At 56.5% G+C, this 57,671-nt stretch carries 43 protein-coding genes (1 of these 43 running past the window's edge); 23 read left to right on the top strand and 20 right to left on the bottom strand.

All coding sequences use genetic code 11. The annotated features are described in order from the left end of the window. The coding region (locus EKD05_RS27240; protein WP_205703968.1) for a hypothetical protein at positions 1-254 on the top strand (254 nt) is incomplete at its 5' end. Here the strand turns inward: EKD05_RS27240 and EKD05_RS17185 are convergent. The 4 genes from EKD05_RS17185 to rpsL all read right to left on the bottom strand — a co-directional run bounded on the left by EKD05_RS17185 (position 230) and on the right by rpsL (position 4,325). Next, positions 230-1,147 (bottom strand): class I SAM-dependent methyltransferase, encoded by a 918-nt coding sequence (locus tag EKD05_RS17185; RefSeq protein ID WP_129674963.1) that lies wholly within the window; start codon positions 1,145-1,147, stop codon positions 230-232. The genes EKD05_RS27240 and EKD05_RS17185 overlap by 25 nt on opposite strands. A gap of 6 nt (positions 1,148-1,153) precedes the next feature. Beyond that, positions 1,154-3,262, bottom strand: a complete 2,109-nt coding sequence (gene fusA / locus EKD05_RS17190) for an elongation factor G (protein WP_129674965.1) — start codon at positions 3,260-3,262, stop codon at positions 1,154-1,156. Between the two features lie 87 nt (positions 3,263-3,349). Next, positions 3,350-3,823, bottom strand: a complete 474-nt coding sequence (gene rpsG / locus EKD05_RS17195; protein WP_129674967.1) for a 30S ribosomal protein S7 — start codon at positions 3,821-3,823, stop codon at positions 3,350-3,352. Positions 3,824-3,890: 67 nt separating this feature from the next. Next, positions 3,891-4,325, bottom strand: a complete 435-nt coding sequence (gene rpsL / locus EKD05_RS17200; RefSeq protein ID WP_129674969.1) for a 30S ribosomal protein S12 — start codon at positions 4,323-4,325, stop codon at positions 3,891-3,893. Positions 4,326-4,637: 312 nt separating this feature from the next. Here rpsL and EKD05_RS17205 point away from each other — a divergent pair, with 312 nt between their 5' ends. Then, on the top strand, positions 4,638-6,815 hold the full coding sequence (locus tag EKD05_RS17205; RefSeq protein WP_129674971.1) for a (Fe-S)-binding protein: 2,178 nt from the start codon (positions 4,638-4,640) through the stop codon (positions 6,813-6,815). Positions 6,816-6,898: 83 nt separating this feature from the next. Here EKD05_RS17205 and EKD05_RS17210 read toward each other — a convergent pair whose 3' ends face one another. Then, positions 6,899-7,198 carry an RNA-binding protein gene (locus EKD05_RS17210; protein WP_129674973.1) on the bottom strand — a complete coding sequence of 100 codons (300 nt, stop codon included), beginning with the start codon at positions 7,196-7,198 and terminating at the stop codon, positions 6,899-6,901. A 732-nt stretch (positions 7,199-7,930) separates the two neighbouring features. Continuing rightward, positions 7,931-9,961, bottom strand: a complete 2,031-nt coding sequence (locus EKD05_RS17215; RefSeq protein WP_240695829.1) for a S9 family peptidase — start codon at positions 9,959-9,961, stop codon at positions 7,931-7,933. 314 nt (positions 9,962-10,275) lie between these two features. Between EKD05_RS17215 and EKD05_RS17220 the strand changes: the two genes are divergently transcribed. From EKD05_RS17220 to EKD05_RS17250, 7 genes are all read left to right on the top strand, one after another. Next, positions 10,276-10,944, top strand: a complete 669-nt coding sequence (locus EKD05_RS17220; protein ID WP_129674977.1) for a helix-turn-helix transcriptional regulator — start codon at positions 10,276-10,278, stop codon at positions 10,942-10,944. Positions 10,945-11,302: 358 nt separating this feature from the next. Beyond that, the gene (locus EKD05_RS17225) at positions 11,303-12,535 is read left to right on the top strand and encodes a hypothetical protein (RefSeq protein ID WP_240695830.1); all 1,233 of its coding nucleotides are present in this window, start codon (positions 11,303-11,305) and stop codon (positions 12,533-12,535) included. Positions 12,536-12,538: 3 nt separating this feature from the next. After that, entirely contained in the window at positions 12,539-13,789 is a 1,251-nt protein-coding gene (locus EKD05_RS17230; RefSeq protein ID WP_129674981.1) for an ABC transporter permease, read from the top strand. Positions 13,790-14,102: 313 nt separating this feature from the next. Next, positions 14,103-15,959 (top strand): ABC transporter ATP-binding protein, encoded by a 1,857-nt coding sequence (locus EKD05_RS17235; protein WP_240695831.1) that lies wholly within the window; start codon positions 14,103-14,105, stop codon positions 15,957-15,959. Positions 15,960-15,968: 9 nt separating this feature from the next. Beyond that, a complete protein-coding gene (locus EKD05_RS17240; protein ID WP_129674983.1) occupies positions 15,969-17,780 on the top strand; it encodes an ABC transporter ATP-binding protein in 1,812 nt (603 codons plus the stop codon). Between the two features lie 179 nt (positions 17,781-17,959). After that, positions 17,960-20,779: a helicase C-terminal domain-containing protein gene (locus tag EKD05_RS17245; protein ID WP_129674985.1), complete on the top strand. Its 2,820-nt coding sequence runs from the start codon at positions 17,960-17,962 to the stop codon at positions 20,777-20,779. 13 nt (positions 20,780-20,792) lie between these two features. After that, positions 20,793-21,776, top strand: a complete 984-nt coding sequence (locus EKD05_RS17250; RefSeq protein WP_129674987.1) for a DUF368 domain-containing protein — start codon at positions 20,793-20,795, stop codon at positions 21,774-21,776. 74 nt (positions 21,777-21,850) lie between these two features. Here the strand turns inward: EKD05_RS17250 and EKD05_RS17255 are convergent, their stop codons facing one another. Further along, the gene (locus EKD05_RS17255) at positions 21,851-23,059 is read right to left on the bottom strand and encodes an AGE family epimerase/isomerase (protein ID WP_165360779.1); all 1,209 of its coding nucleotides are present in this window, start codon (positions 23,057-23,059) and stop codon (positions 21,851-21,853) included. 290 nt (positions 23,060-23,349) lie between these two features. Here EKD05_RS17255 and mmuM point away from each other — a divergent pair, with 290 nt between their 5' ends. After that, positions 23,350-24,285: a homocysteine S-methyltransferase gene (mmuM, locus tag EKD05_RS17260; RefSeq protein WP_129674992.1), complete on the top strand. Its 936-nt coding sequence runs from the start codon at positions 23,350-23,352 to the stop codon at positions 24,283-24,285. Positions 24,286-26,922: 2,637 nt separating this feature from the next. Here the strand turns inward: mmuM and EKD05_RS17265 are convergent. Both EKD05_RS17265 and EKD05_RS17270 read right to left on the bottom strand, forming a co-directional pair. After that, complete coding sequence (locus tag EKD05_RS17265) at positions 26,923-27,498, bottom strand: nitroreductase family deazaflavin-dependent oxidoreductase (RefSeq protein ID WP_129674994.1); 576 nt, start codon at positions 27,496-27,498, stop codon at positions 26,923-26,925. A gap of 455 nt (positions 27,499-27,953) precedes the next feature. Next, the gene (locus EKD05_RS17270; RefSeq protein ID WP_129674997.1) at positions 27,954-29,762 is read right to left on the bottom strand and encodes a helix-turn-helix domain-containing protein; all 1,809 of its coding nucleotides are present in this window, start codon (positions 29,760-29,762) and stop codon (positions 27,954-27,956) included. A gap of 633 nt (positions 29,763-30,395) precedes the next feature. On the opposite strand from EKD05_RS17270, the gene EKD05_RS17275 reads away from it, so the two are divergent. The 3 genes from EKD05_RS17275 to EKD05_RS17285 all read left to right on the top strand — a co-directional run bounded on the left by EKD05_RS17275 (position 30,396) and on the right by EKD05_RS17285 (position 33,685). Beyond that, entirely contained in the window at positions 30,396-32,066 is a 1,671-nt protein-coding gene (locus EKD05_RS17275; RefSeq protein ID WP_129674999.1) for a choice-of-anchor Q domain-containing protein, read from the top strand. Between the two features lie 334 nt (positions 32,067-32,400). Continuing rightward, positions 32,401-32,886, top strand: a complete 486-nt coding sequence (locus EKD05_RS17280) for an N-6 DNA methylase (RefSeq protein ID WP_165360780.1) — start codon at positions 32,401-32,403, stop codon at positions 32,884-32,886. 247 nt (positions 32,887-33,133) lie between these two features. Continuing rightward, the gene (locus EKD05_RS17285) at positions 33,134-33,685 is read left to right on the top strand and encodes a hypothetical protein (RefSeq protein WP_129675003.1); all 552 of its coding nucleotides are present in this window, start codon (positions 33,134-33,136) and stop codon (positions 33,683-33,685) included. Here EKD05_RS17285 and EKD05_RS17290 read toward each other — a convergent pair. The 6 genes from EKD05_RS17290 to EKD05_RS17315 form a co-directional block, all read right to left on the bottom strand. Then, positions 33,626-35,758 carry a glycosyltransferase family 87 protein gene (locus tag EKD05_RS17290; protein WP_129675005.1) on the bottom strand — a complete coding sequence of 711 codons (2,133 nt, stop codon included), beginning with the start codon at positions 35,756-35,758 and terminating at the stop codon, positions 33,626-33,628. The genes EKD05_RS17285 and EKD05_RS17290 overlap by 60 nt on opposite strands. 50 nt (positions 35,759-35,808) lie before the next feature. Continuing rightward, a complete protein-coding gene (locus EKD05_RS17295; protein WP_129675006.1) occupies positions 35,809-38,235 on the bottom strand; it encodes a glycosyltransferase family 39 protein in 2,427 nt (808 codons plus the stop codon). Continuing rightward, positions 38,232-40,289 (bottom strand): glycosyltransferase family 87 protein, encoded by a 2,058-nt coding sequence (locus tag EKD05_RS17300; protein ID WP_129675008.1) that lies wholly within the window; start codon positions 40,287-40,289, stop codon positions 38,232-38,234. The genes EKD05_RS17295 and EKD05_RS17300 overlap by 4 nt, the downstream gene beginning before the upstream one ends. Positions 40,290-40,391: 102 nt before the next feature. Further along, positions 40,392-41,204, bottom strand: coding sequence for a glycosyltransferase family 2 protein (locus EKD05_RS17305; RefSeq protein ID WP_205703966.1), 813 nt, complete (start codon positions 41,202-41,204; stop codon positions 40,392-40,394). 171 nt (positions 41,205-41,375) lie between these two features. Beyond that, the gene (locus EKD05_RS17310; RefSeq protein WP_129675010.1) at positions 41,376-43,304 is read right to left on the bottom strand and encodes a heavy metal translocating P-type ATPase; all 1,929 of its coding nucleotides are present in this window, start codon (positions 43,302-43,304) and stop codon (positions 41,376-41,378) included. An 82-nt stretch (positions 43,305-43,386) separates the two neighbouring features. Continuing rightward, a complete protein-coding gene (locus EKD05_RS17315) occupies positions 43,387-44,166 on the bottom strand; it encodes a TrmB family transcriptional regulator (RefSeq protein ID WP_129675012.1) in 780 nt (259 codons plus the stop codon). 302 nt (positions 44,167-44,468) lie between these two features. Here EKD05_RS17315 and EKD05_RS17320 point away from each other — a divergent pair, with 302 nt between their 5' ends. From EKD05_RS17320 to EKD05_RS17340, 5 genes are all read left to right on the top strand, one after another. Then, positions 44,469-44,873: a thiol-disulfide oxidoreductase DCC family protein gene (locus EKD05_RS17320; protein WP_129675015.1), complete on the top strand. Its 405-nt coding sequence runs from the start codon at positions 44,469-44,471 to the stop codon at positions 44,871-44,873. A gap of 9 nt (positions 44,874-44,882) precedes the next feature. Beyond that, positions 44,883-45,179, top strand: coding sequence for a hypothetical protein (locus tag EKD05_RS17325; protein WP_129675017.1), 297 nt, complete (start codon positions 44,883-44,885; stop codon positions 45,177-45,179). 153 nt (positions 45,180-45,332) lie between these two features. Continuing rightward, positions 45,333-45,590 (top strand): hypothetical protein, encoded by a 258-nt coding sequence (locus EKD05_RS17330; RefSeq protein WP_129675019.1) that lies wholly within the window; start codon positions 45,333-45,335, stop codon positions 45,588-45,590. An 8-nt stretch (positions 45,591-45,598) separates the two neighbouring features. Further along, the gene (locus EKD05_RS17335; protein ID WP_165360781.1) at positions 45,599-45,985 is read left to right on the top strand and encodes a TIGR04086 family membrane protein; all 387 of its coding nucleotides are present in this window, start codon (positions 45,599-45,601) and stop codon (positions 45,983-45,985) included. A 21-nt stretch (positions 45,986-46,006) separates the two neighbouring features. Further along, positions 46,007-46,210, top strand: coding sequence for a 2-hydroxymuconate tautomerase family protein (locus tag EKD05_RS17340; RefSeq protein WP_129675023.1), 204 nt, complete (start codon positions 46,007-46,009; stop codon positions 46,208-46,210). Here EKD05_RS17340 and EKD05_RS17345 read toward each other — a convergent pair. The 3 genes from EKD05_RS17345 to EKD05_RS17355 form a co-directional block, all read right to left on the bottom strand. After that, a complete protein-coding gene (locus tag EKD05_RS17345) occupies positions 46,205-47,092 on the bottom strand; it encodes an RluA family pseudouridine synthase (protein WP_165360782.1) in 888 nt (295 codons plus the stop codon). The genes EKD05_RS17340 and EKD05_RS17345 overlap by 6 nt on opposite strands. A 68-nt stretch (positions 47,093-47,160) precedes the next feature. Next, positions 47,161-47,859 (bottom strand): lactate utilization protein, encoded by a 699-nt coding sequence (locus tag EKD05_RS17350; RefSeq protein ID WP_129675027.1) that lies wholly within the window; start codon positions 47,857-47,859, stop codon positions 47,161-47,163. After that, positions 47,856-49,280, bottom strand: a complete 1,425-nt coding sequence (locus EKD05_RS17355; RefSeq protein WP_129675029.1) for a LutB/LldF family L-lactate oxidation iron-sulfur protein — start codon at positions 49,278-49,280, stop codon at positions 47,856-47,858. Before EKD05_RS17355 ends, EKD05_RS17350 begins: the two co-directional genes overlap by 4 nt. A 188-nt stretch (positions 49,281-49,468) precedes the next feature. Between EKD05_RS17355 and EKD05_RS17360 the strand changes: the two genes are divergently transcribed. The 5 genes from EKD05_RS17360 to EKD05_RS17380 all read left to right on the top strand — a co-directional run bounded on the left by EKD05_RS17360 (position 49,469) and on the right by EKD05_RS17380 (position 55,149). Continuing rightward, positions 49,469-52,102, top strand: a complete 2,634-nt coding sequence (locus EKD05_RS17360) for a GAF domain-containing protein (RefSeq protein WP_129675031.1) — start codon at positions 49,469-49,471, stop codon at positions 52,100-52,102. Then, on the top strand, positions 52,099-52,842 hold the full coding sequence (locus EKD05_RS17365) for a response regulator transcription factor (RefSeq protein WP_129675033.1): 744 nt from the start codon (positions 52,099-52,101) through the stop codon (positions 52,840-52,842). Before EKD05_RS17360 ends, EKD05_RS17365 begins: the two co-directional genes overlap by 4 nt. A 119-nt stretch (positions 52,843-52,961) precedes the next feature. Further along, positions 52,962-53,303, top strand: a complete 342-nt coding sequence (locus EKD05_RS17370; protein WP_165360783.1) for a PAS domain-containing protein — start codon at positions 52,962-52,964, stop codon at positions 53,301-53,303. Between the two features lie 217 nt (positions 53,304-53,520). Beyond that, on the top strand, positions 53,521-53,817 hold the full coding sequence (locus tag EKD05_RS17375; protein WP_129675037.1) for an isoamylase early set domain-containing protein: 297 nt from the start codon (positions 53,521-53,523) through the stop codon (positions 53,815-53,817). Positions 53,818-53,985: 168 nt separating this feature from the next. Further along, a complete protein-coding gene (locus tag EKD05_RS17380; RefSeq protein ID WP_129675039.1) occupies positions 53,986-55,149 on the top strand; it encodes a TRAP transporter substrate-binding protein in 1,164 nt (387 codons plus the stop codon). An 88-nt stretch (positions 55,150-55,237) separates the two neighbouring features. Here the strand turns inward: EKD05_RS17380 and trpE are convergent, their stop codons facing one another. Then, a complete protein-coding gene (gene trpE, locus EKD05_RS17385) occupies positions 55,238-56,746 on the bottom strand; it encodes an anthranilate synthase component I (protein ID WP_129675041.1) in 1,509 nt (502 codons plus the stop codon). Positions 56,747-56,977: 231 nt separating this feature from the next. Further along, positions 56,978-57,671, bottom strand: partial view of a tryptophan--tRNA ligase gene (gene trpS / locus EKD05_RS17390; protein WP_129675043.1) — the 3' portion only. It continues 308 nt past the right edge of the window; only the last 694 of its 1,002 coding nucleotides appear in the window; its start codon lies off the right edge, out of view — the gene reads right to left on this strand; it ends in the stop codon at positions 56,978-56,980.

The following is a 57,671-nucleotide window of genomic DNA, read 5'->3' on the forward strand; positions in this document are numbered from 1 at the left end:
GTCTTGCCATGGTCTACGTGCCCAATCGTGCCGATGTTGACGTGCGGCTTCGTCCGCTCGAATTTCTGCTTCGCCATAAACTTGATACTCCACAAGGTTTTGAGGTAGTGCTGGCCACCACCCAACGCTATTTCACTTTATCTCGACCAGAGGGGGCCAAACCCCTCACTTTTCAACCACTCACACCCACCCAAGGACGTGAAGAAGAAAACCCTTTGCCGACACATCACTACAACAGGCCAGACTGCAACTGATGGGGATGGAGCACATCCGACCAGCAGGCATAGAGGGCAGTGGGCAGCAAGCGCCCGGAGCGTTCTTCGCGGAGGGTCAACTCCCCGGCGCTTGTCGAACCTGAACGCCGACCAAAAGCTGCCGTCACCAAATTGTACAAAGTCAAGGCGGACACATTGGTCGCATAAGCATTGAGCAACAACCCAAGAGATTGGTCACTCAAGAGTTGCGCACACTGCGCAACAAGTTCAGGCAAATGCTCATTCAGGCGCCAGATTTCGCCTTTGGGGCCACGGCCAAAGACGGGAGGATCCATTACAATCAAGTCATAGTGGTGTCCACGACGAATCTCGCGTGCAACAAACTTGCCAACATCATCAACGAGCCAGCGAATTGGCGCTGCTTCGAGGCCAGAAAGGCGTTGATTATCCTGAGCCCACCGCACAGCTGGCTTAGACGCATCGACGTGGGTCACTGCGGCACCGTGAGTTGCGGCATAGAGACTCGTCAAACCGGTATAACCGAAGAGCACAAGCACCGACGGTCGAGGGCTTCTGGCGAGCACATCGGCGAGCCAGGGCCAATGAGCGCTATGCTCGGGGAAGATTCCGGTATGACGAAACGGGGTTGGGCGAACCCAGAACGCTAAATTGTCATAGTGCAACGGCCACTGTTCAGGCAACTGACGGCGCGCAACCCAGTGACCGGGGGTATCCTCGCCGCCGCGAGCTTTCGCAAAGGTTGCATCAGCGCGCAACCACTCTTGTTCGGTCAACGTCACCGGCCAGATCGCCTGGGTATCGGGCCGTACTAGGGTATAGGAACCAAAACGTTCGAGCCTGGCACCGCCACCTGTATCAAGGAGGGCATATTCCCGCCAGGGTGGCGGTGCCAGCAAATGCAACTCAGGCATGCGTACTCAACTCGCACTTCGCTTTTCGATAATCTCTTTCGCTAGCGCGTCGGGCAACGCCTCGTAGTGATCGAACTCCATCGAGGAGGTTGCACGGCCCTGGGTCGCAGAACGAAGGTCGGTGGTATAGCCAAACATCGTTGCGAGGGGCACATAGGCTTTGACAATCTGCGCATTGCCACGTGCTTCCATCCCTTCAACACGGCCACGGCGCGAGTTCAAATCACCGAGCACGGTTCCAAGGAAATCCTCGGGGGTTGTCGTTTCGACCTTCATAATTGGCTCAAGCAACTGAGGGCGGCCCTTACGAACACCGTCCTTCAGCGACATTGAAGCAGCAATCTTAAAAGCCATTTCGGAGGAGTCAACCTCATGGAATGACCCATCATAGAGGACTGCTTTGAGGTCAACCACAGGGAAGCCGGCCATGACACCGGTCTGCATGGCCTCTTTGATCCCCTGTTCAACGGCGGGAATATACTCACGAGGAACAGTCCCACCGACAATCTGGTTCACAAACTCAAAGCCAGTGCCCGGCTCTTGTGGTTGAAACTTAATCTTCACGTGGGCAAACTGACCTTTACCACCAGTCTGGCGAACAAAGCGGGTCTCGATATCAGAAGCTGTGGTAATCGTCTCGCGATACGAAACCTGGGGCTTGCCCTGATTAGCTTCGACCTTATACTCACGGCGCATACGGTCAACAATCACCTCAAGGTGAAGCTCACCCATCCCCTTAATAATCGTCTGACCGGTTTCCTGGTCGGTATAGACACGGAAAGTCGGATCTTCCTCACTGAGACGATGCAGGGCAATAGCCATCTTATCCTGGTCAGCCTTGGTCTTGGGTTCAATCGCCAACTCAACAACCGGCTCGGGGAAGCGAATACTCTCGAGCACAATTGGCTTATCGGGATCACAGATGGTATCGCCGGTAAAACTCTGCTTGGGACCAACCATCGCCGCGATATCGCCGGCATAGACCGTATCAATATCTTCGCGATGGTTTGCGTGCATCTGCAAAATGCGTCCAAGGCGCTCACGCTGACCGCGGGTACTATTGAGGACATAGCTCCCCTTCTCGATCGTGCCAGAGTAGACCCGGAAATAGGCCAACTTCCCAACGTAGGGATCGGCAACAATCTTGAAGACCAGGCCAGAAAACGGTGCCTCATCGGTAACCTGGCGGATGATCAACTCAGCGTCTTCCTCACTTGGCACATGGCCGGGAAGAACCCCCTGAATGGCAGGGCGGTCAAGGGGCGAGGGCAGATACTCGACGACGGCATCGAGCAATTTCTGCACACCCTTATTTTTCAGTGCCGCGCCGCAGAGGACAGGAACGAGCCTACCTTCAATCGTAGCCTTACGAAGGCCGCGCTTCAGTTCTTCAACGCTCAAATCCTCGCCCTCAAGATAGAGCAGCGTCAACTCATCATCGGTTTCAGCAATCATCTCAACGAGATCAGCACGTGACTTCTGGGCTGCGGCAAGCAAGTTTTCGGGAACATCAACTTCTTTAATGTCCTTGCCAAGATCATCGTCATAGATAGTAGCGCGCATCGTGAAGAGATCGATAACGCCCTTGAAGGTATCTTCAGCGCCGATGGGCAACTGAACAATAGCTGGCTTTGCACCCAGGCGATCAACAATCATATCAACACAGCGCTCAAAGCTTGCGCCGGTGCGATCCATCTTATTGACAAAGCAAACGCGGGGCACACTATACTTATCAGCCTGACGCCAGACCGTCTCAGACTGAGGCTCAACCCCGGCGACCCCATCAAAGACCACGACGCCACCATCGAGGACACGCAGCGAGCGCTCGACCTCAACCGTAAAATCAACGTGGCCGGGAGTATCAATAATATTAATCCGATAGACTGTCTCACCGAGCTTCCACTGAGCCGTAGTTGCAGCGGAGGTAATCGTAATCCCGCGCTCTTGCTCTTGGGGCATCCAGTCCATCGTCGCGGTTCCTTCATGAACCTCGCCGATCTTATAGGTGCGCCCGGTATAGAAGAGAATGCGCTCGGTTGTTGTCGTCTTGCCCGCATCAATGTGGGCAATAATCCCAATATTTCGCACTTTATCAAGTTCGAACTGGCGTGGCATACCGTCCCCTACTCCTAGGTCAGGCGAGCATATCGCCGCTTATAGGACTCACAGCAAGCATCAGACAGGAGAACCTCTGTTGAGCGCTTAGAGCCGTCCATAATGGGCAAAGGCACGATTGGCCTCAGCCATCTTATGTACATCTTCTTTACGTTTAATCGTCGTCCCGGTATTGTTATAGGCATCGACAATCTCATTGGCGAGGCGCTCGTGCATCGGGCGACCACTACGAGAGCGCGAGGCAGTCAAGAGCCAGCGCATTGCGAGGGCATAGCGGCGGTCGCTCTTGACTTCAACAGGCACCTGATAGGTTGCGCCGCCAACGCGCTTGGGTTTAACCTCAATAGCGGGACTGGCATTGCGTAGCGCAATCTCAAACACCTCAAGTTGCGGCTTCCTGGTACGCTCAGCGGCAATATCCAGCGCATCATAGACAATGCGCTCGGCGACGCTCTTTTTACCGCGTTCCATCACCTTATTGATGAACTTCTGCACCAGCACACTATTGTAGCGTGCATCAGGTGGCGGGATCCGCTTTTCAATATTTCCACGACGGGGCATAGAATTTCCTCAATGCTTATAGCTTACAGATCAGGCAACTGCGAAAGCTGTCAGGCCGTACAGCACATTAGCGTTTCTTGCCAATAGGCTGAGCATTCTTCTTGGTACCGTACTTCGAGCGGCCCTGTTTACGACCATTCACCCCCTGGGTATCGAGGGTACCGCGCACGATATGGTAGCGCACACCTGGCAAATCTTTGACACGGCCACCGCGGATCAGCACCACCGAGTGCTCTTGCAGATTATGGCCCTCACCAGGGATATAGGCTGTCACCTCGATCTGGTTAGACAGGCGGACACGGGCAATCTTGCGCAGAGCCGAATTCGGCTTCTTGGGTGTCACCGTGGCAACCTTGGTACACACACCACGCTTCTGAGGTGAACCCTTGCCACGGGTCAACTTGCCCTTCAACGAATTGTACGTGAACCGCAGTGCAGGCGCCTTGGTCTTCTTCTCGACCGGCTTACGCGGTTTCCGTACGAGCTGATTAATAGTTGGCATCCAGCACTCCTACAGACTAAAGCTCGCTCATCAGCATCCAATGTTCAGACAAAATAATATCCGAGCCCCGTATCTGGTCATAGCATAAGCTACGCCTTAGAGTGGGCCGGTTTGACACACAAAGGACTATTCAGCGCGTGCCATGGCACGGCGATAAGGGAGTATACCATTTTGCAGGGGGGTTGTCAAACGAGGAAAGCGTACAATATTCACTACCAATTGTTGCAAGAGTAATCATTGACGCAATATAGTGCAAATGTTATGATAAGCAAAATTTGCGTGCTGCCAAGGGAAGAAAGGCCTGGCTGCGTTATGGATGAACCAATTATTGTTGCGATCCGTGAGATCTACTGGAATGTAGATCGTTTTGGCAAACTGGCTCCCATCTTTCTCTATGGTCTAATCCTAGTCACATCAATTGTAATGACCTGGGGTATTTTGCGTGATCTTGGGCGCTGGCGTAAAGGGCGTCCTGATGGACGGATTGACCAACTTCCCGGGCGTACCGTCGAGTTTCTAGCTCAAGTCTTTGGACAAAAGAAGGTACTGCGTGATCGTCGGCCAGGGATGATGCATGCCCTGATCTTTTTTGGTTTTCTAACCCTCTTTATTGGGACCGACATTATTGCGGTTGAAGAGGATTTTACGTTGCCGATGATGGGCGAGGATGCAGGCAAGATTCTTGTCGGCACGTTTTATCAGAGCTACGAATTCATTATGGATACGCTAGGGCTTGTTTTTGTCGCAGGTCTAAGCTGGGCTGCGTGGCGACGGTATCGGATGAAAGAACCGCGCCTTGATAATCGGCGTACCGACGCGTGGGTGCTATGGGTTTTGCTCTTTATTGGCATTGGCGGCTTTTTGATCGAGGGGCTGCGCATTGCCAATCAAGAAATTGGCGGCATTCCAGTCTACGAGCAAGCGTGGGCGCGCCTGGCATATGTCGGCTTTGGGCTAGCCATTGTCTTCAAAGCCATCGGGCTAGGGGATGGCAGTGCCATCGGGCTCAACCTGCACCTTCTGCTCTGGTTTACCCATGCGGCAGCGACGGGCGCCTTCATTGCGACGCTACCGTTTAGCAAATTCAAGCACATCTTCTACACCCCGCTCAACACCTTCTTTCGTGACACAGCGCCACGCGGTGCGCTTGAGATCATTCCGGCGCTAGAAGCGGAAATCGAGAAGGACGAGCCCCGTCTGGGGATTGCAACGCTGGGCGATCTCAGCTGGAAGCACCGACTCGATCTTGATGCATGTATGCGCTGTGGGCGGTGCCAAGCGGTCTGTCCGGCGCATGCATCGGGGGCCGATCTTTCACCGAAGTATATTATTACCAAGTTGCACGACTTGATGCGCGAAGAGCCGATCCATTTCAAAGATGGAACCGTCAAACTCGTCACGCAGCTTGAAATGGATGGACAAGAGGGTGAAGAGGGCGGCAAGGTAACGATTGATAACGAGCGGGTACCTCTATACGAAAACCTCTTTACCGAGAATGAACTGTGGAGTTGCACGACATGTTATGCGTGCGTCCACGAATGCCCGGCGATGATCGAGCATGTTGACGATATTGTGGGCGCACGGCGTCACCTGACGATGATTGCGAGCGAAGTACCGCAAGGGGTCAAGCGCGTGCTCGAGGGCATTGAGCGCGCTGGCAACCCGTGGCGCTTGCCAGCGGGTGAACGGACAGCCTGGGCTGAGGGACTGGATGTCCCAATTATGGCCGAGCAAGAAGAGGCGGAGGTACTCTTCTGGGTTGGCTGTGCACCGAGCTACGACGAACGCAGCAAACGGGTCGCACGAGCCTTTGTGCAACTATTGCAACAAGCCGGCGTTAACTTTGCCATCCTTGGTGACGAAGAGACGTGCAACGGCGATCCGGCGCGACGCATGGGGGAAGAATTGCTCTATCAAGCCCAGGTAGAGCAGAACATCGAGACGATGAAGCAATACAAATTCAAGACCATCGTCACGACATGTCCCCACTGCTTCAACACGATCAAGAACGAATATCCTCAGTTCGGTGGTGGTGCGGGCGTTGACTATGACGTTATTCACCACACCGAATTTCTAGCACGGCTGGTAGCCGAGGGCAAACTGAAGCCAGTGAAGCCGCTTGGCGAAAAGGTTGTGTATCACGACCCGTGTTACATCGGGCGTTACAACGACATCTATGATGCACCTCGTGAGCTTCTGAAGAGCATTCCGGGGCTTGAGTTGGTCGAAGCGCCGGATCGCAATCGCGAGCGGTCGATGTGTTGTGGTGGTGGTGGTGGCAATGTCTGGCTAGAGGGTTGGGGGAAAGAGCAGGTCAACTACATCCGGCTAGAGCAGTTGACCGAGGCACAACCAGCGACACTAGCGATGAGTTGCCCATTCTGCATGGTGATGTTTGAAGATGCCGCCAAGAACACTGGGCGGGATGAAAGCCTACGGCGGCGCGACATTGCAGAATTGCTCCTGGAGGCACTTGAGCCTACGGTATGAGGGAAGAAGACACATAGACGCACAGAAGGCCAGCAATGCTGGCCTTCTGTGCGTCATCAGGTTGAATGTAGAGGGAAGCTAGCTTAATAGCGGCGATTGCCAAAACCCCCACTATCACGACGGGGGCCACGCGGGCCGCCTTTATCTTCAGCTTCATTCACACGAATAGGACGCCCCCCGATCTCAAGGCCATCGGTGTCACGGAGCACCTTGGCAAGATCCTCAACTTCGATCTCAACAAAACCAAACCCGCGCGAGCGCCCGGTATCACGATCATAAATAACGCGAGCACTCTGCACCGAGCCATGCTCACGAAACACAGCTTCGAGCTGCTGATCGTCAATACCCCAGGCGAGATTGCCGACAAAGAGCTTTACTTGCATTCCGATCCCACTCCTGCGTGCCAGGCTAGACCGTGACACACTGCACCGGCAAGGGCAAGCGCCCCTGCGTTCATCAATTCGGGCGACACGTCGAAGCAATGCATTGAGTCACTTCGTGGAGAAAGGTTGTCAAAACAGGCAAACCTTACGAAACGACTCGGTGGAAAGGCCGACACGCACGATCTTCATTGTTCGTGTGCGATGGCCTAGCTAAGCAAACGCCGCGGGCTGCACCTCGGTCAGGGAGGCACATGCATTCAGGGAGACGAAACCCACTGCAAAGGAGGCTCTTGCGACATCGTGACGCTGTTAGATATGGAAAGTGTACCACACACATATCACTTTGAGAAGCCCCCATGATGACTTTCAGGCAAAAATTGTACAAATAGTACGAGAGGACATCTATCTAGACGATAGCATCAAAAGGTATCATGAGGAATTATTCTTTTTGCAATTATTGATTTAGCATACTAGAGCCAACCTAACGAGTTTATGAAAGCATTTACGTGCTTGGTCGCGGCGTGGCCGTGAGCAAGCACACAGTACCTTCACAAATACGTAAGACCAGAGAAAGGCTTTGGGGAGATATGATCATTTTCGGGGATTATTTGTGCGATATGTCACAGATTTGGCGATCTACGTCCCCAGGGATCGCTCCTTTGCGCAAAAAACAGCCCGTGTCGTGGGCTGTTTTTCGAGCGAAGCAGGGGATTTAGGGAATATACTGGCGGATTAACAATAGCGGTCAAACCAGGCGAGGGTACGGCGCATATGGTCAACGCGGTGGGCAGGTTCACCGGTGCGGGTAAGTTCGTGGCCTTCACGGGGGTAGCGCACGAGTTCAACGACTTTCTTCTGGCGACGGAGGAAGGAAAAGAGTTGTTCGGCCTCGCTGATAGGAACACGGTAATCGCACTCGCTATGCAAAAGCAAGAGCGGGGCAACTATTTTATGGGCGTGGGCAAGGGGGGAATGAACCCACAACTCTTCGGCCATTTCCCAGGGATAGCCATTGAACTCAATCTCGATCAACTCGTGGGCATCGGAGGTAGAGGGGTGAGAGATGAGATTGTAGACACCGCGGGCAGCTACTCCACAGACAAAACGATCAGTATGAGCCAACAACCAGGCGGTCATATAGCCACCATAGGAGCCACCGGTAACAGCAATGCGCGCAGGATCAACGCCCCCGCGGGAGAGCATGGCATCAACCCCTGCCTCGATATCAGGGGCATCGGCATAGCCCCAATTGCCACGGATGGCATCGCGCCACTGTTCGCCATAGCCTTCGGAGCCACGTGGATTGCAAAAGAAGACGACATAACCTGCGGCGGCCATCGTTTGCCATTCGTGCCACATCGAACGGAAAGCCGGCCCCCACATCGTATGCGGACCGCCGTGAATCGAGACAATCATCGGATGAGGGTGATCGGGTTGCCAGGCAGGGGGATAGAGGGCCCATCCCTGGACTTCCTGACCATCAGGGGCCAAGTAGAGGATTTCGTGGAGTGGTACCACGATACGCTGGTCGAGGTAGGCCTGATTGAGTGTAGTCAACTGGCGCTCGGTGCCATCGAGGAGCCGCAAGAAGAGTTCACCGGGATGCGCGGGGCTACTAGCGAGAAACGCGATTGTACCATCACGGGCGACATCAAAGCCATTGACCATGCGCAACCCGGGGACAAGGGTTATGCGATTGCGGTAGGTCGGTGTACCAGGCAAGCCAAGGCTATACAGATGCTGATCACCGCGCCAGTTAGCCGTAAAGATGATGCCCTGGCTATCGGATTGCCAGCGGAACTGTTCCACATTGAGATCGGTATGAGCGGTCAAATCCTCTGGTTCGCCGCCCTCAGCAGGAATGATAGCGACCCGGTTGCCATCGGCGAGGAGTTTCTGCTCATCGAGGCAGAGAAAAGCGATCATCCTGCCATCAGGCGAAGGTTGGGGATCGAAATAGGAAAAGCCAGGTTTGGTAAGAATGATGGGTTGAGCACCACTGAGGGGAAGGCGGAGCACATCATAGAAAGCGAAGAGCGAGTCAGCCTCGGGATCACGGGTCGCGGTCGTGAGCAGGCTCTGGCCATCGGGCATCCAGGTAGGGGAGCCAAAGTGGATATCGCCATCGGTGAGGCGACGTGGCCGGGGAAGTTGTTCGACATCATCAAGCGGCACATCAATGACATAGACGTGGCGGCGACGGTGGTCAAAGAAACTGGCATCACTACGATAGGGCAGGCGAGTGATCACCCGTGGATCGATGCGCTGGTCTTCTTCATGACGCCGCTGCTCACCGGCTCGCTGTGCATCCCAGGCGGTAGCGGGCGCAGGCGAGGGTTCATCGTGCTCACGGGCACGTTCTTCTTCACTGACAGGGGCAAGAAAAGCAATCTGGCGACCATCAGGGCTCCAGACTGGATCACTGGCACCATTGGGCATAGCCGTGAGCTGCTGAGCCTCACCGCCGGCGAGTTGAAGGCGATAGAGTTGCCCATGAGGATCATCGCGACGCGAAACAAAGACCAAACTCTGACCATCGGGGTTCCAGCGTGGTTGATAATCGAACAGCCCGTGGGTAAAGCGGCGTGAGTGTCCAGTTGCAACAGAGGTAAGCAGAAGGCGACGGTGGTAGCGATTCTCGCGCTTATCGATCGTCACCTGAACCGACACAATCGACTGACCATCAGGACTGATCCGAACATCTTCAAGCGATCCAAGTGAATAGAGATCTTCAACAGTTATGGGAGTGCGCTGAGTATCCACAGAGCATATCCTTACACAAGAGTTACGATGGGACAGTAATCCTATGCATGCGATTGTACCATATCTTGAGCGTCTGTCACTACCTGAGCATCAAAAACAAACTTGACAAGTAATTTTATTCGGATTATACTCAACCTGTTGTGTATTCTACAGATATATGGCGACAGAAAAGACAACTTTTAAGTATCTAAGCAGAGTACTCTAACAAATTCTCAAACGAGCAACTTTCTTAAAAGCTTGTAGTCACAATAATCCCAACATAATCTACAAACCTGTCAGGAGGAGATGACATGTCTATGCAAGGAATAATCGGTATGGAAGAGCCTATTGCAGTCTTGTTATTTCACAGGGCGATGAGCAGAGGCCAGTCGTTAAGTGATTTTGCGGAAGAAGTAGGGATTGGAACAATCTCATTGCGGCAATTTATGCTGGGCAAAACGACACGGCCACGTGAACGCACGATGGAAGCGCTCAGCAGCGTGCTGGATCTACCCATAGAAGAGATACGGCAGCGTATGGGGCGCCAGCCAGAGGCGGCCCCACCGTTTGGAGCATGGCTGAAGGCAGAGATGGAAGGGCGTTTTTCGCGGTCACGGTTGAACCGTGAGGCGAAGATCAGTGATGGTGCGATGCGCAACTATCTAAGTAATCGCACCTTACCGGATGCCGATCAGGCACAACGGCTCGCCGAAGTACTGGGAGTTGTGCCTCTTGAACTCGCACGGATCATTGTTGCCAACCAATTTGCCGAGGCAGGCATCGTACTGATGAACGGCCAGATGGTGGCCCCGATCAATAATGAAGCCGTGGTAAGTGCCGAAGGAGCGGTTGTTGCGTGGGCCGAGCTTAACGGATCAGGAGCAAAGCCAAGCGGTCAGGAACTATCGAGTGACGAAGTGCAACTGCTTGGCCTATGGCGACAGTTGCACCCGCAGGCAAAACGAGCAACGCTCGGATACTTGGCTATTCTCGCGAGCGAATAAGATGCGCAGATCCGCATGAGGGGTGGTCCGCGTCAAAGGGTTTCACCAGATGGCGTCAAACCGCCCTGAGACCCGGGAGGGTGTCTGGGTGGCGGGCGGCTTCGTTGCGCCGTCGGAAACCTGCCAGGTGTGCGCCACCGCGATCCTTGGGGGAACGGAGCGGTGTCCCGGCGCACACCTGGCAGGTTGGATGCCATGTGGCAATAGAGCGCACGGGAACACCCGTGACCGAGCAGGTGAAACCCTTTGAGGGGTGGATCGCTTGTATCTCTAGGGCATAACGACGAGACACCTGATGGACAAGACTTGCGCCTGCGCTTGACTCCTGGTACGATGCCTCAGCCTAATGGAGGAGGCTATGCGATACGTGAAACCTATGCGACTTATGATGAGCATCATCGGCTTGATGCTGCTCGGTGTTACGATGATCGTGTTAAGCGGATGCACGACGCAACCACTGCTTGGCGAGGTGAGCCTAAGTGCAACGTCGTTTAACCCAACCGAAGCGAGTCGGCCCCTGGATATTCGTTATGCGGTAGGCCGTGACGCAACCGTTGATATTTATCTCAATGATACTGGTGGTGAGCAGTTTAACCTGCGACGCAGAGACATACGCCCTGGCAGTCGTGAGCCCTACATTTTGCGGTTTGATGGTACCGTACCGGTTGACGACCCGATGATTGTGCGGCGGATGTTGCCACCTGGAAGCTATGAACTCGTCATCGTGGCCGAGGGGAACGATGGACAACGGAGTGAGCAGCGCCACAACCTGACGATTACCGGCAATGAAATAGGGTTGCCAACCATCGAGAACCTGGTTGTCTCGCCCTCAATCATTTCGCCCAATGCCGATGCAATTGATGACATTGCGGAAATCACCTACCGACTGCCAGTGACAGCGACCGTTGACATTACAATGGCGGCACCTGATGGCGAAGTAATCCCAGTGGTCACCCGCGAAGAAGTAGGGCCATTCGAACAGCATCACACCTGGAATGGCAAACGACCGAATCAATCGCTCTTGTCGGCGGGCATCTACACCTACACGGTGCGGGCGGAAGATGCATATGGCAACATTGTGCAGCAACAGGGACAACTCGGACTCGAAGATGTCGGGCAGCCCGAGGCGCGCATTGTCGCGGCGCATATCGCCCCGCAGCGCGTCATGCTGGGAGACGTCATTACGGTAACCATGCGGGTGCGCAATACCGGCAATGTTCCGATCCGCACCTATGGCCCACCGAGCGGCTTTGCCTATACGACCGACGAAGTCTTTTCGTCGGTTGAGGAGGGGCGTTACACGGCCCAGGCGGGTGGCTTCTGGCGGGTCGGCATGGACTGGGACGCCAACAGTGGGGGTGGGCCGCGGCGCTACCCATTCCGGTGGGCCATTTCACCACGGCCAGCCGAAGAGTGGACGATCCCAGGGGTCGAAGACTTCTTGATGCCCGGCGAAGAGGTCGAGATTGTTGGACAGATTCGCATTTTGCAGCGTGAGACCCGAATGGGTTTTTATGTCGGGTTGATCCAGGATGGAGTCGGCTTCTTTCAGGATCGCACGGCACGAACAATTATCGAAGTCGGTTTTTAAACTATGGAACTTGGGGATATTCTGCGTACAGCCTTAGAGAATCTAGGGCGGCGCAAAGTACGGACGATTCTGACGTCAACCGGGGTCATTGTGGGCATCTTGACGATTGTCACAATGGTTTCGCTCGGTGTTGGCGTACAACGCGAGGTACGGGCGCAATTTGCGGCTTTAGGGCTTGAGAATGTCTTTGTCAACCCTGGAGTACAAAGTAACGACGATTTTTTTAACCAGTTTGGCACACCAAGCCGCTCGAATCCGATCACACCTGAGGTGGTTGCACAATGGGAAGCCTTGCCAACGGTGCAGGGCGTCGTTGCCCAGATCAATCTTGATGAGGTGACATCGTTGATCGAGTTTCCCAATGGCGATCTCACCTCGATACGCGTGACGGGGCAAGAAGTCTTTGCCAACCCGTTTCGGAGTGAAGCAGCGGCCCTGGCAGGTGATATTAGCCCGGTGCAACAAGCAGGGCGTGTTGTGCTGGCTGCGGGTGCGGTGCCGGAGGGTGTTGAGGCAGGCGAGCTTGTCGAACAAACGATCACGATTGTGCTGCGCAGTCCACGCGGTGAAAGTGAACGGTTCCCGCTGGTTGTTGCCGGAGTGAGCGACCTACCTGACAACGAAGTCCAGGCGGCCGTCGCTGATATGGCGACGATGAAATCGTGGTGGTTCAATGTGCCAGACTATCTGCAAACACAGGGGTACGATGTAGCGGTGGTACGGGCGAATGACGTCGCAGCGGCAGCGGTGCTTGTGCGCACCTTTCGCGACGAGGGCTACCGCGTACAATCGCTCGAACTGATCCTCGAACAGGCGAACCGGGTTTTTGCGGTGATCAATGTCATGCTTGCCTCGGTTGGCGGGTTGGCGCTCTTTGTGGCGAGCCTCGGGATCGTCAACACCATGATTATGGCGATCTACGAGCGCACACGCGAGATTGGCACACTGAAAGCGATTGGCGCGTCACGAGCGGATATTCGCAACCTGTTTATGATCGAGGCAGGGCTGATCGGGTTGCTTGGTGGAGCATTTGGGATTGTAGGGGGATGGCTACTAGGCTTGTTGCTCAACGAAGTGATTGCCTGGTACATCGAGCGCGAGCAACTGCCGATTGCGGCAACCTTCTTTGTGACCCCGTGGTGGCTGGCGCTGGCAGCACTCGTCTTTGCCGCACTGATCGGGATCGTGGCGGGGCTTTACCCGGCAGCGCGAGCGGCGCGGCTTGATCCGCTGGTGGCGCTGCGTTACGAATAAACACCGTCGGTGATCGATGCCATTTTAGCTTGCCGCTTTTGGATTGAAGATTGCCGCGCATGACGTTCACCTATGCTCTGGCCGCAACCCGAGGGCGATGGCATCTTCCGGCGGTGCGTGCCGCTTGACCGCTTGGTATAACAAGGCTATGCACGGGCAACCTCGGTTGGCCGTGCATAGCCTTGTCTAACATACGCCTTTTGGCTGATGGCTAACTCGCCCGTGTGTGCTACCCTGGCTGAGATGAGCAGGTGATGGGCCCGGTTGCGCTTGGCGAGGCTGCGGTCGCGCTCTTGCAGATAAGGAGAAGGTTTTGCATCAGCAGAGCGAGTTTACGATTAAAGATGCCTATCAGTACAACCATACAAGTCGGTGGCAATGGATTGTCGCACATGTGATGCGGTACAAATGGCTAGCGCTGGTGACGATAGGCTGTTATGTTTTGGCATGGATTGCCTATGCAGGTGCGCAGGTATTTATCGGACGTGCCGCCGAAGAAATTCTGCAGCCGAGTGCCGCGCAGGCGTTGCTGGTGCTGGCGCTGATCATTATGGGTCTGCTGGCGCTCGATGGCATTTCGATGCTGATTGGGACGCTTGCCGCTGAAACGGTGGCATCGCACTTCGAGGCCGATGCACGCCAGGAACTCTATGCGAGTCTGCTGGGGAAGAATAAGGCGTTTCATGATCGGCAGCGGGCTGGCGATATTATGGCACGGGCGACCGACGATACGCAGCAGTTGAGCAGCATGATCGTACCCGGATCGAGCCTGATTTTTGAGACAATCCTGGGGATTCTGATTCCGATCACGTTTATCGCGCTGACACGGCTTGAATTGGCACTAGTACCGCTCGGATTTGTGGCGGCCTATATTCTGCTGGCGCGCAAGCATATTCGGCGGTTGCAACCAGTGATTGACCGTCAACGCGAGCAGTACGGCACACTTAACGCGGGGCTAGAAGAGAGCCTTTCGGGGATCGAGGTCGTGAAAGCGAGCGCACGCGAGATCTTTGAGCAAGGCAAATTTCGGCGTAACGCACGGATCTTCCGCGATCTCTTTGTGCAGCAAGGCGCTATCGAAGCACGCTATCTGCCGCTGCTGGTCTATGGCATTGCGGTGGGCCTGACCTTCCTGCATGCGATGTGGCTCTATCGGCAGAGCGTGATTGATCTTGGCTCGGTCATTACGGTGATTGGCCTGATGAATGTTTTGCGGTTTCCGACCTTTATTTCGATCTTTGCGTTTTCAGTTTTTCAGGCTGGTTTATCAAGTGCGGGACGTATTCTGAGCATTATCAAAGCCGAGACGAACCTGCATGAGAATGCAACCGGATATGCGGCCCCGATGCGTGGTGCGATCAGATTTGAAGGTGTGAGTTTTGGATATGCGCGGCGGGGGGCGACGGGCACGATTGAAGCACCATCGGCAGAGGCACACACACCGGTGGCCACGCTTGAGGCGGTATCGTTTGACGTTGTACCGGGGCAGACTGTCGCCATTGTGGGGCAGACTGGCAGTGGCAAGAGTGCGCTGACCCAACTCGTGAATCGTACGTATGACGCGACGAAGGGGCGAGTTCTGATTGACGGGATAGATGTGCGTGACTGGAGCCTTGATGCGCTACGGTCGCAGATTGGCAAGATCGAGCAGGACATTTTTCTCTTCTCGCGGAGCATCGGGGAAAACATTGCGTTCGGGGCACCGGGAGCGACGCAAGACGAGATTGAAGTCGCCGCCCATGCTGCTCAGGCGCACGAGTTTATCATGAGTTTTCCCGACGGCTACGCGACGGTTGTGGGGGAACGGGGCGTCACGCTTTCGGGGGGGCAACGTCAGCGCATTGCGCTTGCACGTGCCTTCCTGAGTAATCCGCGCATTCTGATCCTGGACGATAGCACGAGTGCGATTGATAGTGCAACCGAGGATCAGATTCAGCAAGCGATCCGCAAAGCCCAGGAGGGTCGCACCGTGCTCTTGATCACCCACCGGCTCTCACAGATCCGCTGGGCCGACCAGATCCTGGTGCTTGACAGTGGGCGGTTGGTTGCAGCAGGCAGTCACGATGAACTACTACGGTGCTCGCGTCACTACCGACGGATCTTTGCCCGGTTTGAGGTTGATCTGCCGCCACTCGAAGATGAAGCGACGCCAGTGCGGCGCGCCGCATAAGAGGAATCCATGGGTTTTATTTTTGATGGATTAGATGCAGAAGAATACGACCGTAAATACGGCGACAAGATTCTGGTCAAACGGATTCTGAGCTACTTTCGGCCTGAAGCGCCGAAGATGATCATTGCTGCCGGGATGATTATTGCAACTGCGCTGCTTGATGCGGTGATACCGATCTTTATTGCGCGGAATCTTGATAGTCTGCAGCCTGACACACCCTTTACGCAACTGGGCCTGGTTGCCCTGGGCCTGGTCGCGTTGGCATCAACGTCGTGGGTCTTCAACTTTATCCGTCAGACGCGCTCGTCGCAGGCGGTCGGTGCGGTGGTACTCAAGCTGCGCGAGGATGCCGCCGACGCCGTGTTACGGCGTGATCTCTCGTTTTACGACCAGTTCCCGACAGGCAAGATTGTCAGTCGGGTGACGTCGGATACGGCCGCCTTCTCGCAGGTGATGGTGCTGACGATGGACTTGATGAGTCGGGTTCTGCTCGTTGTGGTGCTGCTGATCTATCTGGCGACGATCAACCTGCAGCTGACGCTCGTCTTACTGGGCCTAGCCCCGTTTATTGTCGGGGCTGCGCTGGGTTTTCGTGCGCTAGCGCGGAGAACGATCACCGCATCACGGCGGATGAATGCGACCGTGAGCGCCCATGTGCAAGAGACGGTGAGCGGCATCGGGGTCGCCAAGACCTTTCGGCAAGAGCCAGCGATCTACAACGAGTTTGTGCGGGTCAACAATCAGAGTCGGCGGGTGAATATGCGCACGCGCTACACCTTTAGCAGCATCTTCCCGTTGCTCAACATCCTGGCCGGCATTGGCACCGCGCTGCTCGTCTATCTTGGGGGCTTGCAGGTACAGGATGGCGGGCTAACACCAGGCGAATGGTTCCTCTTTATCCAAGGTTTGGCCCTCTTCTGGTTCCCGCTGACAAGCATTGCCTCGTTCTGGAGTCAGTTCCAGCTTGGTCTAGCGGCAGGCGAGCGGGTCTTTGCCCTGATTGATGCCCAGCCAGAGGTCGTGCAACGAGGTGATGTGCAGCTACCGGAACTAAAGGGGGCGATCCGTTTTGCGCATGTCAACTTTGCGTACCGTCCAGGTGAGCCAGTTCTGCGTGACTTCAACCTGATGATCCGGCCGGGCGAAACGATTGCGCTGGTCGGACACACGGGGTCGGGCAAGAGCAGCCTTGCGCGGCTAGTGGCGCGGTTTTACGAATTTCAAGAGGGCAGCATCACGCTTGATGGCACAGACATCCGGACGCTGAACCTGGCAGCCTACCGAACACGCTTGGGCATTGTCACGCAAGCGCCGTTTCTCTTTGATGGAACGGTACGCGAAAATATCCGCTATGGGCAACCGGACGCCAGTGACGAAGCGGTGCGCGCCGTGGCGGAGCGTGTCGGTGGAGGCGACTGGATCGCGGGGTTGCCAGAGGGCCTGGAGAGTCAGGTTGGCGAACGGGGAGGGAGCCTCTCGATGGGGCAACGGCAGCTTGTTGCGCTCGCGCGGGTGTTGTTGCAGGATCCAGCGATCTGCATTCTTGATGAAGCAACGGCGAGCATTGACCCGTTGACCGAGACCTTGATTCAGGAAGGACTAGACGAAGTTCTGGTGGGGCGGACATCCATTGTGATTGCCCACCGACTGAGCACAGTACGGTCGGCGGATCGCATCATTGTGCTGCGCAAAGGTGCAATCATTGAAGAAGGCAATCACGACCAGTTGATTGCAGCGAACGGCCACTACGCCGAACTATACAATACCTACTTTCGGCATCAATCGCTGGCTTATATTGAAGGAACGCGACGGGCAGCATAAGCGTCATTCTTTGCAAAGAAGACCGGTTTTTTGACGCAACGGCGCAACGGCGCAAAGGGTTTCACGTTTGCGCAGAGTAGATTAGGGTATAATGCAGCCTGGACTTGCCCATCTTTGCAGGTAAGTCTAGGCTGCATTTCTATGCCATAAGCACAGGATCTGGTGACGGAAAGCTAGCTATGAACGAGCGCATTTATGTGGCGGTTGATGTTGAGACAACAGGGCTGGTTCCGGGGACGGATGAACTGATCGAAGTCGCGGCGGTTACCTTTCGTCGTCATGAACTGCTCGACACCTACAGCCAGCTTGTGCAACCGCGCCAGCCGCTGCCGCTGAAGATCACCCGTCTGACGGGCATCGCACCCAAGGATGTAGCCGAGGCGCCCTTCTTCAATATGATTGGAGGGGACTTTGCGCGTTTTATCAAGAGTTACCCGATTGTGGGGCACTCGGTAAGTTTTGACCTGAGCATGCTCCGTGCGCAGGGCATGAACTTTACACAGCCGACGTATGACACATTTGAACTAGCAACCCTGCTAATGCCACAGGCACCGATCTACAAACTAAGCGCACTCGCCGAGCGGATCGGTGTACCGCACCCTGATGCCCACCGTGCGCTCAATGATGCGATCGTCACAGCGCATGTTTTCAACCACTTGCTTGGTCTGCTCGAAGCGCTGAGTCTCGATGCCTTGAATGAGATCATGCGATTGATCAACAAGATTGACTTCTCGATGCGCGATCTCTTTGAGCATACGCTGCGGGAGAAGACACGGAACGCCTTTTTTGAGCCAGCGCTGCCAGGGCGGATACAGCCACCCCCAACGATCTTTGACATAGCACCGCCGCCAGGCTCGGGTGAGCCACAACCACTCAAACCCACGGGTGACGCACGTCCGCTTGACTATGATGAGATTGCGGCCTTCTTTGCACCAGACGGCCCACTCGGGCAACAATTTCCCGGCTACGAGCCACGAGCACCTCAGGTACACATGGCGCAGGCGGTGGCGGAAGCCTTCAACCTAAGCGAACCATTGCTCGTTGAAGCGGGCACGGGTACCGGGAAATCGTTGAGTTACCTGATTCCCTCAGTCTTTTTCGCCACTCGCCGCGGCGAGCGGGTTGTCATTTCAACCAATACGATCAACCTGCAAGATCAACTCTTCTTCAAAGACCTCCCGGCCTTGCAAACGATCATGGCCGCGAGTAGCATGCCTCCCTTTACGGCCTCACTGCTCAAAGGGCGCGGCAACTACCTCTGTCTCAAACGGTACTACGAAATGCAGCGGAGTGAGAACCTGAACCCAGACGAGGTACGGATGTTGCTCAAGGTTCAACTCTGGGTTCCTACGACCGAGAACGGGGATAAAGCCGAGTTGCTGCTGATGGATCGGGAAAACGGCGCGTGGAATCGGGTCAACGTCACGCCCGAGACATGCATTGGCTCGCGGTGCCCACATTTTCGCGAATGTTTCTTTTTCAAGGCGCGGCGTCAGGCCGAAGCCGCGCATATTCTGGTGGTCAACCACGCATTACTGATTGCCGATCTCGCCGCGCAAGCGCATGTCTTGCCGCCGTACGCGCACCTGATCGTTGACGAAGCCCACAACCTGGAAGATGTCGCCACGGATCAACTGAGTTTCAAGGTCGATCAGGCGGCCATGCTGAAGTTTCTCGATGATATCTTTCAGACGGGCGGAGCGCAGGTTGTCAGCGGCTTGCTAAGTGAACTGCCGGCGGCGTTGCAGGCGGGCGTGGACGAACTTGTGGCGAAAAAGATTGCGCAAGCGAGCGACTTGATCCGACCGGCGCTGGTACGGGCGCGCACCGCAGTGTACGAATGCTTCAACCTGTTGAATGCCTTTGTGATCCGGGAAGGGCAGGATAACCAGTACGACCCACGCCTGCGGCTTACTCCGGGCATTCGCGAGAAGGTGGCGTGGCAAGAGGTACAAGTCGTCTGGGCGAACATGACCGACATCCTGACGGTCATTGGCACAGGGTTAGCTCAGATCGAAGAGCAACTGCGCAATCTGGATGCGAGCAAAGTCGACGGATACGAGGAACTGTTGCTCCAGGTCGAATACCTGGGGCGGTTTGCCGTAGATGTACGGGTCAAGACCGGGCATATCATCTTTGGTGACGAAGCGATCATTGCCTGGTTGACGCTGGATCGGCAGCGCGACACCCTGACCCTAACGGCGGCACCACTGAGTGTTGCCGACATGCTGCAGGCCCAACTCTTTGCGCAAAAAGCAACGAGTGTGCTTGCCTCGGCAACGCTGACGATCGAGGCAAACTTTGAGTTTGTCAAAGATCGGCTAGGGTTACCTGAGGCCAACGAACTGGAGCTCGAATCGCCCTTCGACTACGAAAAACAGGCGCTGGTCTATATCCCGAGTGACATCCCCGAACCGAATCAGCGAGGATATCAACAGGCGATTGAGCAGGCGCTGATCGAACTCTGCACCGTCACAGGTGGGCGCACACTGGCCCTCTTTACCGCGAACAACGCCCTGCGTCAGACCTACCATGCGATCCAGGAACCACTAGAAGCCCAGGAGATTGCGGTACTGGCGCAGGGGATTGATGGCAGTCGGCGGGCGTTGCTCGACCGTTTCAAAGAATTCCCACGCACAGTCTTGCTCGGCACAAACAGTTTCTGGGAAGGAGTAGACGTTGTTGGCGACGCGCTCTCGGTGCTCGTGATTACAAAACTTCCGTTCAGCGTACCGAACGATCCAATCTTTGCAGCCCGTAGCGAGCGCTTTCAGGATCCGTTTGGCGAATTTTCGGTACCGCAGACGATTCTGCGCTTCAAGCAAGGCTTTGGGCGTCTGATCCGGAGTCGCGAAGATCGGGGCATTGTGGTCGTACTTGATCGCCGGTTATTGAGCAAGAAATATGGTCAGCAGTTCCTCGACTCCTTGCCAAACACCCGCGTGCGTACAGGGCCGTTGAATCAGTTGCCGGTGCTGGGGGAGCGGTTTTTAAAATAATGGAGTTAGCTACATGAATTCTGAAGATACAAGTCCACGTCGGCCTTTTTCTGCGCTACGCCTCTTTTTGACCGGGTTTGCGATGGGCATTGCCGACCTGATCCCAGGGGTATCGGGCGGGACAATGGCGTTCATTCTTGGGGTCTACGAGCAATTACTCGATGCGATCAAATCCTTCAATGTGCGCCTGTTGCAGCTGTTATGGCAGCGTCAATGGCGTGAGGCGTTTGGCCAGGTTCCCTGGATGTTTCTCATTCCGCTCGGGCTGGGCATCGGGGGTGCCATTATTTCCATGGCACGTACGATGCGTTTTTTGCTCGAGAATTACCCGGTCTACCTCTTTGCTTTTTTCTTTGGCTTGATTCTTGCCTCGATTATCGCTGTTGGTGTAACAGCACGCTGGACCCCGGCAACCCTGGCAGCACTCGTGGTTGGTACGGTTGCCGCGTTTATTATTGTTGGCCTGGTGCCCCTCAACATGCCAAATGATCCATTGACCCTCTTTTTAAGTGGCATTGTTGCGATTATGGCGATGATTTTGCCAGGCATTTCAGGTTCTTTTATTTTGCTTATTCTCGGGCAATATGCCTATGTGCTCAATGCTGTTTCAGAGTTCAACCTCTTGGCAATCATTCCGCTGGGGCTCGGAGCCGTCGTCGGTTTGCTAGGGTTTGCGCGCATCTTAAGCTGGTTGCTGAAGCATTATCATGGGGTGACAGTCGCGGTACTGGTCGGCTTTATGGCAGGTTCATTGCGCAAAATCTGGCCCTGGAAAGAGGTACTCGAGACGATGCTTGATCGTCACGGTGAAGTTGTGCCACTGCGCGAGCGGAATATTTTGCCCAATTTTGCTGGCCCAGAATTCTGGATCGCCCTGCTGCTGGCAGTGATCGGCTTCTTCTTACTGAGTTTCATTGATCACCTACAGACCGGAGCAAACCCAATCTTCCGTTGGATGGGGCCTCGGCGAGGAAGCAAGCCTGTTGCGTCGCCATAAGGAAATCTTTTGATCAGACCACAAACGCCAGCTAAGCTGGCGTTTGTGGTCTGATCAGCAACAACGGCTTCGCTCTAACGCATGCGCCGCAATAATTCCATGCAAGCACGAGGGTGTTGATAGGCCTGTTCGTAGATCCCCACTTTATAGCGATCAGGCAGGGGAGTACCGTCGAGCGCCAAAGATTTGAACCAGTCACCATGCACCCGATCAATGAAATGGTCTTCGATATAGAACCAGATATTAGCCGCTGCCTCGGCGAAGCAGGCTTCGCCGGAGAGTTGGAAGGCGGTATACATCGCAATCAGGGTTTCGGCTTGAGCCCACCAACTTCGTTCAACGCTATTGGTGACCGGGCGCACCCCACCATCAGGGTCGAGGCCATCTTTATAGACAGCACTGGCAAGCCCCAGGGCCGCTTCGCGCACCCGTGCCTGGAGGTCACGGTTACCCTGCACGGCGGCAGCCTCAACGAGCAACCAGCTACTTATACTATCGTGGCCGTACGAAATATTGCCAGTCAGGGGCCGCCAGGTTGTATCAAAGCTAAGCCGTAGATGGCCCGTCGCTGGATTGATGCCTCGCGTCAGGATGTTTTCGATCATCGCACGCTGGCGCTCGCGCAGCAGGCTATCGTCCCAGATGCGCAAGAGATTCGTGTAAGCTTCGAGCAAATGCAGCAGCGTCGGCATCGAAAGATAGCCGTAGTTCGAGGTATAGCGCTCATCTTCCCAGACCGGCACATGCCAGGTACGGTTGGAACCCTCACTATAGCCATTACAGAGCGGATTGTAGATACTCGCCTCGATCAACTGGAAGATTTCTTTGGCAAGCTGCAAACTATTGGGGTCGCCGGTTGCGCTATGATGTTCGGCCAGGCCATACACTGCCATCGCTTGCGCAACGGTCGTCTTGCGCGTATCGAGCGGTCGCCCCCACATATCGACCGTCCAGAAGATACCACCATATTCTTCATCCCAGAAGGCGAGGCGCAGATAACGGAACGCTCGACCGGCCATTTCGAGATATTCGGGGCGACGGTAGGTGCGATAAGCAGCCGCAAAGATCCAGAGGATCTGCGCACAAATCAACGCCACGCGTGGAACTTCGTTGAGTGACCGCAGATCACGGGTGACCGCACCATAAAAACCGCCACGCGGACGATCAACGACACGGTACATCCAAAAGGGCAAAATATTGCCCAGCAACTCCTCTTCAATTTTATGACGCAAGAATATGCGCTGCAGGCCTGGCGCTGCCCGGGTTTGCTCTATTTCAGACATGGGGCTCTTCTCCACTCCACCAGGACTTGTTTGTTTTGGGGGCAGTTCGATCAGACTGTAGACCATACTACACCTGCGGATGCATGCCACGTTGCCTTCATCACATTGCCTACCTGGGCTAACGAAACTGATTAGATAAAGACTTGTCCTCTTCCAGCATACACGCTCCGGTTTCAAAGAACTTGCTTTGTACTATCCGTACTATAATAAGGGCAAGGGTTTATGCGATATAAGTCCCTGCGGGGCACCGCTGGTTCACCAGCATCAGCGTTTTTCTTGGGGAGAGACGGATGGATCCTATTGCGCACATGCTTCAGATGCATCCTTTTCTGGTGCTTGATGGAGCGATGGCAACCGAACTTGAGCGACGCGGCTGCGACCTCAATGATCCGCTCTGGTCGGCCAAGATCTTGCTTGAGGCACCGGAGTTGATCCGGCAGGTTCACGCTGACTATTTTGCGGCCGGGGCTGATGTGACGATTACGGCGAGTTACCAAGCGACCTTTGAGGGCTTTGCCAGCCGGGGGCTTGAACGGGCGGTGGCCGCTGCGTTAATGCAGCAGTCGGTACGCCTTGCGCTTGAGGCCCGTGATCATTTCTGGGCCAACCGTGGCAACCGGGTGGGCCGTTCGCGCCCGCTCGTGGCTGCGTCGGTCGGGCCATATGGTGCGTTTCTCGCCAATGGCGCTGAGTATCGTGGTGACTATGGGTTGAGCGAAGAGGCCCTGATGGAGTTTCATCGGCCACGTATGGAGGTGCTCGCGGCCGCAGGGGCCGACCTCTTCGCCTGTGAAACGATCCCCTGTCTCACCGAGGCGCGTGCGCTGGCGCGCCTCTTGCCCGAATTTCCCGAGATGTGGGCCTGGATCAGTTTTACGGCACGCGACGAGAAGACGATTGCGCAAGGTGAGTCTTTTGCCGATTGTGTGGCCCTGCTCGAAGCGTACCCCCAAATTGCCGCTCTCGGCATCAATTGCACGGCCCCGCGCTATCTCAACGGGTTGATCCGTACGGCCCGCCGCGTGACGACACGGCCCATTGTGGTCTATCCAAATTCGGGTGAAGAATACAAGGTCGCATCACGGTCGTGGTCGGGGGAGTGTTCAAGTGCCGATTTTGGGGCACAGGCACGTACCTGGTATGCGCTCGGGGCACAACTCATCGGCGGGTGCTGCCGGACGACGCCTGACCATATTCGAGCGGTGCGGTCGATCTTGTATACATAAAAGGTGACGCCCTGGCCGTCGGGAAAGGCCGGTCCCTCGGCTGTCGGCTTCGCGTTGACACCAAGGATGGGGGCAAGAGCATCGGCTTCGTCTGCGGCAAAATAGCCCGAAAGCAGGAAGATCGCGTCGGGCTCCGCTGGCTCTGAGAGCTCTGCCCCCGCAAAGCTCTGCACGGCCAGGCCGGTGGTGAGAAAGGCAAAGACCGGGTCGCTGCGCACAACTTCGGGGACATAAACCTGGGTTGCGAGCGTGCCGCCGTTTGCTTCGGCAAGCTCACGGACATGCGCGCCCATCTGGCTCTGCACCGGGTAAAAGACGAGAAAGACTTCGCGCTGAGGCGGCATGAGCACAAAATAGACGGTTGCATTGAGCGCAAGCACAAGGGAGACCAGCGTTGCGCCAACACCCTGGGTTAGCCACCGCAGTCTGCTTGCGGCAGGCCAGCGTTGCTTCAGGCTCTGCCAGAGGGCGACCCACCCCACTGCGGCGATCATGAAGGCAAAGGCCGCCGCTGAAAACCCACGCAAGCCGTGTGGCCCATTGACAGCAAGCGCGCTCGGCACCAGGCCAAGCGCCAGAGCCCCCGCAAGCATCAGGCTCCGCCAGTCAAGTGGATAACGGAGCAATCCGGCAACCCCGAGCAGCATCCCGATGCCCGTGACATAGTCGAGCATCGGACGCCCCGGGGCGTGATGACGCCCATTCAAATCGCCTTGGCCGTGAAACATCAACAGATGCTGCCGCAGGGTTGTGTCAAGCATACGCAGCGGCGGTTCGCCAAGCCGGGCTTCTTCACTCAAGAGAAAGACCTGGCTCACCCGGTCGTTAAAGGCTTCGGGCTGATTGAAGGCATAGAGTAGCAACGGCGTCACAGTCAGCAACAGGCCCACCGCTGCCGCCAGGCTGCCCACCAGCCACCCGCGCCATGCCCGTGGCGCACGCAGCAGCAAGAGCAGCGCGAGCCACGCCGCGATGATCGGGGCCATCCGCCCTGTGTGGTAGGTCTGCACCGCTAGGCCAAGGCAAACCCCACCGAGCAAGCAGGCGAGCAAGGCACGGATGCGTTGACCAACCGACAAGGCTGTCAACTCTTTCTCTGCAGCGGCGGAAGGCTGAACGCAAAGCCCCCAGCCAAGCAACCAGAGGCCGCTGAGGGTCAGCAACGGATCAAAGACGGTGGGAAAAGCGAGGCGACTGACGGTGATGTGCCAGCTAGAAACGGCGAGCAAGAGTGCCGCGAGCAGGCCAATGCTGCGACGGCCACTCAGCCAGGTGGCAAAACCGTAGAGGGGCAAGACGGTCAGCGCACCGGCGAGACCACTGACAACGCGCATTGACCAGAGATTTTCGCCCCAGAAGTGCAGTGCAAGCGCAAAAGGGTAGAGCCCGAGCGCCGGCATGTTGACGCGGTCGCTAGCGATGTAGATCGGGCGATAGTCGGCGTAGTCGCGGATTAACTGGGCAAACATGCCGTGACGCGCCTCATCACGCCACAGGCCAAAGGGCAGTTCATCAAGTCGATAGAAGCGAAGCCCAAGGGCAAGCAGCAAGGTCAGACCGAGCAACACCAGGGCATATTTCCGGGAAAGATCGGGGTCTCCCTGCGTCCAGAGATCCTTGCCGAGCCCATACGGGCCACCGGCCATCAGCATAAGTGCCACGAGCGCCAGGATCAACCCGCCGGCGACACTGAGTTGCGTATTGAGCAGACCAACCGCCACGGCAAGCAGCGCCATCGCTGCGATCAGGGTCAGCACACCAGACGCCGACGCGACATTGGGCTTATGAAGCGGGCGGGACACCCGCGCTCCCAGGATGGGGAGAGTGCTGACGGACACAACAGCCAACAACAGTGTAGCCGTGCCAAGGATCCACGGCGTGGGCGGGAGCGCCCAAGCAAGACCCGAAGGATCACGGAAGGCCCAGACAAGCAAGAGCGCGCCGCCGACCGCGCTCACCAGACTCGCCCGCTGCCAGAGATGGCGGCGTTGACGCGGCAAGAGTAGCGCATCGAGCCAGGCAATGGCAGCAACGACCAGTGCGAGCATCCAGGTCAGCCACGCTGCGCGGGCAAACGCGGGCGTCTGGATGCCACCGATGCGTTCAAGTTGAAGGGCGGCGACAGGCACGCCAAGGGGTCGAAAATCAAGATCATCGGCGGTGACACCGGGATCGCTGACGGCTGTGACCAGGTTGAGTGGACGAGCCACGCCCGATGTCGTCGCAACGGCATCAGGGGGCAAGAGCAGCGTATAGGTACGCCAGCCATCCTGCACATCAAAGCGCGCAACCTCGACCTCAGCCTGTTGCAAGACCACCGATGGGGTTCCCTGGGCAAGCAAACGCTCGCCATTGAGGCGCAGACGCAGGAACGATGGCGCAGGCGTCGCGCCGTGCAAGAGCAAGCGAGCCTCGGGGCCACTCCAGCGAAAGGTTTCACCAGCCCCAAATTCGGGTTGATAAAAACCGCTGATAAAGCGGCTATCGCCAGGCTCACCAAGATCAACAAAAAGCGGCGGTGCGAGGCGCAACACCAACCCAAGCAGCAGAGCAATCAGCACCAGCACCAGCAAAGGCACCAGATGGATACGCTGCGGCAAGCGAAAACGAGGCAAAGCAATCACACTGTTCCTTCATTTAGCGACGGGGCCACACTCGGCCTATCAAGAAAGCGAGGAGCACCAGCAAGGGCCAGAGCCAGATCAAGTCGCCTGGCCCACCAACTCCAGCTAGAGGAGCAACGCGATGCAAACGCAGCAGCCGGTACGAGGTAGTGGCACTATCCAGATCCGCATCGCTCAGACGGTGCGGGTTGATCCCGGCCAGATAGGCGGCAAAGCCACTTCCCTTTAGCACATCACGCATGATCGCCGTCTTGCCCGCGCTCTCCGTGATATCCTCTACCTCAACGAGCCAGCGTCCGTCGGGGAGCCACACCTCAGTGCGCGGCTGGGTCATAAGATTGTGATACCAATCGGCGCTTCGGCCAAATCCTGACGTGACATACACGTCACCATCACGCTCGGCGTAATTGACTGGCGTGCGATAGAGGCGACCGCTTTTGCGACCCGTATGGCTCAAGACAAGAAAACGCCCAATGCCTGACGGCCAAAAATTGAGATACGCTCCCATTCCCAAGCGCCAATGCCATAACATCAGAGGATTTAGCCGTTTGAACATCTGTCGCAAGATGTGATCGCTTGTGTGTGACATAGGTTTATCTCCTCACCCGACAAGGCCTGCATCAAGGTAGTATAACGCACTTGTTCACGAGGCGTCAGGGGGCGTTTGACGGTCTGACGCCTGATCTGAGCCTGGGCAAGATGTTCAGCCGCAGCAGTTGCGGAGCGGGCATGTAGTACCCCGCCAGGGCACCCCTTGCGGGTGCCCTGATCGCACGTCTTGTTGTCTCCGGTTTTGTATAATGCCATCGCCCTAGGTCTTTTCCTGGCAATCCTTGATCGGCACGGCACGGCACGGCCAGACCTCACAGGTCTGGAGGAGACTTCATCGGGGCGGGAAGACCGGTGAGGTCTTTTCCTGGCAATCCTTGATCGGCACGGCACGGCACGGCCAGACCTCACAGGTCGGCGCGTTCGCCTTGGGACGCCCTCATCAAGACCTGTGAGGTCTCTTCTCGTCCTTCTTTGCAAGCTATTGGGGCTAGATCACGAACCTAGAACGGGCCTGTTCGAGGTCGAGCATACAGTGGCCGTACCACGACGATCACCAAGCTCCCGACACAGGCTCAACCCCTCGCGGTGACAGTCCAAGCTTGCCGTATAGTCGTCTAACACTAGGTAGATCGAGGCGAGGCCGTTGAGGGCGGAGGCCCGAGTAGGTTGAGATTGATCCGAGGTGGCAAGGCCCAAAGCAGCGGTGAGCATCTCTAAGGCCAGGGTGAACAAGCCGCGCCGATACCAAAACCACCACAAGCTATCGGCGATGGTGATGGCAATTTCACCATGCTCACTCGCCAGGGCCCAGCGTAGCGCCACCAGGCAATTTTCGTGGTCAGCCAGGGCGCGTTGCATCCAGAAGGCCTGCTGTTCGCCCTGAAGACCATTGAAGACATCCTGAGCAAAAGCGGTGTAATGCGCGGCATGAGCAGCCTGGCACTCAGCCAGGTTGCCACTGGCCGTAAGTTGCTCGAAGGCGTAGGTGCGCAAGGTCTCGAGGAGCGTGATGCGCTCGTCCTGAAGCTTGATCAAGCTCGTACGCTCTAGGCATACCAGTATTTCTGGTTCGGCAGCAGCAACCTGTAGGGCGGCCTCGCGGCTGCACCCCCCAATGAAGACCCCCAGGCGGGCGAAGGCAATCTGCTCGGCGGTCGTCAGCCGCTTCACACTCCAGGCAATGGCGGCTTGCAGGGTACGGTGGCGTTCGGCGACGTTGCGCCGGGTTTGCTGCAACCAGGTCGAAGCAGGTTGCCCGTTGCTGCGCAGTGTCAATAGTTGCTGCACCAGCACATCGGGGGCGAGATCCCGCAGGCGCACAGCGGCCAGTTCGAGCGCAAGTGGCAAGCCATCCAACGCGATACACAGCGTTGCCAGCGGTAACAGGTTTGCTTCCGTCAGGGTGAACGCAGGGTCGGCGGCACGAATGCGGGCACAGAGCAATTGTAGGGCAGGTCGGCTGCGCCAGATGTCGAGATCAGGTGGTTGCGCAAGATCAGGGGTGCCCAGTGGGCCGAGCGGCCATTCCTGTTCGCCGTACACATCAAGCGGTACGCGACTGGTACAGAGCAGCTTGAGATACGGCGCACACTCGAGCCAAGCCGTGAAGAACGGGGCAGCATCGAGAATGTGATCGCAGTTATCCAGCACAAGCAACAGGTGACGAGGGGCCAGATAAGCGGCGATAGCATCGTCAACCGACTGGTGTGCTACCGGGGTGAGTGCGAGCGTGCGCAAGACGGCATACGGTACATCGGCAGGACTGACGACATCGACCAGCGAGACAAACGCCACTCCATGCGCAAAGAAGGGCAGCGCCGCACGGGCTACTTCCAGCGCCAGACGCGTCTTGCCAATGCCCGGCGCACCAAGCACGGTGACAAGACGCTCGCTTGCGAGCAGGTCAAGCAGAGCGTTGACCTCGGCTTCACGCCCAATCAATGGGAGCAGCGGAGTGGGTGGACTGTGGACGCGCAGCCTTGGGGTGACTATGGGGGCGCGGATCGGCTGTCCACGCATATGCCGCGTGCGGGTAGGCGTCACCTGCGTAACGCGAGTGTTGCCCGCAAGCTTGAGCAATTGTTCAATCAAGGGCGTTTCATCTTCCATCAAAAGTGCCGGCACAAAGAGCGCCGCCACCACCGTCAAGTCGGGGAAGCGCGAGCCATTTTCCAGGCGGGCGATCTGTTCCCGACTGTAGCCAACGCGCCGACCGAGTTCGTCCTGGGTCAGGTGGGCACGCTTACGTAAAAACCGCAAGGCCGGGCCAAACGAAGCGGGTAGCGTTGGCAACTTTGTCACAAAATGTCACCTTTACGAAAATAGGGCGTAAAGCCCAGCAGCTTCAGCGCTGGGATATGAGCCCTTCACGCGCTTCAGCGGCTTCAGCCCCTTGACGAACAGGCGTACGAGGCTTATCATACGCATGGGTGTTCGCACCTATCCAAGTGAGCCTTGCCGGTTCGAGCGGACAAGCCTCTGCTCGGGAAAAGGTTCAAGGTCATGTGGCGCACTGGTTCGGCGGAAGGGGCCAACCTGAGAGCCAGCACAGGCACGTGCATCCAAAGGCCACACTCCACCCATGTGCTCCATGGAGCACGAGACTGGGGCGGCAGTCTCTGAAGCCCAAGCGTTTACGCTTGGGAGCCGTCACTCATGGCAAAACCGGTATTCTTCATATCCAGGCTAATCTGATGCCTGATGCTAAGCATCGAACTGCCTGAAACTACAAGTGTAACGGTTCTCGACAAAGGACAGACCAAATGATGAAGACGTTCAAATCCTTCCGCATGGCGTTGCTGGGTCTGCTGCTGACGGGTCGGGTTTGCTTGAGGCCACAGGCCTGGTCGAAATTCCCTCGGTGCAAGTCAGTGCGCCAGACCCCAACGCACGCGTGGATCTGAAGATGCAGTGGATTTGCCAGGAACAATAAGCATGTCGATGATGAAGAAAAGAACACGTGCTTCTTTATGGTTGTTGTTCGCAGTGGTGGTGCTCCTGGTTGGCGCTCACCAGACGGCCCGCGCCGCTGATGCGGTGGTGGGTGATGGGTCTCCAGCCAGCTGCACCGAGGCCGCCTTTGACGTAGCGCTCGCCACAGTCAGCAGTGGCGGCGGGGTGATGACCTTCAACTGCGGCCCGTCTGTACACACCATCCAGCTTAGCCTGGCTAAAGTGGTAAATCTAGCCAATGTGACGATCAACGGCGGTGGGCGCATTATCCTCAACGCCGGGCCGAACGAGCGGATCTTCTTTGTCGGGCCGATCACGTTCCGCCTACAACAGATCATTCTGCAAGGCGGCGATGCGCTCGTCAGCGGCGGTGCAATCGAAGCCTCAGGGGCGCAAGTTATTGTAGAAAACGTGCAACTCCGGAATAATCGCTCGGCTGTTTCGGGCGGGGCAATCTATTGTTACGACGGTTCACTCACCATCCGCGATAGCGTTATTGCAGGCAACCAGGCCATAACGGGCGGGGCGATCTATAACGACGGCTGCAGGCTGGATATTGCGAATACCAGCTTTGCCAACAATCGGGCGAATGGTGCAACCGGGCGCGGCGGCGCGATCGAAAACGCCACCACCGGTGCGCTCATCGCCCGCCATACCTCCTTCACGACCAATTATGCCCTGGATGGCGGCGGCCTCTACAATGCCAGCGGTGCCAGCGCCGATCTAGCAACCGTCACCTTCGCCAAGAATACGGCGGGTTACGGCGGCGGCATTGAAAACAGTGGGGCGCTGACCGTGACGAGCAGCCTGTTTGATGACAACGAGACAACCGGCAGTGGTGGCGGGCTCTGGAACATCAACGGCACAGCCGTGATCGAAAAGACAACTTTTGCCAATAATTTTGCCTACGAGGGCGGCGGCGTCAATTCGTATGGCACCGTGCTGGAGATGCGCGAGGTCAATCTGGTGAACAATTACGCCAACGCGGTCAGCGGCACGCCCAATGGCGGCGGCCTGTACCACGCGGGCGGCACAGCCTTTGTCACCAATGCCACCATCCAGGGCAACTTTGCTGGCAACAACGGCGGCGGCATCTATCAGGCTTCCGACGACAACCTGACCTTGACGAATGTCACCATTGCGGGCAATGTTGTTGCCGGGTTGGGCGGAGGATTCTATCACTACGGGCGCTATGCCGTGCTGACCAATGCCACCCTGGCGAACAACCAGGCTGGCATTGCTGGCAATGCGATCTACGAAGATTCCCCGCAGACCCCGGCCAATCCGGGCGTGGTGCAGCTCGTGAACACGGTCATCTTTGGCTATCCGGTCAACTGCGATGGCGGGCTGTTTCAATCGCTCGGTCACAACCTGAGCCAGGGCAGTTGCGCGTCGTTGAGCGCCGCCACCGATCGGGATGCCTTCACCGGAGATCTGTTGCTCGGCAACCTGGCCTATAACGGCGGACGCTTCCCGATGCGAACCCTGCTGCCACAACCTGGCAGCCCACTCATTGACGCTGGTGATCCGACGGCTTGCCAGGCCACCGATCAACGCGACGCCTCCCGCGTGGGCACATGTGACCTGGGTGCCGTCGAATATGGGGCACGTGCGTTTGCCGTGCTTATGCCTTTGATCAGATTGACACCATGAACCAAGCGTTCTATACTACATAACTCGTTTTGGGCGTCAGAACGGCAGAAAATCATTCGCCGAGCCTGCTTACATTATTTAAAGATGACCATCTTTCTCGCGAAGGAGCGATAGGCAAAACCAGCGCTCTGCCACTGGTGCGCCGACGTTTATCGAAGAGATTGCACCGGAACATCTCAGCACTGCTTTTCATGCGAATCGCAACGAATGGAATCCTGACGCAGTTCTGCGGGCCAAGTCCATCGGTTTCGCTCGGGGACCTGTTCAACTTGACTTTTTTGATACCGGGTTGCTTCCTACATTGGAGGGGATAACTCACAAGAAGCTTGACCAATTGCTCCGCGATGTGCTCGCCACCTGCAAAGCGGTTTACGCTGAACATCTCGCGGAGTACATTGTCCAACAACTGCCCTTCGACGAATTGCCACAAGATGAGCGGCGTGTCTTTGCGCCCTTCACTGGGCACGCGCCATTTCTCATTGCTGCGCTTGGACGGCTTCGCACAGTCCTTCCCTCGACAATGGATGCTGACCAGCGGCATGACTATTTCGTGCGCATGTTACGCGGGATGGAACTCGATGCGTTTGCTCGTGAAGTGGCCCGCTATTCACTGATCCTTGCTGACTATCCTAATCCTGATGGCTGGGATATCAGGCAGGCAGATGTTTTTTCGTCGCCATACACCGACACGTATCTCCAACAGGCCAAGATTGTGCTCTGCAATCCACCCTTCAGCGATGTACCAACACGTGGAACACAAACACGCCTGCGAGCAGGCGCGGCCAAACGGGCGGTTAAGGCATGGTGTACGCACGAGTAGTCCACGCCGCCGGATCGCTTCCCTCAACAAACAGGAGTATGATCGCTTCCTGCAGACTGGCATTCCTACTTGGCAAGAGGATCTGCCAACTGAGTCGGTAGATGCCGCTGGCTATCCAGTATTCTGGCGTACACCGCTTTGGCGCGTATGGGAAACTCTTAGTCGACTACCTCGGCTTGGTGATGTTGCGGAGGTGCATCGCGGTATCGAATACCGCGTTCCAATGAGCTCTCATAAAGCAGAACTAGTGAGCAGTGAGCCGAGATCGGGATTTGCTGCTGGTCTTGTCAGTGCAAAAGACAACTTTGAGCCGTTCTTTACGGGCAAATTCGCATTTTTAAATACCGATGCTTCGGTTATGCTGTATGAGGCCTACAAATTACCGTGGGATCGGCCAAAAGTAATCGCCAATGCGGCTCGCCTGAGTCGCGGCCCCTGGCGAATTGCAGCAGTTATAGATCATCAGGGTCTAGTTTGTTATCAAAGGTTTCACGGAATTTGGGCCAAGGCAAACACCTCTCTGGAGGAAATCGCATCCGTACTCAACAGCCCTCTAGCTAATGCTTTTCTTTATACCAATCCGGCGGCAGGAGGGCGGGACAATCAAATACGTGCTATTGAAGACATACCCTTTCCAGATTTCACGACGGCACAAACTCAAACGCTTGTCATTCTTGTAAATCAATATAGGTTATATCGCTCTCAGTGGCTACAAAATCCTGACCAAGTGGAAGTGGTGCTACGCTGGGTCGCCGCCACACACGTGTACCTGGTGTCCCAAACGACTTGGAAGCCTTGAAGCATCAGGTTGCTGGTAGCGCAACCACCAGAGCCAAAGGAGAAAGAGACCGAGGGTGCGATAGGCAGCAAAGCTAATCCAGAAACTATTTGGCTCTACCACACTCAACCAGAGGTTCTTTGTAGTGCCAAACGTGAGCATTGCATATGCAGCAACAAATAAAAAGCCGTGCATATTGGGGTTTTTCAAGAGACGAGCCAAAGCAACGATGAGTGGTACCACCAAAATCGTTTGATAATGATCCCAACTCACCGGCATGATTAACAAGTTTGTACAAACAAGCAGACTCATAGAATCCCATAGCGGCATCGGGTAGACATAGAGTCGCCAGAGGGTCAAGCCAAAGATGGGCAGCACCAATGCCAGAAAAAGCAGATTAGCAATAGCATTGTTGGGCATAGCGCCAGCTTCAAAGATCAGATTGGGATCGAGCAGACGCACAATCAGGCCGTAGATAGATTGATTGGCTAGACGTCCGTTACGTTCACCAAGCAGCGGTACAACATCCTGCCAGAAGGTGAGCTCATTTACGGGGGCGAGCAGCAAAGAGAGTCCAATTCCCAAGAGGAGCATTAGGCCCACGCTAAACAACCAGCGCCAAGTGCGCTGCAGAAATACATCAAGAAGGAGGAAGAGAGGATAGATCTTCACCAAACCCAAGATTGCCCAGATCGTGGCACTAAGCCAGGGAGAGCGGTAAAACGTCGCACTTGCGGCCACAATACCAAAGAGGAGCAGGGCATCAATCTGCCCAAAGCGCAGTGTCTCCCAGACTGGGGCAAGGTTGGTGGCAACGATCAGTGCTGGCAGCGCAAGAGGCCACCAATACGTTCGTGGCTGGTTAATAACAACAATGATAGTACTGGCAATGATTAAGGCAATCCCCAGCGAGCGCCAGAGGGTAATGGCTGTGTCTAATGAGGTAAAGGCGATCGGAAAGATAAAAATGAGAAAAAGGGGATGATATTTATAGGTAACTGAGAACGTTTCGTTGCGTAGACGCTCGAGTTCATAGAGTGGTTGGCCAAGCAAAACACGTTGAGCGCCATTGTAGTAAGCAGGAAAGTCAAGTGCAACTCGTGAGAGGGCAAGGTTGAGATTCAGCAACCCCCAGGTCAATACTGCGATGAGGCTAAGGCCCACCAATGCTAACTGAACGGTACGGTTTGGCGCAAACCACAGGTAGATGATGCAACTGAGTACCGGCAAGCCAAGCAAAGTGCCAATAAATATTGACTGACCAAGCCATTGTCGGCTCAGATTGAGCGTCAATCCAGTAGCAATGTAGATCCAAGGAACGATCACCGTAGCTAAAGCAAAGAGGAGGGTATAGCATATCCAATCACGTGCAGTTGCTAACTGAAGCAAGCGTCGGCAGAGATAGCTAAATAGAGCAATGGTAAGGAGGCCACAATTTAGGGCAATTGTACTCGGCAGAACTAGATAACGATCCTGGGCATAGAAAAATGCAATAACAAGCAAAATGGCAAACAGCAAGGGCGCAGGCCAATATCTACCACGCCAATGCAGACAGACAAGAAAGAGTGCAAAAGGGATCGTAAAAAAACTCAGCACAGACAAGCTCGGTATATGCGACGTTGTCATTGGTTTTATGTCTGTTCCTATAAGGATTAAACCAAGACTACGTTGATCATTAGGAAAATCATGATCAATTGGTAGAATGTTAAAATTAATATCAAGTGAGCTTGAATTACTTGGTAATAAATAAGAATAAGTACGCAAAGGTAATCCACCTTGGATCATAAAGTCAAACGTTATATCTCTTGTACTCACTTGTAACAGACGCATCATATCCGCAGTTGGCCCAGCACTCATCTCTTGGGTAATCAATACTTGCCGTGTCGCCCATTCAAGAGGGCGGTTTAGCATAAAATCGGGCTGTGACCAAACATATGCTCCGATCGACCCCTGCTCTACGTCGTGGATGCCTCTGTAGAAACGATAAAAAGCCGGTGATGGCTGCGGGATCTGATGAACGAGGATGAAGATGATGCTGGCGAAGAGGATGGCAATGGAAGTCGTATACCATTGTGAGGAGTATAGTTTCTTCATAAATGTGATGCCAGGAAAGAGTTTTCAGTGTTATCAGGCTAAAACCTGGCCTAAACCCGGTAGATCCAAAAAACCGGAGCTTCACGCCCTGGATAGCGTTGTAACACTTGGGGCTGTACCCCCTCTAGCATGGCTTCTAACGCTGCGCGTTGATTGGCAGGGATTTCGCTCGGAATGAAGAGGCATGCACCATGCGGAAAAGCTGCGGGCAGTTGATGCAACTCGAAGGGGATAACCGTCGCTTCTGGGGCTAAATACGCAAGCACTTCACTCGTAGCATAATCTTCAGGCATAAAGATCGGGCCAGTGCAGACACCTTGTTGAATAATTTGGCCCATACTAGTCTCGGCGGTATAGCTAAAAGCATCCCACATGCGTTGGTCGTAGGGCACGCGGCCCATGTAACTCCAGCCATTCACGATAGCAATAAAAAGCACCCCACTCGCCAAAAGCCCCCATTTCAGGCGCGGCATACTCAGGGCAAGGCTCTGCGTGATCTGGGCGGCTGCGTAAGCGGCGATGAGGATCGTTGGTGCGATGGCATCCACTGTGCGCACGGCATGTGGTGCATCGGGCGAGAGCAGGCCCGGGGCGAGGCCAACTCCTAGCAAGGCCAGCAGAGGTAGGCTGACGCGCCAATTTTGACGGAGGAGCAGCACAAGTAGGCCGATAAGGAACAGTAGCCCCGTCAGAGGATCAAGCATTGGTAGCCCTGGAATGTTGTGACGGGCCGCCTCATCGCCCGCAACATGCCACATCAAGCTGTAGCGCAGGACATTATAATCCAGATCCATCGTTAATGACCACTCCTTGTCGGCACGGCTGAAGAGCCCCACTTGGCTCACCCGCTGATTGAAATCACTTGTCTGGGTCAAGAGGTACCCAAGTAATGGACTCGCAACCAAGAGGGTAGCCAACCCAAAGGCGACAAGAGGCCATTGGGCGCGACGCCAAGCGGCCCAATCGGATCCTATGCGCAAGGCAACCCACAGGGCGGCAGCGAATGGCATCAGGCGGGCGGGATGGTAGGTGTAGAGCGCCAACCCCAAGGCAAGGCCGGCCAGTACCCCTTCGAAGATCTGCCACCTAGTTGAACTCTTGCCATTACAGATGCGCCAGAGCAGCGCCAGGGCGCTGAGCGTCAAGAGAGGATCCAGGACGGCGGCAAAGGCTAATCGGCTTAGCCAGATGTGCCACATCGAAGCAGCCAGCATAAGCGCAGCGGCGATGGCCGTCGTGCGCCCCCAGATCTGTTGGGCCAGATAGGCAATGATTACGGTGGTAAGCGCCCCCGCCAGCGCTGTTACGCTACGCAGCGCAAAGACCGTCGGCCCAAAAAGGGCAATACTGCCACTCTGAAGGTAGAAGAGCAGGGCTGGAATGTCGGCTTCGGGTACAAAGATGGGCCGATAGTCGGGAGCATTGAGGATCTGCAAGGCCACCAAACCATGACGCGCCTCGTCGCGCCACATGCCAAAGGGGATGTGATCAAGCGCGATCAGGCGCAAACCACCAGCCAAGAACAGAGAGGCGAGGATGCCAATGAGATACCATAGATTGACTCCCACGATAGACTGCGCAGCACTGGTGGGCTCCTCTCGCCTACCAAGAGAGGCCGCTGCCAGAAGTGTCCCCAGTAGCAGGAACATTCCGCCAAAGGGAAACCAAAGCTGACTCCGTAGAAGTATGCCCCCCACCAAGCCAAGCCCCAAACCCACGAGCAACCAACGCTCCCGCTGGCGTATGTGGGGCGCTAGCCACTGCGCAGACCAGTAGAGTGCAATGGCCCCCACTGGCACCAAGACGCTGGCCCAGAGCGGTGGCAACCAAAAGCCCATGCCGATCGGATCAAGCCATGACCATAGGTATAACCCGCCTCCACTCAATAGACTCAAGCCCAGCGCGAGCCAAACCGAAAGCAAGCGGCTCAACCCAAACCAGAGGAGCAGCAACAAAAGCATGAGGAAGGCAGCGTACTCTATGACGGCTACCGGCTTTCGCTCGCCCATTGGGGCGACTTCAACCCGACTGACCGCCACCCCCACCCTGCGATTATCGCCCTGCTGCCCACCCGTCACTGTCCCGCCAAGCAAGATTTCGGGGGTCTGCCACGCAGGCCCGACGGCGGGCACGAGCAGGTGGTAGGTACGCCACGCCGCAGGCGGCTCGCTCGCCAACAGCGTCACTGGGCCGCTTGCCAACACCATGTTGGTGGTTTCGCCCCGTGACCCTTGCGGACCAATGATGCGTAGCGTTACCGCGAGGCGCGAGGCGGTTGCGTAGCCAAAGAAGCGCAAGCGGCTATCGCCATCACTCCAGCGATAGCTCTCCTCTCCATTCGTTTCAGCCGACCAGAAGCCATAGGGTACCTGTGCTTCACTTGCTGTCCCTATGGTGTAATGCGTAACTGGCGGCGCTTGGATGGCAATGATCCCGGCCAGCATCAGGATAGCCAAAAGGCCAAAGAGGTGTCTCATAGTGCTTTGGTAAGATTGGGAGCTTGGGCAAGTTGGCGGACAAACCAAAACCAGAGTAGGCCCAAGCCAATCACACGGTAAGAACGTAGGAACATTGTGAGCGGATCGAGCAACGCCCTCTCAGTCGGCCAGATGTCGCGCGCTACACCAAAGATGATCAGGCTATAAGCACCAAACCAGAGTAGCGCGTGATCGCCAGGATCTCCGAGCCACCCCAGGCTCACGATCAGGGGCACAAGGAGCATGGCGTGGTAGTGATCCCAAGCCACAGGAATAATCAACAAGACGGTGCAGATCATCAGGCTGAAGGCTAGCCAGATGTGTTGGGCCAAAGCAGCGCGACGCTGCCACAGCAATCCCAGCGTGGCGAGGGCAAGCATCCCACTACTGATCAGCACCGGTAGGCCCGCAGCTGACACCGCGATGTTGCCCCGATAGGCCGCAGGCTCGATGATGCGCGTCAGCACACCAGAGAGCGCAAGATTGGACAGACGACCATCGCGGGCACCAAGCGTCGGAAAGAGTTCTAGCCAAAAGATCAAGTCCCACCCCGTTACAACAAGACTCAGCAGACTCCATCCAATGGTGCATACCACCAGCATCAAGACCCAGCGCCTACGTCCCACGATGATCAAGGGCAGAGTCAGCAGGATCGGGTAGATCTTGACGAGGCCTAATAAGGCCCAGAGCAAGGCGCTGAGCCAGTGGTAACCCCGGAGAAAGAGGTACGTTGCGATCACAGCACCCAGAAGGATGAGTAACTCGGGCTGCCCAAAGCGCAGCGAACGACTGATCGGGGAGAGCAGCACCAGCAGGGCGAGCGCGATAAGCATCAGCATGCGTCGTCGCTTTGGTGGGTGCGTAGCATGCAGCATGCCCATACTGCCCACGGCAGCCCCAACCAAGAGTAGACGCCAAACATTGCTGGCCGCAGTTAGCGATAACAGGCTTAATGGGAGGAGCAGCAGCGCGGTGAGGGGCGGATACTTGTAGGTGGTCGCAAAGGCGTTGGCTGCCAGTTGATCAAGTTCGTAGAGCGGCAGCCCGGCGCGGAGGCGTTGCGCCGCGTCGTAGTAGGCTTGAAAGTCAGAGGGCATGCGTAGGAACGCATCGGTATAGCCATACAAGCCCGCCCAGAGCAGCACACAAGCACCGGCCAGCATGGCTAATATGCCACGATAGGGAAGAGATGCAGGCAGCATACTGCCTAAGACCATCACGAACGGCACCAACAGCAGAGGCCATGCGTTGGGCAGTATGCCGTCTGCGCCAATCAAGACGAGCAAAAGGGGAACAGCTGTAAAGCCCAAGCTTAGGCCAAGCACGAGGTTTGGCCAAACGGTTAATCCTTCACGACAGAGCTTGCCATAGAGCCATCCCAACAGACCAACCCATACCAATCCAAGTACCAAGCTGGGGGCCACAATCAGCAACGCAACGCCATCGGCAACGTAACTGAGCAAAAGAACACCTAGAAGCCCCAGAAAGAAGAACCAGCGCCACCCACCACTACTCCACACCCAGACCACCCCGATGAGCAACGAGGGCGTAAGTGCGAGCATGATAAGCGCCGGGCTGGGCCAAAAGAGTGGGCCAGCCAGATACACGACCTCACTGCTTTGCACAATAAAGCCTAAGGCGCGCGGATCACCCGTGAGCGGGCCAACATCCTCAATTTGATAGGCGGCGGTGACCCAACCACTTGAAACGGGCATAAGGTAGTGGTAGGTGCGGACTTGCCCCGCCGCAAGCATAAAAATTATTGGACCCCCTGGGCTATCAAGTGTCAGAGGGCGTGCTTCGCTGCCCGCACTCAGCATTTGGCGCACCATGACGTGCGGTGTATACCAATGCACGGGGATCTGCAACATGCCTGTGGGTGTTGTCCAATGGTAAGCCCCCAGAAAGGGTGTATCCTCCTGATGATGAAGTGTTCCCACCGCAAAGCTACGTGGCAGGCTGCTTTGTGGCGGCCACAGCATAAGTAGGCCAAGGGCCACGAGCAACGCGACACACCCTAACCCAGCTATACGGAACATAGCATTTGATATCATACAATACTGCGTGCTGTCATGCACGATCTACCTCAAACGGGCACCTCGGCACTCTGGCGTTGGGTCAAAAAGAAGAGGGACGAAGAGCGCGGCCAGCTACCACTACTGACGCTCGCCAAGAATAGCCTCGCTATGGTGTGGACTGATCACATCAGCCAGCCGAGCGCTAAACTGAGGATAACGACGCAGACCAGCGCGGTGAAGCATCATCCGGCGCAGGACATTGAGCGTTGCAAGGCCATAGACGACCGAGCGCTGAAAATTGACCGACGATGCCTCTTCAAAATAGCGCGTTGGCACCGCAATCTCGCCAATGCGAAAGCCGTACTGCACTGCCTGCACAATCATCTCGGTATCAAAGACAAAATCATCCGAGTTGAGCAAAAACGGTACGGTCTCGAGCAAACGACGATTGTAGGCGCGAAAACCAGTATGAAACTCGGAGAGATTGAGGCCAAGCACAGCATTTTCGCAGATCGTCAGAAACCGGTTCGAGATATACTTCCAGACCGGCATGCCCCCGGCGAGCGCAGGAACGCCGCGTTGACCTGGCTGGCGCTTCAAACGCGAGCCAAGCATCATATCGTATTCACCGGCAACGATCGGGCGAATCAACTCAACAATGCGCGTCGAATCATACTGATAATCGGGGTGCAGCATCACCACAATATCGGCCCCATCGCGCAGAGCCTCAAGGTAGCATGTTTTTTGGTTGCCACCATACCCGCGATTCTGGATATGGATCACCACCTCGATCCCGAGTTGCCGAGCAATCTCAACCGTCTCATCGCGGGAAACATCATCAACCAGGATGACGTGGTCAACCACACCAGGCGGGATATCATGATACGTCCGTTCGAGCGTACGAGCGGCATTATAGGCAGGCATCACGACAACAACGCGCGGCTTCTTCATCCCAGGCATTCTCCGCATACGACACAACGCGAGCAAACTGCCCTGATTATAGCAGAATTTGCGTGGTGGCTAGCGCTGCTGCGCAGCGCCAGCCACCACCAAGATATGCGTAAGGCGAAGCGCTGACAAGCAGCAGCGCATTGGTAGAACAGAGGGCGTACGCCCTCTGTTCTACCGATGCGCTAACAGGCGCAAGCCGTTGAGCACAACGATTATCGTACTCCCCTCGTGCCCGACGACGCCAAGCGGCAACGGGATGCCGATGGTGAGCGTCGCGATGACAAGCACAACGACGACAGCCAGGGCAAAGCTGATATTCTGCCAGACGATGCGCTGAGTACGCTTGCTCAACTCGACGGCATACGCAATGGCGCTGAGATCGTCACGCATCAAGACAATATCAGCCGTTTCGAGGGCCGCATCGGTGCCCGCCGCACCCATCGCGATCCCACTGGAAGCAGCGGCCAGCGCCGGAGCATCATTGACCCCATCGCCAACCATTGCCGTCGGCCCATAGCGTTGGCCCAGATCCTCGATAATGCGCAGCTTATCTTCAGGCATCAGGCTGGCGTGAACTTCGTCAATGCCGAGACGACGCCCCAACGCTTCGGCGACACGCTCATTGTCCCCGGTGAGCATCACAATGCGTTCGATGCCTGCGGCGCGCAACGCTGCAAGCTGCGCGGCAGCATCGGGGCGCTCGCGATCCATCACGGTGATCAAGCCCAACCAGCGCCCACCACGGGCCACCAGCAACACCGTGCCGCGGCCTTCGAGCGCCAGACGATCCGCTTCGTCCAGCAGTTCCTGGGGCACCGGCAAACCGGCATGCGCAAAGAGTTTTGGTGCACCAGCAAGGGTCTCTTGACCCTCCCAGGTCGCACGCACGCCCATCCCGGTCACCGCCTGGAAAGCTTCGGGTTCGTCGGTCTCCAGACCTTGGGCCTCGGCGTACGCAAGGATCGCCCTGGCGATCGGATGCTCGCTTTGAGACTCGGCACGAGCCACCGCCGCGAGCAACGCATGCGCTGTTACGCCGGGTTGCGGCAGAATATCAGTCACTTCAGGGCGGCCATAGGTGAGCGTTCCGGTTTTATCAAAGGCAATGACCTTGACGCGACTCAACTCTTCAAGATGGGCACCACCCTTAAAGAGAACCCCCTTGCGCGCAGCGTTGGCGATGGCACTGAGCAGCGCAGCGGGCACGCTGATCACCAGGGCGCACGGTGAAGCGACGGTCAGCAAAACCATGCCACGATAAAAATTATCGCTGAAGTTCACCCCAAAGATCGGTGGCACCAGGAAAATAAAGAGAGCCACCGTTGCAATGACACCCATGGCATACCACTGCTCGGCGCGGTCGAGAAAGCTCTGCGTCTGCGCCTTGCGGGCCTGGGCATCACTGACCATCCCAATAATGCGGGCCAGCGTGCTCTCTTCAGCCGTCTTCGCAACCTGCATATCAAGGGCACCGCTCTGATTGAGCGTGCCAGCCAGGATCGTCGCACCGACACCCTTTTGCACCGGCATCGACTCACCAGTGATGGCCGACTCATCGAAATTGCCGGTACCCTGAACGATCACGCCATCAAGTGGCACCCGATCACCGGGGCGCAGCACAACGAGATCGCCAGGCACAATTGCCTCAAGCGGCACCTCTTGAAGCCCACCATCGCGCCGGATCGTCACCGTATCAGGGCGCAACTCGAGCAGTGACGAGATCGCGCTGCGGGTGCGATTCATCGCATAGTTCTGCAACACATTGCTCAGCGAGAAGAGGAAGAGCAGGATCGCCCCCTCGGTCCAGGCGTCTACATAGGCCGCCCCGAGCGCCGCGAGCACCATCAGCAGATCGACCTCAATCGTGCGCTCGCGCAGGGCTTCGATGATCGCAATGACGGCAAAGAAACCACCGGTCACATAGGTTGCAACATAGACAGACAACAACAGAGTAGGTGCGGCTTCTATGCGCTCCAGGACGATCCCGACAATAATGCCTACCAGCGTCAGCGCGACAAAAAGTTGTTCAACAAAAGTCGCATCAAACTGAAGACGACGTTCAGGTTTTGTTTCAGGACGTGAGGTTGATAACGTAATCATATGGTGTTCCTTTAGGAGGCTTACGCCCCCAACCAGAGGCTACCGTGCTATGCAGTGGGCCGCAGGCCTGCGGCGCAGTACCTTAACGCAATACCTGACGATCTTCAGGTGACAGCAATTCAAGCAATTCAGGGCCCAGACGAGCAAAAATGCGCTGAGCAAAAAGTTCCATCCAGATAAACTGACGGGCAATCAAGACCATATTCGGGTTCGTTGTGACGGTGGCCGAAGTGACCATATGACCGCTAGCAATGAGAAATTCACACTCATCGGCAACCACGATCAGCGTCTCTTCCATGCGGTGCAATTCAGTTTCCCGTTTGGGATGCCGTACCACCTGACCAAGCTCAAAGGGGGTGTCACCGGTGAGAATGACGCCCAGCGCAACCCCACGGGCATGCGCATCTTCGAGACGATGGCGCAAAGCCTCGATGTCGGCATCGGTAAAAACAAGCATCAGTTCGCGTTTGGCCCGATCAATGAGATCGCCGGCATAGGCCAGGGCCTCGTTACGCCCACTGAAATTCCAGAGCCGCCCGGTCTTTTCTTGATGGTACAGGGGCAAAAGTTCGGTACGCAGATTGGCCGCACGCTCACGGGCTTCACGCTCGTAGCGATCAAGCAACAGCGCCGGCGAAACCGGTCGGTACAGCGTTGCCTTCTCCTCTTCGGATTTGAGCGCCGCCCCACGCGCCTCGAGCCGCCCCAAGGCCTCGTAGACCATCGAACGCGGAACGCCCGAACGCTTGCTGATTTGATAGCCAGTGGCCGGGTTTTCACTCAGCAGCGCCAGGTAGACTTTCGACTCATATTCGGTTAACCCGAGCGCTGCAAGTTGATCCAGAAGCTGTACAGTTGCCATATGGGAGATTTTCTTCTCCTTATCTTTTTGTAGTAGTTCAAATCCGAACTACTACAAAGTTTACACGTCTTTGCCGCTTTTGTCAACCCTCAGAGGACAAAACGCCCTACCGCACAGCCGCTGCAAATGGTATACTATGAAAAGATGTGCAAGGGGTGGTAGCCCCGGAAAGGATCTCATATGCGTAAAAAAGAGCGCCGTGCTATTCAGATCGCCAGTGCACTAGTGCTTGGCTTTCTTGCGTTTGTCTTGATCGTGACGGCTATTGCACCCTATTAATGTAGTCTAGAATGTAGTGTCGTATGTCTACCTATCAGTATGCGCTGTTGTTTGATGGCAAGTGTCGGATCTGTAGTAGTCAGGTCGAGACCATTGCAGCCTATAACGACGATGGTCTCATCGAATTGCTCGATATGAATTCGGCTGAAGCGCGTAAGCGCTTTCCACAAGTGACCCCCGCCATGGCGCAGCGCGAGTTGCATCTGGTGGCACCTGATGGTACCTTCTATCAGGGGGCCGACGCCGTACGCGAAACGCTGCTCCGCTTACCATCACTGCGCGGCCTGGGCGAGCTCATGCGCTTGCCCGGCGCAATGTTCCTTGCCCGCCCGCTCTATGCCTGGGTTGCCGCAAATCGCTATGCCATCGGTGGCCGCAACGAAGAGTGTACCGATGGCACGTGTCAGCCCTATCGTTCGCAGAGTTGAAGTGAGACTATGCGCCTCGTTCTTGCCTCGCTTGTGATGCTGCTCTTGGTGCTTCCTGCCGCCTGGTCAGGCTATGGGCAGCTTGCCCTCGTTGCACTCCCCCTGTTTGTGCCTGACCAGTGCGTGCATACGTGTCAGCCTTTCTTTGATCCTGAACCAACACCTGCAAAGAACGAGCGTGAACCACAGCCGCTCGGCTATCGAGCAATTGTGGCGCTGACCTGTCTCTTCGGGTTGTCAATCGTCGCCCTTACCGGCGGGATCGCAATGAAACGTCGGTTTGATGCGATGAGTCCCGATGAATAGTGCGAATCTGAGCAAATCTACCTTGCCAGACGTGGCAAAACTGGTGCATAATAAGAACAGATGGTGGTCAAAAGATGTGCGCTAGCGTGCATTTGCTGTGCAAGCATTATCTGTACACCAACAAGGTAGATTTGCGAAAGAGGAGCTCGTCGTATGCCTACGCTATTGCACCTGGTGATGACCGGTGTGTGGGGGATGACGCTGATCATTCATACACGGCGTCTCTGGCGCCTTGCTTGTGTTGAGCAGCTGCGCAATTGGGAAGACGAGCAGCGCCTTCGCACGGGTTGGAACCGTATCTGGTGGTGGCTCGGTCAGGACGAGTTCTGGAATGAGGTACGCGCCGATTGCCTCAAGGCGATCGAAATTACGCTCATGATTTTTCTGCTTGCATGGGGTATGAGTCAATAGAAGCTTTTTTGACATCTGACCGTGGGGTGCAGTGGATCGCAGTGGCGATTGGCTGGATGGTTGATTTTTCCCTCCGCATTTTGCTTCAGGTGAGCCTCTTCTGGTTTGGGTTGACGGCCTTTTTTCGTGAACCCGAGATGACCAATCCCATTCATCTGGCGATTCTTGGGTTCCTGTTGCTCTCGACCGCCATTGGCGGTTTTGTCGCCGCCCGCGTTGCTGAACGCTCCGAGGCCCTACACGGGATGCTCGTTGGCCTCGTCGGCATTCTGGCCGTCGCAGCAAGCAGCATCGGGCTCCAACCGACACCGCTCGTCTTCATTGTTGCCCAGATTCTCAGTGTGGGAACGGCAACCCTCGGTGGTCTGCTGGCGCGCCACTTCCAGTTGCGCTAAATCACGAGGAAAGAACCATCTATGCCCTATGTCCATATCAAAATCACCCGCGAAGGCGCGACCGCTGAGCAGAAGGCTGAGTTGATCCGCCGCTCTACCCAGATGCTGAGTGAGGTGCTCGGCAAGAATCCGGCAACAACCATTGTGATTATCGAAGAGGTCGAGACGGATAACTGGGGTATCGCCGGCGAGAGTGTTACGGTTCGCCGTCAGCGCGGCTCATAATGCCTCACGCTCAACCCAGTCGCGCATATCCTCAGGCAAGGGGCAATTCAGGTGCAGTGGTTCGTGTGTCACCGGGTGCCTCAGGCTGAGTACGCCGGCATGCAGAAGATGCCGTCTTATTGGCACCCCGGCAACCTCGGTCGGCCCACCATACGTGGCGTCGCCGAGAATCGGATGCCCCAGATGCGCCAGGTGAAGCCGGATCTGATGCGTGCGCCCGGTGTGCAGTTCAGCCTCGATCAGCGCATATTCACCGTACTTGTGCAGACACCTGAAGCTGGTCTGTGCTGATTTGATACGTCCGCCACCTTGCGGCAGCGTCTGACCAATCTCGTCTTCCCCATAGAGACGCCAGCGCCCATGCGCTGACCGTCCGTGGCCGGTCGTGACGGTACAGGTACTCCATTCAGGTCTCCCAGCGCAAAACGCAAGATAGCGTTTGGTCACGCTGCGCCCAGCAAACGCATCATGCAGCGCACGGTTGATGCCGGCGTCACGACTAAAGAGCAGCAACCCCGAGGTGTCGCGATCCAGTCGGTGCGCCGGATGCAAAACGACGTCGGTACCGTCACGTGCCGTGAGGTAGGTTTTCAGCGCAACCCATACATTGCCAAGCCGATCCCACGGGGTTTCGATGGTGTACCAGCCAACCGCTTTGTTGAGTACAACCAGCCAGCGATCTTCGTACACAAAATCCGCCGCCGTCACGACAGGCTCGGCATATATACCGTTCGGAGGCAGGCGTATCGTCACCTGATCCCCCGGTTCAACCGTCAACTCCGACGACAGAACCCGCCGCCAGTTTACCCAGACCCCGCCACGTTCCAGCGCCGTTGTCCCCACTGTGCCAGCCATAGATGCGACAAGTTCGGCGAGAGGCACCGCGCCCTCACCTTCACTGACGGAATGCATGATAATGGAGGGCGACAGCGCAGGATCAGGCCCACTGCTCACGGTGTCTGTACAAGCACAACGTGGAGCTCAGGCGGCCCGTGAATGCCCAACGAGAGCGTCATCTCAATATCAGCCGTGCGCGAGGGACCACTGATCAAGGTCAGATTACTGGTGACATCAAAGAGTCTCCCGGCGTAGCGTTCACGCAAGCGAGCCATCGCCTCACCGAGCCCCCGAACAAGCTGGTCGCTCGTGATCACCGCAATATGCGTCGGTGCCAGCAACGAGGCCAGCCGCGGACGGCCCGGCCCATGATAGAGCACCAGGCTGCCACTCTCGGCGATCGCAAAGTCGGCCCCTGAAAGACAGACCGGGGCCGGTTCGAGCACCTGCAACTGCGCCTTCCGCGCCTCGTCGCGCACTACCGGATCAAGCACCTGCACGCCACGTTCAGCCAGCAGTTTGTCAAGACCGGGGAGCCCAATCTGCGCGCGATCCCAGGCGACTGCCGTCGTGGCCTTGCGTTCCTCAAGAAGGGTCGCAACGGTTTCGAGGGCCTCTTCATGATCAGCAACCTGATACACGCGACCCTCAAGTTTCGTCAATTCGGCGGCAAACTGAGCCGCCAGATCATCGGCGGGCGGCAACACAAACGGTGGCGGCGTATGCGGAGCCTTGTGTGCCTCGGCCTCAAGCCAAGCCCGGTTCGAAGCAAGACTCGTCCGTAGCGTTGCTAACATCTGTTCACGACTCATTGCGTACGCCCTTTCTTCTGGCGTTCTTCCCACCATTCGCTAAAGCTCTGCGAGCCCTGAGGTTGCGGGAAATCGCGCCCGTGCGTCCAGAGGTGCAAGGGAGGCGGGAGGTGACGAATACGCCCTTTGCGCCCGATGAGCCGTGAACCGAGGCGGGCTGCGCGGCCACCAGCGCGATAGACTAGCGGATTCTTCATCATGAGCGCGTAGCTCTTGATGCCTGCCGTTTCGACCGGATGGGCCTTGCCTGCCTTGACAGCATCGGCGCGCAGGCGTAGCAGCATATCGGGGATCGCGATCCCGACGGGGCAGACCTCCTGGCAAGCCCCGCAGAGCGAACTCGCCTGAGGCAAAAGGTAGGCATCAGGCAGATCGGGTTGGAGGAGCGGGGTAAGGATCGCCCCGATGGGGCCCGAATAGACGCCGCCATAGGCATGGCCGCCGATCGCTTGATAGACCGGACAGGCATTGAGGCAGGCCCCACAGCGAATGCACATTAACGACTCGACATACTGCCCGCCCAGGATGCGCGAACGGCCATTGTCGAGCAGCACCAGGTGAAACTCTTCGGGGCCATCAGCCTCGTCGGGGCGAGCCGGGCCACTGATAATGCTCGTATAGACACTCAGTTTCTGGCCAGTGGCCGAACGAGCCAGCACCTGAAGCATCACCGCCAGATCATCAAATCGCTCGACAATGCGCTCGATGCCCATAATCGCCACATGGATGCGTGGCACCGTCGTTGAGAGGCGAGCATTGCCCTCGTTCTCAACAATCGCGATGGCACCCTCTTCGGCGACACCAAAATTGACCCCGCTAATGCCCATGTCAGCCTGGAGAAACCGTTGCCTCAGCGCCGTCCGCGCCGCGCGGATCATCGGCGGCACCTCAGTCGTCGGCGTCATCCCGAGGTGCTTCTCGAAGAGCGCACTCACCTGCTCGCGGGTCTTATGGATCGCGGGGGCAATAATATGCGACGGCGTTTCGCCGGCAAGCTGAATAATATACTCGCCGAGATCAGTTTCGACAACTTCAAAGCCAGCGTGTTCGAGGGCATGGTTGAGGTGAATCTCCTCCGAAGCCATCGACTTGGATTTGACGATGCTCTTGACCCCACGGTCGCGGGCAAGCTCGACAATATAGCGGCGGGCGGCTTCACCATCAGCAGCCCAACAGACCTTGCCACCACGGGCCTCGACCTGATCGGCCAGGCGTGCCAGCAACTCATCGAGTTTACTCAACGCATTAGCCCGTAATGCCCGCGCCTGACGGCGTAGCCCATCAGCATCTTCAAGCGCATCAATCGCCCCGGCCCGATTGCCCACAAAACGTGTGGTTGCCCGCTCCAGCGCCGTCTTCAAGGTCTCGTCGTGCAGCGCCGTATCAACCCTGTCGTGAAAATGAAGCGTCTGGGTAGCCATACCATGAATTCTAGTGGATTGCTATCATGAGGATGCAGTTGTGATGCGATCAGGTCAGATATATGTCATACTAGCATGACCTAGAGCGATCTCCCGCAACATCATCGTAGCGACCCGATAGCTATTGAATGAGGAATTGGCTATAGTGTACCATAAAAGGTACAATAGAGAGCGAAAGGAGCACAAAGATGCCACGCACAATCCGCCGCACGCCTCGTCGGCGTCTCCAGCATGCCAATCGCCTCTACCGAGTGCTGAGTCAGGTCAGTGAGACGATTGTGCGCCGGAATGACCGCCTGCTGCTTTTTGCCGATGTCTGTCAGATTGCAGTGGAAGAAGGGGGCTTCAAACTCGCCTGGATCGGCATGGTCGATGAACGGACGGGTCGCGTTGTGCCGATGGGCGTCAGCGGGGAAGCGTCCTCATATCCCTATGCGATCAAGGTGACGAGCCGGGATGAACCGGCGGGTCACGGACCAACAGGCACCGCTATTCGTGAAGGGCGTGCGGTTGTCTGCAACAACATTGCCGACAGCGCCAACACACGTCCGTGGCACCATCTGGCGGCCCATCATGCCTTACGAGCCTCAGGGGCATTTCCGCTTGTTGTCTATGGACGGGCAATCGGTGCGCTCAACCTCTATGCCGATAGCCGGGGCTTTTTTGATCGGCAGGAAGTTGGCATGCTCGAACAGGTCGCAAATGTGATCTCGTTTGCGCTCGAGAAACTGGAAGAAGAAGAGCGCCGCAACCGCGATGAGACCAACCGCCAGCTTGATATTGAACGGCAAGAGGCCCTGCTCCACCTGACCGAGATGACCAACCAGAGCGAACGTGAGGTGATCGAGTATGCGCTCGAAGAAGCAGTGCGGCTGACCAGCAGCAGCATCGGGTACCTCCACTTTGTCCTTGCCGATGGCGTCAACCTCCAACTCTTTACCTGGTCAAACAGCGTGCGCGAGGCCTGCTCGGCCGCCGCCAATACCCACTATCCCATCGCCAGCGCGGGCGTGTGGGTGGATTGCCTACGGACGCGGGCCCCCGTCTTCCACAACGATTATCAAAATTTACCTAATCGTCATGGCTACCCCGAAGGGCATATCCATCTGGTTCGCCATATGAGTGTCCCTCTGATCGACGGCGACCAGATCGTGGCGATTGCCGGCGTCGGCAATAAACTTGATCATTACGACGAAAAAGATGCCCGTCAGTTGCTCCTCTTTATGAGTGGCATGTGGGCGATGATCCAGCGCAAACGCGCCGAGTCGGCCCTCCGCGAGAGCGAAGCGCGCTACCGGCGCCTCACCGAACATGCCCCTGACATCATCTATCGGTACCGCCTGCACCCCGATCCAGGCTTTGAGTATGTGAGCCCGGCAGTTACGACCCTGACTGGCTATAGCCCAGACGATCATTATGCCGATCCGCAACTTGGCTATAAATTGATCCATCCTGAAGATCGCCATACCCTGAAAGATATGATGGAAGGAGGAGTGAGTTTCAAGCCAATTGAATTGCGCTGGGTACGCCGCGATGGTTCTGAACTCTGGGTTGAACAGCGCAATGTGCCGGTCTACAACGCCACTGGCGAGATCATTGCGATCGAAGGGATTGCGCGTGACATCACTGACCGCAAACTCGCCGAGACGACCCTGCGGGCAGAGCGGGCTCAACTTGAATATTGGGTGATGGAGCGAACGCGTGATCTGCGCCACGAACGTGATCGCACCCGTGCGATGCTCGAAGCCTTGAGCGAAGCCGTCATTGTCGTTGATCCAAACGGGGTCATTGACTACCTCAACCCTGCCGCGACCACCCTCACCGGGCTGCACGGCGGGATCAACCCGACCGTCTGGTCATGGTGGTGTACTCAGACGGCAGACGGAAACGCGAATACGCAACTCTGTGCCGCGCTGAAGAGTGGCCGCCGCTGGCAGGGTGAAGTTACGATGGTTGATGCCAGTGGCATTCCCTACGATGCGGCGATCACGGTTGCCCCCCTCTTCGATCCTGATGCACCAGGCCATCCCGTGCGTTTTGTGACGGTTCACCGCGATATTACGGCAACCCGGGCGGCCGAGCGGATGAAGGATCAGTTTGTCTCGAATGTCTCGCACGAGTTGCGCTCACCTACCTCGTTGATTACCATGCTTTCGGGCAATCTCGAATTGCTCTACCACCGGCTTGATGATCCTCGTCGCCTCGCGATCATTGCTGATATTCGTGCCCATACCCGTACCCTCAATGAACTCATTGGCAGTGTCCTGGAAATTTCACGCATTGACGGCGGGCGTGTGGATGGTGAACGCCACAGCATCGATCTGATGCGCCTGGTACGCGACGAGGTAGCCCAGTTTCTGCCGGTAGCGCGGCGCAAACATTTGAGCCTGACGGTCGAGCGAGGTCAGGCATTGCCCGTCATTGGTGAAGAGGGCCAGCTACGCCAGGTCTTGCGCAATCTCTTGACCAACGCGCTCAAATTCACGCCTGAGCATGGCCAGATTGTGTGTACGGGGGCCATCGTTGCCGATCAACTTGATCATACCTGGCCTGGGCACCTACGCCTACCGCCGGGGCAATGGGTGGCCCTACGGATCAACGATAGTGGCATCGGCATTCGGGCAACTGATCTGCCGCATATCTTTGAACGCTTCTATCGTGCCGAAACACAGGGCCATATTCCTGGCACAGGGCTGGGCCTCTCGATTGCTAGTGAATTGGTGCGCCTGCATGGCGGCACAATTGAAGTCAGGTCGACCCTAGGCATTGGCAGTACCTTTGTCATCTATCTGCCCCTTGACAGTGATGAAGAGGCCGTATGAAGAGCATGGCAGCCATTCTCATCATTGACGATCAGATCGAGCATCTGCAAGCCGTGCAGATGCTGCTCGAGGCCGAAGGCTATCGCGTGACGCTGTGTACCTCGGCGAGCGAAGCACTCACCATCCTTGAAACAGAGCCGATCAATCTGATCCTGGCCGATGTCGCGATGCCGCAAATGAATGGCTACCAGTTGCTCGAAACGATTCGCCGTCGGGTTGAATGGACCGGTATTCCCCTGGTCTATCTGACAGGCCGTGCCCTTGACAGCGATATTCGCTTTGGCAAAGCACTCGGCGCTGATGATTACCTCACCAAGCCGATCCAACCAGAAGATCTCCTGGCCGTGGTTGAGGGCAAATTGCGACGCTATGCCCAACTGCTCCAACGTACACCCGTTGCCCAGCCATCCGTCGCCGAGCAACTGCTCCGCCTCGGGCCTCTCCAGATTGATCCTGAGCGCCACCGCGCCTGGCTACACGACGAAGAATTGGTGCTCTCGGCACGCGAATTCACCCTGCTCACCGGTCTGATGCGCCAGGCTGGCCGTATCATGTCAGCACGCGAGTTGGTACAAATCACGCACAACCTTGACCTCGACGACACCGACGAAGCACGTGAACTCGTCCGCCCCCTGGTACGCACCCTCCGGCAGAAACTGAACCTTCCACTTGGACAACCAGGATCCATCGAAACCGTGCGCGGCCTAGGCTATCGTATGCTCGAAGCACCCCCGCTCTAAGCCCGCCAAACTTCACGCAAACTTCCCGTAAGTTACGCTTCTCAGCATAGATATTCTCGGTTATGCTGTACACAAGCTTGCCAGAATATTGACAAAGTATGTTCAGAATGCACTTCGTTATGACCCAGCACTTGCCAGCCATTCCCAACACTGACAGTCGTTCACCGCTGTGTGCCACGATCAACCTGAGCGGATCAATCATCACCCTCAATGCGGCATGGCACGAACAGCTTGGGTGGCCCGCCGAGGGCTTGCTTGAGACGATTTTTGTCACCCATGTCTATCCTGATGATCTCGAGCACGTGATCAGTGCGATCCATCTGGCCGTCAGCAACGAACAACCTGTGCGCTTTCGTTGCCGCTATAGCCACTACAACAACTCGTATCTGCCGATTAACTGGCAGGCCCACTTCAAGCTTGATAACCTCTGCATTGAACTGATCGGGCTGCTTGCACGATAATTCCACGAACTGCACGGAAATTGCACGGCTGATTGCAATGACATTCAGCGCACAATCCGGTATGCTCCATGGTATAGACACATCCCCGTAACGCCAACATCCAGGTCAGTTGTGTCCTCAATTGTTTTTACCTCACGCACAATGGAACAGTTTTTCCATGCCAGGATCGCATGAACACAGGGGCTGCTTCCAATCAGGCATTTAAGGAAAATGTACCATGGTTATCAAACACACTGTACCTGATCAACCCGACAAGCTGCAGCTTACCTTTTCTGTACCCTCCTCGATCTGGGCTGACCGGATCTATCTGGTCGGTGATTTCAACGAATGGAATGCCCGCGCCACGCCACTGCGCCGCTATGAGGAAGGTTGGAGTGTAGCCCTCCTGGTTGACCGTGATAGCCGTTACGGCTACCGCTACCTGCTTGACGACCATTCAGATATGTGTGACTGCCACGCCGATGCCTATGCACGCTCGGCTGATGGTAGCGCGATGTCTGTCGTTGTAAGTTAAGCTCAGTCATCACAACGCCCTAAAGACCCAGGGGTCGTCTGGTGCCAGATGACCCCTGGGCCTTTAGGACGTCAGCCCTACAATACGCTTGCTTGAAAATACGAGACCTGTTATAATGTTCCAACGTTTTCCCTGTCCCGGAATAATAACAGATGCTCAGGAGCAAGCATGAAACGACGTGAGTTTCTTCGCGGCGCGGCGGCTGGTGTACTCGGTACGGTCGGCATGACTCTCGCCGCATGTGGTGGTGCCCCCGCAGCCCCTCCCGCTGCTGAAGCCCCAGCAACCACAGGTGAGGCCCAGGCCCCTGCTCAGGCTTCGTCACTGCCAGCCGTTGAGTGGCGCATGGGTACGAGTTGGCCTATTTCACTTGATACGATCTATGGTGGTGCCACGGTGCTCGCTGAGCGCGTGAGCGAGTTGACCGATGGGATGTTCAAGATTACCACCTTCCCCGCTGGTGAGTTGTTTGGTGGCCTTGAGGTGCTGCAAAATGTGCAGCAGGGTACCGTCGAGTCGGGCCACTCGGCGATGTATTACTACGTTGGTCTCAATCCGGCCTGGGGTATCGCAACCTCGCTGCCTTTTGGCTTGACCGCGACCCAGCAGAATGCCTGGCTCTACCACGGCGGCGGTAACGAGGCGCTCGATAAGCTCGCCGCTGAATTTGGCTCGATCATCTTCCCCGCTGGCAATACCGGCACCCAGATGGGTGGCTGGTTCCGCCGTGAGATCAATACCGTCGCTGACCTCCAAGGTCTGCGTGTGCGTATCCCCGGCCTCGGTGGCCAGGTCATTCAGCGCCTCGGTGCCGTGACCCAGACGATCCCCGGTGGTGAGATCTTCCAGGCGCTCTCGACCGGTGCCGTTGATGCCGCCGAGTGGGTCGGCCCCTACGATGATGAGAAGCTTGGTCTAGCCGATGCTGCGGACTTTTATTATTCGCCGGGTTGGTGGGAGCCAGGCCCAACACTGCATGCAATGGCCGGCACCGATGCGTGGAGTAAGCTGCCCGTTGAATATCAGCGCATCTTCAAGGTCGCGGCCTGGGAATCAAATCTGAATATGATTTCCAAGTACGAGGCCCTGAATGGTGATGCCCTCCAGCGCATTCTCTCGGGTGGCAAGGTGCAGTTGCGGACCTATAGCGATGAGATTATGGTGGCCGCCCAGGCTGCCGCCTTTGAACTCTACGAAGAGACTGCTGCCAGCACGCCGATCTTCAAGGAGATCTTTGAGCCGTGGAAAGATTTCCGTAACCGCGTCTATGGCTGGAATAGTTCCAACGAGGCGACGTTTACCAACTTCGTCTACAATAATCCGCTCGCTTAACGAGTTCAAACTCGTTCAGATTACACGAGGGGCGCGACGGCGAAACCGTCGCGCCCCTCGTGCGTTTCTCTTTCCTATCTTCTCTTTCCTAAAGCATCGTCTCTGCCAAGTCAATCGCCCGCAAGAGCGCCGCCGCTTTATTGCGACTCTCTTGGTATTCCGCTTCCGGATCGCTGTCGGCGACAACCCCACCCCCGGCCTGGATGTACGCAACCCCGTCCTGCACGACCATTGTGCGCAAGGCAATGCATGTGTCCAGATCGCCGTTAAAGCCGACATGACCCACACACCCTGCATAGATGCCCCGCCGACTGCCTTCAAGCTCGGCAATGATCTCCATCGCCCGGATCTTTGGTGCGCCACTCACCGTACCCGCAGGGAAACATGCCCGCAGCGCATCAAGGGCTTTCAGGTCAGCACGGAGTTTGCCCGTCACATGGCTCACCAAGTGCATGACATGGCTATACTTTTCGACAAACATAAAGTCGGGTACGCGCACGGTTCCTGCCTCGCTGACCCGCCCGATGTCATTGCGCCCTAGGTCAACCAGCATCAGATGTTCGGCCCGCTCTTTTTCGTCATGCAATAACTCGTCAGCGAGCGCGGCATCCTCCACCAGATCATGCCCCCGCCGCCGCGTCCCCGCAATTGGGTGAGTGAGCACTTCACCCTCCTGCACCCGTACGAGTAGTTCAGGCGAGGCCCCAACCAGATCGCCTTCTGCCGTGCGCAATAAGAACATGTAGGGTGATGGGTTGACCGTGCGCAGGGCGCGATAGATGGTGACCGGATCAGCCGTTGTCGGGCGGGTGAAACGCTGCGAGGGCACCACCTGAAAGATGTCGCCCGCCATGATGTACTCTTTGGCATGCAAGACGTTCGCGTGATACGCGTCGCGACTCACGTTGGATTGGGGCTCGGTCGGTACGACAGGCACGAGCGCTGAGTGCGGTTCGTAGTTGCGCTCGCCGCCTACCAGACGATCACTCACGCTCACCGGCTGGCGTAGTCGTTCCACCAATGCCTCGATGCGCGCCGTGGCCCGCTCGTACTCGGCCTCTAGATCTTCGGCATCAAGGTGAACGTGCGATAAGACCTTGATCTTGTGGCGTAGGTGATCAAAAATCAATAGCGTATCCACAAACATCCAGAGACCTTCCGGCATCTGGTAGGCGCACGCCTCCGGCACTGGAAGCCGCTCGAAGTAACTGACCGTCTCGTAGCTCAGGTAGCCAACGGCACCACCAACAAACCGCGGCAGATCTGGCAAGCGCACCGGTCGGTAGGCGTTGAGGTAGCTGTCGAGCACCACCAGCGGATCAGTATAGGGAAGCGTCTGTTTGTACCCGCCCTGCACGGCCTGCGCCGTGCCGCGATCAAGCCGCAACACCATATACGGATCACTGCCGATGAACGAGTACCGGGCGATATGCTGCCCACCTTCAACACTCTCGAGCAGAAAACTATAGCTCCCGTGCGCCACCTTGAGATACGCTGAGACTGGTGTTTCAAGATCGGCCAAGATCTCGCGGTAGATTGGGCAGAGGTTGCCCTGACCTTGCAAGGTGCGTATCGTTTTGAGATCGGGTGTGTACATGGTTTTCCTTTTTGTTTAAGGGGCTGCCGCCCTAAAACCCTGTCGTTTGCTGGTTCAACACGCCAGCTACGCTGGCGTGTTGAACCACAAACGATGCCTGGGGGCTTGCGGTGCCCAACACCTCATGGCGTGTTGAACCACAAACGATGCCTGGGGGCTTGCGGTGCCCAACACCTCATGGCGTGTTGAACCACAAACGATGCCTGGGGGCTTGCGGCTCCCAACACCTCATCAGGTTGATAAGACAAACCCAACTCGCTCCATGACAAGGCGAACTTTTGGTTCGGCAACAGCCCGCGCCTGCTCAGCCCCGATGACGAGGATGCGATCCAGTTCCGCTGGATCGTCAATCAAGTGATAATACCGCTCACGAATTGGCCGAAGCACCTCGATGACCGCGTCTGCAACGTCGTTTTTTAGCGCACCATAGCCCTTGCCCGTAAAATGGGCTTCGATGGCGGGGCGACTCTGGCCGGTTGCGAGTTCGTAGATCTGCAGCAGGTTGTTGACCCCGGCCCGGGTGGGATCGTCGCTGAAGGTGATGTCGCGCCCGGGGTCGGTGACCGCACGCTTCACCACCCAGCGGATCTCGTCGGGTTCGTCGGTGATGCGGATCGCATGCCCCCGCGTAAAGTCGCTCTTGCTCATTTTGGCGGTCGGGTCGTTCAACGCCATAATGCGCGCCCCAGTCTCGCGGATCACCGGCTCTGGAACCACAAAGGTTTCACCATACAGGTAATTGAAGCGCTGGGCAATGTCCCGCGTTAGCTCAATGTGCTGCTTCTGGTCTTCACCAACCGGAACTTCATGCGTATCGTAGAGTAAGATATCTGCAGCTTGCAAGACTGGATAATCTAATAAACCCGCCAGCACACTCTCTTGTTTTTGTGCTTTCATTTTATACTGGGTCATACGCTCTAGCCAA

Origin of the sequence: Candidatus Chloroploca sp. Khr17, assembly GCF_004138165.1 — a bacterium.
GTDB lineage: Bacteria > Chloroflexota > Chloroflexia > Chloroflexales > Chloroflexaceae > Chloroploca.

Bases quoted from the DNA above. Each gene is read 5' to 3' on its own strand.
- EKD05_RS17255 (WP_165360779.1), bottom strand. From the start codon at position 23,059: ATGTCTGAAATAGAGCAAACCCGGGCAGCGCCAGGCCTGCAGCGCATA.
- EKD05_RS17265 (WP_129674994.1), bottom strand. From the start codon at position 27,498: ATGTCACACACAAGCGATCACATCTTGCGACAGATGTTCAAACGGCTA.
- EKD05_RS17325 (WP_129675017.1), top strand. From the start codon at position 44,883: ATGCGCCTCGTTCTTGCCTCGCTTGTGATGCTGCTCTTGGTGCTTCCT.
- EKD05_RS17220 (WP_129674977.1), top strand. From the start codon at position 10,276: ATGGAAGAGCCTATTGCAGTCTTGTTATTTCACAGGGCGATGAGCAGA.
- EKD05_RS17300 (WP_129675008.1), bottom strand. From the start codon at position 40,289: ATGATATCAAATGCTATGTTCCGTATAGCTGGGTTAGGGTGTGTCGCG.
- rpsG (WP_129674967.1), bottom strand. From the start codon at position 3,823: ATGCCCCGTCGTGGAAATATTGAAAAGCGGATCCCGCCACCTGATGCA.
- EKD05_RS17310 (WP_129675010.1), bottom strand. From the start codon at position 43,304: ATGATTACGTTATCAACCTCACGTCCTGAAACAAAACCTGAACGTCGT.
- EKD05_RS17225 (WP_240695830.1), top strand. From the start codon at position 11,303: ATGCGATACGTGAAACCTATGCGACTTATGATGAGCATCATCGGCTTG.
- fusA (WP_129674965.1), bottom strand. From the start codon at position 3,262: ATGCCACGCCAGTTCGAACTTGATAAAGTGCGAAATATTGGGATTATT.
- EKD05_RS17210 (WP_129674973.1), bottom strand. From the start codon at position 7,198: ATGCAAGTAAAGCTCTTTGTCGGCAATCTCGCCTGGGGTATTGACGAT.
- trpE (WP_129675041.1), bottom strand. From the start codon at position 56,746: ATGTACACACCCGATCTCAAAACGATACGCACCTTGCAAGGTCAGGGC.
- EKD05_RS17355 (WP_129675029.1), bottom strand. From the start codon at position 49,280: ATGGCTACCCAGACGCTTCATTTTCACGACAGGGTTGATACGGCGCTG.
- EKD05_RS17315 (WP_129675012.1), bottom strand. From the start codon at position 44,166: ATGGCAACTGTACAGCTTCTGGATCAACTTGCAGCGCTCGGGTTAACC.
- EKD05_RS17205 (WP_129674971.1), top strand. From the start codon at position 4,638: ATGGATGAACCAATTATTGTTGCGATCCGTGAGATCTACTGGAATGTA.
- EKD05_RS17250 (WP_129674987.1), top strand. From the start codon at position 20,793: ATGAATTCTGAAGATACAAGTCCACGTCGGCCTTTTTCTGCGCTACGC.
- EKD05_RS17350 (WP_129675027.1), bottom strand. From the start codon at position 47,859: ATGAGTCGTGAACAGATGTTAGCAACGCTACGGACGAGTCTTGCTTCG.
- EKD05_RS17370 (WP_165360783.1), top strand. From the start codon at position 52,962: ATGACCCAGCACTTGCCAGCCATTCCCAACACTGACAGTCGTTCACCG.
- EKD05_RS17295 (WP_129675006.1), bottom strand. From the start codon at position 38,235: ATGAGACACCTCTTTGGCCTTTTGGCTATCCTGATGCTGGCCGGGATC.
- EKD05_RS17375 (WP_129675037.1), top strand. From the start codon at position 53,521: ATGGTTATCAAACACACTGTACCTGATCAACCCGACAAGCTGCAGCTT.
- EKD05_RS17275 (WP_129674999.1), top strand. From the start codon at position 30,396: ATGTCGATGATGAAGAAAAGAACACGTGCTTCTTTATGGTTGTTGTTC.
- EKD05_RS17320 (WP_129675015.1), top strand. From the start codon at position 44,469: ATGTCTACCTATCAGTATGCGCTGTTGTTTGATGGCAAGTGTCGGATC.
- rpsL (WP_129674969.1), bottom strand. From the start codon at position 4,325: ATGCCAACTATTAATCAGCTCGTACGGAAACCGCGTAAGCCGGTCGAG.
- EKD05_RS17240 (WP_129674983.1), top strand. From the start codon at position 15,969: ATGGGTTTTATTTTTGATGGATTAGATGCAGAAGAATACGACCGTAAA.
- EKD05_RS17245 (WP_129674985.1), top strand. From the start codon at position 17,960: ATGAACGAGCGCATTTATGTGGCGGTTGATGTTGAGACAACAGGGCTG.
- EKD05_RS17305 (WP_205703966.1), bottom strand. From the start codon at position 41,204: ATGAAGAAGCCGCGCGTTGTTGTCGTGATGCCTGCCTATAATGCCGCT.
- EKD05_RS17330 (WP_129675019.1), top strand. From the start codon at position 45,333: ATGCCTACGCTATTGCACCTGGTGATGACCGGTGTGTGGGGGATGACG.
- EKD05_RS17185 (WP_129674963.1), bottom strand. From the start codon at position 1,147: ATGCCTGAGTTGCATTTGCTGGCACCGCCACCCTGGCGGGAATATGCC.
- EKD05_RS17365 (WP_129675033.1), top strand. From the start codon at position 52,099: ATGAAGAGCATGGCAGCCATTCTCATCATTGACGATCAGATCGAGCAT.
- EKD05_RS17380 (WP_129675039.1), top strand. From the start codon at position 53,986: ATGAAACGACGTGAGTTTCTTCGCGGCGCGGCGGCTGGTGTACTCGGT.
- EKD05_RS17290 (WP_129675005.1), bottom strand. From the start codon at position 35,758: ATGAAGAAACTATACTCCTCACAATGGTATACGACTTCCATTGCCATC.
- EKD05_RS17230 (WP_129674981.1), top strand. From the start codon at position 12,539: ATGGAACTTGGGGATATTCTGCGTACAGCCTTAGAGAATCTAGGGCGG.
- EKD05_RS17340 (WP_129675023.1), top strand. From the start codon at position 46,007: ATGCCCTATGTCCATATCAAAATCACCCGCGAAGGCGCGACCGCTGAG.
- mmuM (WP_129674992.1), top strand. From the start codon at position 23,350: ATGGATCCTATTGCGCACATGCTTCAGATGCATCCTTTTCTGGTGCTT.
- EKD05_RS17360 (WP_129675031.1), top strand. From the start codon at position 49,469: ATGCCACGCACAATCCGCCGCACGCCTCGTCGGCGTCTCCAGCATGCC.